Source organism: Kitasatospora sp. NPDC101235, from assembly GCF_044767505.1.
In the GTDB taxonomy this organism is placed as follows: domain Bacteria; phylum Actinomycetota; class Actinomycetes; order Streptomycetales; family Streptomycetaceae; genus Kitasatospora.
Map to the genome: position 1 here is coordinate 1 of NZ_JBIWNZ010000043.1, position 43,361 is coordinate 43,361.

38 protein-coding genes are annotated in these 43,361 nt (G+C 73.9%); 14 read left to right on the top strand and 24 right to left on the bottom strand.

Going from position 1 to position 43,361, the window contains the following annotated elements:
• Positions 1–368: 368 nt before the first annotated feature.
• A complete protein-coding gene (locus ACIRRH_RS39720; protein ID WP_403077634.1) occupies positions 369–1,373 on the bottom strand; it encodes a stage II sporulation protein M in 1,005 nt (334 codons plus the stop codon).
• A gap of 292 nt (positions 1,374–1,665) precedes the next feature.
• Here ACIRRH_RS39720 and ACIRRH_RS39725 point away from each other — a divergent pair, with 292 nt between their 5' ends.
• The gene (locus ACIRRH_RS39725) at positions 1,666–2,712 is read left to right on the top strand and encodes an RDD family protein (RefSeq protein ID WP_403077637.1); all 1,047 of its coding nucleotides are present in this window, start codon (positions 1,666–1,668) and stop codon (positions 2,710–2,712) included.
• A gap of 28 nt (positions 2,713–2,740) precedes the next feature.
• Here ACIRRH_RS39725 and ACIRRH_RS39730 read toward each other — a convergent pair whose 3' ends face one another.
• Positions 2,741–3,394, bottom strand: a complete 654-nt coding sequence (locus ACIRRH_RS39730; RefSeq protein WP_224285474.1) for a hypothetical protein — start codon at positions 3,392–3,394, stop codon at positions 2,741–2,743.
• 108 nt (positions 3,395–3,502) lie between these two features.
• Here ACIRRH_RS39730 and ACIRRH_RS39735 point away from each other — a divergent pair, with 108 nt between their 5' ends.
• Both ACIRRH_RS39735 and ACIRRH_RS39740 read left to right on the top strand, forming a co-directional pair.
• Entirely contained in the window at positions 3,503–4,015 is a 513-nt protein-coding gene (locus ACIRRH_RS39735) for a SigE family RNA polymerase sigma factor (protein WP_403077640.1), read from the top strand.
• The gene (locus tag ACIRRH_RS39740) at positions 4,012–5,061 is read left to right on the top strand and encodes a hypothetical protein (protein WP_403077643.1); all 1,050 of its coding nucleotides are present in this window, start codon (positions 4,012–4,014) and stop codon (positions 5,059–5,061) included. Before ACIRRH_RS39735 ends, ACIRRH_RS39740 begins: the two co-directional genes overlap by 4 nt.
• Before the next feature lie 81 nt (positions 5,062–5,142).
• Here the strand turns inward: ACIRRH_RS39740 and ahcY are convergent, their stop codons facing one another.
• The 6 genes from ahcY to ACIRRH_RS39770 form a co-directional block, all read right to left on the bottom strand.
• Complete coding sequence (gene ahcY / locus ACIRRH_RS39745; protein WP_224284670.1) at positions 5,143–6,591, bottom strand: adenosylhomocysteinase; 1,449 nt, start codon at positions 6,589–6,591, stop codon at positions 5,143–5,145.
• Positions 6,592–6,909: 318 nt separating this feature from the next.
• Complete coding sequence (locus ACIRRH_RS39750; RefSeq protein WP_403077646.1) at positions 6,910–7,887, bottom strand: cation diffusion facilitator family transporter; 978 nt, start codon at positions 7,885–7,887, stop codon at positions 6,910–6,912.
• Positions 7,888–8,041: 154 nt separating this feature from the next.
• Positions 8,042–9,292 (bottom strand): SIS domain-containing protein, encoded by a 1,251-nt coding sequence (locus ACIRRH_RS39755; protein WP_403077648.1) that lies wholly within the window; start codon positions 9,290–9,292, stop codon positions 8,042–8,044.
• Between the two features lie 79 nt (positions 9,293–9,371).
• Complete coding sequence (locus ACIRRH_RS39760; RefSeq protein WP_224284587.1) at positions 9,372–9,554, bottom strand: Trm112 family protein; 183 nt, start codon at positions 9,552–9,554, stop codon at positions 9,372–9,374.
• Positions 9,555–9,686: 132 nt separating this feature from the next.
• On the bottom strand, positions 9,687–11,072 hold the full coding sequence (locus ACIRRH_RS39765) for a phosphomannomutase/phosphoglucomutase (protein WP_403077651.1): 1,386 nt from the start codon (positions 11,070–11,072) through the stop codon (positions 9,687–9,689).
• Between the two features lie 128 nt (positions 11,073–11,200).
• Positions 11,201–11,566, bottom strand: a complete 366-nt coding sequence (locus ACIRRH_RS39770; RefSeq protein ID WP_224284589.1) for a DUF3499 domain-containing protein — start codon at positions 11,564–11,566, stop codon at positions 11,201–11,203.
• Between the two features lie 164 nt (positions 11,567–11,730).
• Here ACIRRH_RS39770 and ACIRRH_RS39775 point away from each other — a divergent pair, with 164 nt between their 5' ends.
• On the top strand, positions 11,731–12,183 hold the full coding sequence (locus tag ACIRRH_RS39775; protein ID WP_403077654.1) for a metallopeptidase family protein: 453 nt from the start codon (positions 11,731–11,733) through the stop codon (positions 12,181–12,183).
• A gap of 82 nt (positions 12,184–12,265) precedes the next feature.
• On the opposite strand, the gene ACIRRH_RS39780 is transcribed toward ACIRRH_RS39775, so the two are convergent.
• The 3 genes from ACIRRH_RS39780 to ACIRRH_RS39790 form a co-directional block, all read right to left on the bottom strand.
• Entirely contained in the window at positions 12,266–14,014 is a 1,749-nt protein-coding gene (locus ACIRRH_RS39780) for a DUF5719 family protein (RefSeq protein ID WP_403077657.1), read from the bottom strand.
• 6 nt (positions 14,015–14,020) lie between these two features.
• On the bottom strand, positions 14,021–17,899 hold the full coding sequence (locus tag ACIRRH_RS39785; protein WP_403077659.1) for a glycosyltransferase: 3,879 nt from the start codon (positions 17,897–17,899) through the stop codon (positions 14,021–14,023).
• A gap of 226 nt (positions 17,900–18,125) precedes the next feature.
• Complete coding sequence (locus ACIRRH_RS39790; protein ID WP_030062195.1) at positions 18,126–18,398, bottom strand: WhiB family transcriptional regulator; 273 nt, start codon at positions 18,396–18,398, stop codon at positions 18,126–18,128.
• A 622-nt stretch (positions 18,399–19,020) separates the two neighbouring features.
• On the opposite strand from ACIRRH_RS39790, the gene ACIRRH_RS39795 reads away from it, so the two are divergent.
• The 3 genes from ACIRRH_RS39795 to ACIRRH_RS39805 are packed head-to-tail and all read left to right on the top strand — an operon-like array spanning position 19,021 to position 21,979.
• Entirely contained in the window at positions 19,021–19,689 is a 669-nt protein-coding gene (locus tag ACIRRH_RS39795) for a cysteine dioxygenase (protein WP_403077662.1), read from the top strand.
• A 41-nt stretch (positions 19,690–19,730) separates the two neighbouring features.
• Positions 19,731–20,690 carry a 2-phospho-L-lactate transferase gene (gene cofD / locus ACIRRH_RS39800; protein ID WP_403077665.1) on the top strand — a complete coding sequence of 320 codons (960 nt, stop codon included), beginning with the start codon at positions 19,731–19,733 and terminating at the stop codon, positions 20,688–20,690.
• Positions 20,687–21,979, top strand: coding sequence for a coenzyme F420-0:L-glutamate ligase (locus ACIRRH_RS39805; protein WP_403077668.1), 1,293 nt, complete (start codon positions 20,687–20,689; stop codon positions 21,977–21,979). The genes cofD and ACIRRH_RS39805 overlap by 4 nt, the downstream gene beginning before the upstream one ends.
• A 58-nt stretch (positions 21,980–22,037) precedes the next feature.
• Here ACIRRH_RS39805 and ACIRRH_RS39810 read toward each other — a convergent pair whose 3' ends face one another.
• Together ACIRRH_RS39810 and ACIRRH_RS39815 are read right to left on the bottom strand one after the other, a co-directional pair.
• Positions 22,038–22,949 carry a DNA-3-methyladenine glycosylase family protein gene (locus ACIRRH_RS39810; protein ID WP_403077672.1) on the bottom strand — a complete coding sequence of 304 codons (912 nt, stop codon included), beginning with the start codon at positions 22,947–22,949 and terminating at the stop codon, positions 22,038–22,040.
• Positions 22,950–23,132: 183 nt separating this feature from the next.
• Positions 23,133–24,284 (bottom strand): N-acetylmuramoyl-L-alanine amidase, encoded by a 1,152-nt coding sequence (locus tag ACIRRH_RS39815; RefSeq protein ID WP_403077675.1) that lies wholly within the window; start codon positions 24,282–24,284, stop codon positions 23,133–23,135.
• A gap of 103 nt (positions 24,285–24,387) precedes the next feature.
• Between ACIRRH_RS39815 and ACIRRH_RS39820 the strand changes: the two genes are divergently transcribed.
• The 3 genes from ACIRRH_RS39820 to ACIRRH_RS39830 all read left to right on the top strand — a co-directional run bounded on the left by ACIRRH_RS39820 (position 24,388) and on the right by ACIRRH_RS39830 (position 28,332).
• Positions 24,388–25,179, top strand: a complete 792-nt coding sequence (locus tag ACIRRH_RS39820) for a TIGR03089 family protein (protein ID WP_380767669.1) — start codon at positions 24,388–24,390, stop codon at positions 25,177–25,179.
• A 36-nt stretch (positions 25,180–25,215) separates the two neighbouring features.
• Positions 25,216–26,514 (top strand): LCP family protein, encoded by a 1,299-nt coding sequence (locus ACIRRH_RS39825; protein WP_403077678.1) that lies wholly within the window; start codon positions 25,216–25,218, stop codon positions 26,512–26,514.
• Positions 26,515–26,739: 225 nt separating this feature from the next.
• Positions 26,740–28,332: an LCP family protein gene (locus ACIRRH_RS39830; RefSeq protein ID WP_403077681.1), complete on the top strand. Its 1,593-nt coding sequence runs from the start codon at positions 26,740–26,742 to the stop codon at positions 28,330–28,332.
• Between the two features lie 114 nt (positions 28,333–28,446).
• On the opposite strand, the gene ACIRRH_RS39835 is transcribed toward ACIRRH_RS39830, so the two are convergent.
• From ACIRRH_RS39835 to ssuE, 5 genes are all read right to left on the bottom strand, one after another.
• Positions 28,447–29,487 carry a glycosyltransferase family 2 protein gene (locus ACIRRH_RS39835; protein WP_403077683.1) on the bottom strand — a complete coding sequence of 347 codons (1,041 nt, stop codon included), beginning with the start codon at positions 29,485–29,487 and terminating at the stop codon, positions 28,447–28,449.
• A gap of 161 nt (positions 29,488–29,648) precedes the next feature.
• A complete protein-coding gene (locus ACIRRH_RS39840) occupies positions 29,649–31,640 on the bottom strand; it encodes a hypothetical protein (protein WP_403077686.1) in 1,992 nt (663 codons plus the stop codon).
• A 152-nt stretch (positions 31,641–31,792) separates the two neighbouring features.
• Entirely contained in the window at positions 31,793–34,357 is a 2,565-nt protein-coding gene (locus tag ACIRRH_RS39845; RefSeq protein WP_403077689.1) for an ABC transporter permease, read from the bottom strand.
• A 19-nt stretch (positions 34,358–34,376) separates the two neighbouring features.
• Positions 34,377–35,165 carry an ABC transporter ATP-binding protein gene (locus tag ACIRRH_RS39850; RefSeq protein ID WP_403077692.1) on the bottom strand — a complete coding sequence of 263 codons (789 nt, stop codon included), beginning with the start codon at positions 35,163–35,165 and terminating at the stop codon, positions 34,377–34,379.
• Between the two features lie 323 nt (positions 35,166–35,488).
• Positions 35,489–36,043: an NADPH-dependent FMN reductase gene (gene ssuE / locus ACIRRH_RS39855; RefSeq protein WP_403077695.1), complete on the bottom strand. Its 555-nt coding sequence runs from the start codon at positions 36,041–36,043 to the stop codon at positions 35,489–35,491.
• Positions 36,044–36,845: 802 nt separating this feature from the next.
• Between ssuE and ACIRRH_RS39860 the strand changes: the two genes are divergently transcribed.
• Entirely contained in the window at positions 36,846–37,814 is a 969-nt protein-coding gene (locus ACIRRH_RS39860) for an LCP family protein (RefSeq protein ID WP_403077698.1), read from the top strand.
• Positions 37,815–37,853: 39 nt separating this feature from the next.
• Complete coding sequence (locus tag ACIRRH_RS39865; protein ID WP_403077700.1) at positions 37,854–38,348, top strand: hypothetical protein; 495 nt, start codon at positions 37,854–37,856, stop codon at positions 38,346–38,348.
• Here ACIRRH_RS39865 and ACIRRH_RS39870 read toward each other — a convergent pair.
• Both ACIRRH_RS39870 and ACIRRH_RS39875 read right to left on the bottom strand, forming a co-directional pair.
• On the bottom strand, positions 38,345–38,923 hold the full coding sequence (locus ACIRRH_RS39870) for a hypothetical protein (RefSeq protein ID WP_403077703.1): 579 nt from the start codon (positions 38,921–38,923) through the stop codon (positions 38,345–38,347). The two genes, ACIRRH_RS39865 and ACIRRH_RS39870, sit on opposite strands and share 4 nt — an antisense overlap.
• A gap of 282 nt (positions 38,924–39,205) precedes the next feature.
• Positions 39,206–39,700 (bottom strand): peptidylprolyl isomerase, encoded by a 495-nt coding sequence (locus ACIRRH_RS39875; RefSeq protein ID WP_403077705.1) that lies wholly within the window; start codon positions 39,698–39,700, stop codon positions 39,206–39,208.
• Between the two features lie 220 nt (positions 39,701–39,920).
• On the opposite strand from ACIRRH_RS39875, the gene ACIRRH_RS39880 reads away from it, so the two are divergent.
• A complete protein-coding gene (locus ACIRRH_RS39880; protein WP_224283741.1) occupies positions 39,921–40,304 on the top strand; it encodes a MerR family transcriptional regulator in 384 nt (127 codons plus the stop codon).
• A 6-nt stretch (positions 40,305–40,310) separates the two neighbouring features.
• On the opposite strand, the gene ACIRRH_RS39885 is transcribed toward ACIRRH_RS39880, so the two are convergent.
• Positions 40,311–40,964 carry a class I SAM-dependent DNA methyltransferase gene (locus tag ACIRRH_RS39885; RefSeq protein WP_403077706.1) on the bottom strand — a complete coding sequence of 218 codons (654 nt, stop codon included), beginning with the start codon at positions 40,962–40,964 and terminating at the stop codon, positions 40,311–40,313.
• 71 nt (positions 40,965–41,035) lie between these two features.
• Between ACIRRH_RS39885 and ACIRRH_RS39890 the strand changes: the two genes are divergently transcribed.
• Positions 41,036–41,632 (top strand): NAD(P)H-dependent oxidoreductase, encoded by a 597-nt coding sequence (locus ACIRRH_RS39890; protein WP_403077708.1) that lies wholly within the window; start codon positions 41,036–41,038, stop codon positions 41,630–41,632.
• Here the strand turns inward: ACIRRH_RS39890 and ACIRRH_RS39895 are convergent.
• The 3 genes from ACIRRH_RS39895 to ACIRRH_RS39905 form a co-directional block, all read right to left on the bottom strand.
• Positions 41,625–42,113, bottom strand: a complete 489-nt coding sequence (locus ACIRRH_RS39895; RefSeq protein WP_403077711.1) for a GNAT family N-acetyltransferase — start codon at positions 42,111–42,113, stop codon at positions 41,625–41,627. The two genes, ACIRRH_RS39890 and ACIRRH_RS39895, sit on opposite strands and share 8 nt — an antisense overlap.
• A 105-nt stretch (positions 42,114–42,218) precedes the next feature.
• Entirely contained in the window at positions 42,219–43,085 is an 867-nt protein-coding gene (locus ACIRRH_RS39900) for an oxidoreductase (RefSeq protein ID WP_403077712.1), read from the bottom strand.
• A gap of 185 nt (positions 43,086–43,270) precedes the next feature.
• Positions 43,271–43,361: acyl-CoA dehydrogenase family protein (locus tag ACIRRH_RS39905; RefSeq protein ID WP_144385854.1), on the bottom strand; the 91-nt coding region annotated here is incomplete at its 5' end.

The window sequence follows — 43,361 nt, forward strand, 5'->3', positions numbered from 1 at the left end:
CGGACCGCCTTCCAGCGGACCCTCCGGGCTTCGTTCTTTCGTGTTTCCAGCTTATCAGATGTTTTCCGCTCCGTTTTCCGGAGTTTCATTCATCCGATTCCCGCTGGCGGGATTTCCTGCGAACTTCGTCCCGGAGCCTATCAAAGGCTTCGGAGTGTTCAGTCCGCGGGATTTGCTTCGTCGGAGGGCGCACATTCGTGAAATGCGCTCGCCTCGATTCGGCGGTGTCGTAGACACTAACGCCCGGGTCCGACCGTTGTCCAGTCAGTCCCAACCGTTCAAACCTACTAGCCCACCCTCACCACGTCAATGGTTTGGCCGGGACGAGTAGAAGAGTAGCAGGTCAGACGCCTGTTGATCACGCCGGCTCAGGCTGCGACAGGCTGGAGGTCCGCCCGGTCGGCCGCATCCAGGTCGCCGGACTCTCCGTCCTCGGCCGCCCGTCGGCCCAGCACCAGCGCGTAGAGGAGGAAGGCCACCTCGGCCAGCACGCCGATGGAGATACGGGCCCAGGTCGGCAGGCCGGACGGGGTCACGAAGGCTTCGAGGACACCGGAGACCGCCAGTACCGTCGCCAGGCCGATCGACATTCCGATGATCGCTCGGCCCTGTTCCGCCAGTGCCACCGAGCGGGTGCGCGGGCCGGGATCGATGACGGTCCAGCCGAGGCGCAGACCGAGACCGCCTGCCACGAAGACCGCGGTCAGCTCCAGCAGGCCATGCGGAATGAGCAGGCCGAGGAAGACGTCGAGGCGCCCGGCGGAGGCCATCAGTCCGACGCCGATGCCGAGGTTGACCACGTTGGTCCACATCACGAAGAGCACCGGAATGCCCAGCGCGATCCCGAACAGCAGGCACTGCACGGCGATCCAGGCGTTGTTCGTCCAGACCTGGGCCGCGAAGGAGCTGGCCGGCCGGTCCGAGTAGTAGGTCTCGTACTGGCCGCCGGGGCGGGTCAGCTCCTGGAGGTGCTCGGGCGCGACCAGGCTGTTGCGGACCTCCGGGTGGGTGGCCATCCACCACGCGAGCAGTACGGTGGCGGCCATCGAGACGATCGCCACCGGTACCCACCAGCGGCGCGCGCGGTAGAGCGCGGCCGGGAAGCTCACCGTGTAGTAGCGGGCGACGTCCTGCCAGCCGTTGGTCCGGGCGCCGGTCACTGCGCTGCGGGCACGGGAGACCAGGCCGGTCAGCCGGCTCACCAGGGCCGGGTCCGGCGCGGCGGCCTGGACCTTGGCGAGGTGGCCGGTGGTGCGCTGGTAGAGCGTGACCAGCTCGTCGGCCTCCTCTCCGCTGAGCCGGCGCCGGCGGGCGAGGGCGTCCAGCCGGGCCCACTCCCCCTGGTGGGTGGCGACGAAGACGTCCAGGTCCATTTCGGCGGCTCCATGATCGGCGGCGGGCGCGGACGTGCGTGCGCGGGCGGGCGGGCGGGTGGACACGTGCGGCGCCCAGCATGCCAGCAGCGGCCGCCACCACGGCCGTCGGGATCTCACTTCCCGTGCGCCCACCGGGCCCCGTATGTTTGCGGCTGCGGATCAGACTGCGGAGAGCGGGTCACGGGGAGCCGATCCGGGGTGATTCCCTCCCCCGGCACTGTCGCGCTCCCAGGAGCGAATCTTCATGGGCGAGCCGTACGGGCTCCAAGAACGTGAACGGACAGGTGTCTTGAGCGACCTGGTGACGGGTGAGGCGGTCGTTCTCGGCCTCCAGACGGCGAAGCTTCCGAGCAGGGCACTGGCGATCGTGATCGACCTGCTGGTGGAGTTCGCCGCCCTGCTGGTGTTCACGCTGCTGCTGAGCCTCGCCCTGATCAGCATCGACAACGCGGCGCTGGCCGCCACGATGATCGGCCTGATGGTGTTCTTCCTGGTGGCCGTGCCCGTGATGGTCGAGACCCTCACCCGCGGCCGCTCGCTCGGCAAGGCCGCGCTCGGCCTGCGGGTGGTGCGCACCGACGGCGGGCCGGTGCGGTTCCGGCACTCGCTGGTACGCGGGCTGGTCGGCTTCTTCGAGATGATCGTGCTGACCGGCGCCCCGGCCGTGATCACCTCGGCGGTGCACTCGGACGGCAAGCGGCTCGGCGACATCTTCGCCGGGACGGTGGTCGTCCGCGAGCGCACCCCGGGGGCGGGCGGCTCCGCCTCCCCCCTGCCGCCGGTGCACCCGCACCTGTTGCAGGCGATGGGCCACGAGCTGGTCGCGATGGACCTGTCCGCCGTGCCAGAGCCGCTCTGGCTGGCCATCCGCCAGCTTCTGGGCCGGATCGGCCAGTTGGATCCGGCGGTGATGCACCGGATGTCCTCCCGGCTGGCCGAGGACCTGTCCGCCCTGATCGGCCACCCGATCGCGCCGGGGCTGCACCCGTCGGCTTACCTGGGCGCGGTGCTCACCGAGCGCCAGCGGCGGGAGTGGATGCGGGCCCAGGAGCAGCTGCGGACGGCCGGGCCGGCCCCCGCCCAGGTGCCCGCTCCCCGTCCGGCCTCCGGTCCGCTCCCTGCGGCTCCGGCGGGCCCGGCCGGCGGACGGCCCGTCCGGGTCCTCGGTCTGCCGGCACAGCCCGCGCCCGCGGCGCCGGCCGCCGCACCCGCCGCACCGCCGGTGCCCGTGCAGCCCGCCGCACCCACTGCACCCGCCGCCCCGGCGGCTCCGTCCCTCGTCAAGTCCCCCGTCGACAAGCCCGCGGCCGACACCGGCTTCGCCCCGCCCGCCTGAGGCGGGCCGCCACGGCCGTACGAGCCCGCTACTCCTCCTCCGCTCCCACCCGCCAGGCGTTCGGCGGCGACTCCAGCTCCTCCAGCTCGATCCCCTCCGCCGCCAGCACCACGTCCCCGGCCAGGTGCACGACCTGCTGCTCCCCCGTCTCCAGGTCCGCCACCTGGTAGCGCTCGACCAGCAGCGGCCCGGAATCCGTCGGGTGCGTGTCGACGCCCTCCAGCAGCCACCCCTGGTCGAGGGTGCGCGGCGCCAGCACCGGCTCGGTGAAGGCCACCAGCCGCACCCGCGCGCTCGCCCCCTCCCGCAGCCGCAGCAGCCGGGCGGTGGCGACCAGGAAGCCGGGCGAGCGGCCGGTGAAGGCGTGCGCCCGGTCGTGGCCCTCGGCCGCGTGCTCGCCGCCCGGGTCGGCCGCGTCGGTACGGACCCAGGCGACCCCGTCCACCGCCCCGCCGCGCACCTGCCAGCCGCCGGCCCGCAACTCCATCCGCAGCGGCCGGGCGCGCGAGTCCAGCGTGAGGTCGGTGCTGCCGAGCACCCGGCCGTCCGGCGCGTAGGTCTTGGAGACGTACCGCCACCCGGCCGCCCCGGGGGCGCAGCTGAAGCGCTCCTCACCGAGCAGGACGTGGTCGTGGCCAAAGGGAGTCGTGGCTGTGTGGAGCGAGTACCGGCCGTTGGGCATGCCGGAAAGCCTACGTGCGCACTCCGCATGCAACCTTCCGACCGGTGCCCGCATTAGAGCGGCGGACGGCGCGGCAAGGCGTCGCCGCCACGACGAGAGGGGGTGCGGATGGCGAAGCAGACGCGCGACGTGGAGTTCACGGAGTACGTGGCCTCCCGGAGCGGCTGGCTGCGCAAGGTCGCCTATCTGCTGTGCGGGGACTGGCACCGGGCCGACGACCTGGTGCAGGAGTGCGCGACCAAGCTGTACGTGAACTGGTCACGGGCCGGCCGGGTCGAGAACCTGGACGGCTACGCCCGCAGGGTGCTGGTCAACACCTTCCTCGCCGAGCAGCGCTCGCCCTGGTGGGGGCGGACCTCGCGGACGGCGGCGCCGGTGGACGTCGCTGCGGTGGCAGCCGACCTCGACGCCCGGCTCGACCTGCGCGAGGCGCTGGCCGCGCTGCCGCCCAAACAGCGGGCCACCGTGGTGCTCCGGTACTACTGCGACCTCACGGTCGATCAGACCGCCGACGCGATGAGCTGCTCTTCGGGCAACGTGAAGAGCCAGACCTCACGGGCTCTCGCCACCCTCCGGACGACGCTCGCCACCCGCCCCACCACCGCCGAGAGGACGTCATGAGGTCGCACGAGCAGCGTGATCTGACCGCCCGGCTGAGCGCCCTCGCCGAGGCCCCTGCCCCGCCCGCCGCACTCGACACCTCGGCGGTGATCGCCCGCGGGCGGGGCCGGCTGCGCCGGCGCCGGCAGGCCCTGATCGGCGTGGTGGCCGGGTCGACCGCCGCCGTCCTGGCGGGCGTACTGCTGCTGCGCCCGTCCGGCGGACCGCCCGTGCCGGCCGGCCCCGCGCCCACCGCCCCGTCCTCGCTCGCGCCGTCCCCGACCGCCACGCCGGCACCGGCGGCGCACACCGGTCCGCTGAGCGCCGAAGCCCGCTTCGGCTGGCTGCCGGAGTGGCTGGCCCGACCGGCCGTCGGCTACGCGGTTTCCGACGACCGGTCCGTCGTCACCGCGACCACCAGGACCGCCGTCCAGAACGCGGTCCCCAGCCTGAAACTCGAACTGCTGCGCGACCCCGGCGAGTCCCTCGCCCCCGGGCAGCACACGGCCACCGCGCCCGCGGTCGCCGGCCGGGAGGCCCGCTGGCTGGTCACCGACGCGTCGGGAGCCCCGGTCGGCCTGCGCTGGATGACCGCCTCCGGCCGCTGGGCCCAGCTGAACGCCACGGTGTGGTCCGGGGCGAAGGTCCAGGACGACCTGCTCCGGGTCGCGGCCGGCGTCGAGTTCGGCAACCGGGACGTCCCGTTCCCGGTGCGGCCGACCGGCGTGCCCGCCGACCTCAAGCTGCGGAACGCCGAGATACACCGGCCGTCCAGGAACTCCGAGCCCCCGTGGAGCGCCATCCTGTCGTACACCGTCGACGGGAAGTGGCTGAGCGTCACAATCCAGCCGGACGGCTTCGGGGTGTTCGCGGACGGCAGGCCGGGCGGCGGCACACCGGTGTGCCGGGTCGAGAAGGGCGTCCAGCTCTGCGCCAACGGGACCGCGGCGGGAATCCCGTCGGTGCAGCGGATCGGCGGACTGGCGGGCCTGCTCGCACAGTTCGACGTGCTCGGTGCGGACGAGGCCTCCTGGGCGGCGTCGGGCCCCGCAGACAAGCCCCGCTGACGGGCGGCCCGACGGGCCCCGCAGACGCCGACGGCCGGCGCCCCCGGAGGGGAGGGCGCCGGCCGTCGGATCGTCAACCGGTCAGTAGCGGTACTGCTCGGCCTTGTACGGGCCCTCGACCGGGACGCCGATGTAGTCGGCCTGCTCCTGGGTCAGGGTGGTCAGCTTCACGCCCAGCGCGTCGAGGTGCAGGCGGGCGACCTTCTCGTCCAGGTGCTTCGGCAGCACGTAGACGCCGATCGGGTACTGCTCGGTCTTCGTGAACAGCTCGATCTGGGCGATCGTCTGGTTGGCGAAGGAGTTGGACATCACGAAGGACGGGTGGCCGGTCGCGTTGCCCAGGTTCAGCAGGCGGCCCTCGGACAGCATGATGATGGTGTGGCCGTCGGCGAAGCGCCACTCGTGGACCTGCGGCTTGACCTCGGTCTTCACGATGCCGGGCAGCTTCGCCAGGCCCGCGATGTCGATCTCGTTGTCGAAGTGGCCGATGTTGCCGACGATCGCCTGGTGCTTCATCTTCTCCATGTGCGAGGCAAGGATGATGTCCTTGTTGCCCGTGGTGGTGATGAAGATGTCGGCGATCGAGACGACCTCCTCCAGGGTGGTGACCTGGTAGCCGTCCATCGCGGCCTGGAGTGCGCAGATCGGGTCGATCTCGGTGATGATCACGCGGGCGCCCTGGCCGCGCAGCGACTCGGCGCAGCCCTTGCCCACGTCGCCGTAGCCGGCGACGACCGCGACCTTGCCGCCGATCAGGACGTCGGTGGCGCGGTTGATGCCGTCGATCAGCGAGTGGCGGCAGCCGTACTTGTTGTCGAACTTCGACTTGGTGACGGCGTCGTTGACGTTGATGGCCGGGAACAGCAGCTTGCCGTCACGGTGCATCTCGTACAGGCGGTGGACACCGGTGGTGGTCTCCTCGGTCACGCCCTTGATCGTGGAGGCGACCTCGGTCCACTTGTTCGGGGTGTCCTTGAGGGTGCGGTTGAGCAGCTCCAGGATGATCCGGAACTCGTCGTTGTCCGCGGTGGCCGGGTCCGGCGCGGCACCGGCCTTCTCGAACTCGACACCCTTGTGGATCAGCAGGGTGGCGTCGCCGCCGTCGTCCAGGATCATGTTCGGGGTCTTGCCGTCAGGCCAGGTCAGGGCCTGCTCGGTGCACCACCAGTACTCCTCCAGGGTCTCGCCCTTCCAGGCGAAGACCGGCACGCCCTGCGGGTTCTCCGGGGTGCCCTCCGGGCCGACGGCGATGGCGGCGGCCGCGTGGTCCTGGGTGGAGAAGATGTTGCAGGAGCACCAGCGGACCTCGGCACCGAGCGCCGTCAGGGTCTCGATCAGGACGGCGGTCTGCACGGTCATGTGCAGCGAGCCGGTGATGCGGGCGCCGGCCAGCGGCTGCGACTCGGCGTACTCGGCGCGGATCGCCATCAGACCGGGCATCTCGTGCTCGGCCAGCTGGATCTCCTTGCGGCCGAACGGCGCCAGGGAAAGGTCGGCGACCTTGAAGTCACCGGTGATGTCGGTCGACATGCGTCTGCTCCTCGCTGATGGGGGTGGGGCCAAGGTCAGGGCGTGCGTCGCGTGCGTCGGGCCGTACGGGTGCACGGCCACGCCGGGGCGGCCGGGTCCGTGATGGACCGGCTTCCCGTTGCGCAGCACAAACCGTCGGAGGACCTCTCTCCCTCGACCGGCGCACACCCTACGGACGCGGACCGCCGATCGACCGCCATCAGCAGCGACGTTCTGGCTCTGGTGACGAATCTACACTGATGGCCCCATCGGCCGTCCGCCGATGACCGATTTCGGCCCCCGGTCCGAGCCGCTCTCAAGCCGGGCCCCAGGCTGGGGTCAGTGCTCTGCGCCGGGGCCGGGGCCGCCGGGCGTGGCGGCCGGGTCGTCGCCCGCCGCGGCCTTCTCGGCGCTGTAGACATCGGGCTCCAGGTAGATCGCCCGGGCAATCGGGACGGCCGCGCGGACCCGCTCCTCGGCGGCGTCGATCGCCTCCGCCACCCGGGCGGCACTGTCCTCCGCGTTGACGGCGATCTTGGCCGCGACCAGCAGCTCCTCCGGCCCGAGGTGCAGGGTCCGCATGTGGATCACGCGGATGACGGCCTCGCCGTCCACCAGCGCCTCCCGGATCCGGCGCACCGACTCCTTGGAGGCCGACTCGCCGAGCAGCAGCGACTTGGTCTCCAGGGCGAGCACCACGGCGATCACCACCAGCAGGACGCCGATGCACAGGGTGCCGATGCCGTCCCAGACGCCGTCGCCGGTGATCACGGTGAGCCCGACGCCGAACAGCGCGAGTACCAGCCCGACCAGCGCGCCGGCGTCCTCCAGCAGCACCACCGGCAGCTCCGGCGCCTTGGCGGTGCGGACGAACTGAACCCAGCTCTGCTTGCCCTTGGCCTTGTCCGACTCCCGCATCGCGGTCAGGAAGGACCAGCCCTCCATGGCGATGGCGAAGAGCAGCACACCGACCGCCCAGCCCCAGGAGTCCAGCGTCTCCGGGTGGCTGATCTTGTGCCAGCCCTCGTAGATCGCGAACAGGCCACCGACGCTGAACAGCACGATGGCCACCAGGAAGCCGTACACGTAGCGCTCGCGGCCGTACCCGAAGGGGTGCTCCTCGTCGGCCGCCCGGCGTGCCCGCTTGCCGCCGATCAGCAGCAGCACCTGGTTGCCGGAGTCGGCCACCGAGTGCACGCCCTCGGCGAGCATCGAGGAGGAGCCGGTGAAGCCGAAGGCGGTGAACTTGCCCGCCGCGATCGCCAGGTTCGCGGACAGTGCCGCGATCAGTGCCTTGGTGCCGCCTTCGGCGCTCATGCGGCCACCTCGCCACGCTCGGCGGGCGCTTCGCGCAACACGCACCTTTCAGTGACGAGCTCGCTTCGCTCGCTCATGCCTCTTCCTCACAGGTCGGTCGGCGTCGTCGACCGCCTACCGTACCCGGCCGGGAGGTTCCACCCGGCCCGCCGTCTCAGGACTGCGCGGCTGCGAGCCCCAGGTAGACGGCGGCGAAGTCGGTCAGCGCGACCAGGTCGGCCAGTGCGTGCAGCGCGTCCGGCCGGGTGCTCGCGTACTCGGTCAGCCGGACGTCGTGCGCGGCGGCCAGCCGGTGCGCCCGGGTCACGCCGAAACTGCGCGGCCCGGCGTCCTCCTCCGGGACCTCGGCCGGGCCGTCCTGCTCGTCCTCCGCCGCCGCGCCGGCCGCGCCCGGGGCGTGCCGCAGCAGCAGGACCTGCAGGTGCAGCGGATCCGGCTCCTCGACCCGGTCGCGGAAGAAGTCGTCCGGGTCGACGCCCGCGCCCAGCTGCCCGGTGAACATGCCGCGATGGGCGGTGAGCACCTGCGGCAGCGGCCCGGCCAGCGCCGGCCGCCCGGCCCGGTCGGCCAGCTGGGCGGCGAACCGGGTGGCGGCCGCCCCGGCGATCGGGCCCTCGGCCCACAGCAGCGGGACCGTCCCGGCAAGCCGGGCGGCCAGGCCCTTCGCCGGGTTGGTGTACGCGGCGGCGTCCGGGCGGCAGCGCACGGCGGTGGCGTCCAGCAGGTCGGCGACGGCCAGCAGCGCGTCGTACGGGAGCTGGGTGAGGCCGATCTTCTGGGCGAGCGCCAGCAGCGGGGAGAGGTGGGACCAGAGCGCCGCCGGGTCCTCGGCCGGCAGGTCCGGCTCGGCGGCCCGGACGGGCGTGAGGTCCTCGGCCGGCACCGAGGCCACGAACGGCAGCGGCAGCGCGCGCACCTGCAGCGCGGCCTCGGCCAGCGCGCTGCCGGCCGGGGCGGTGACGACGATCGCGCAGCCGCGCGCGTACGCCTGCTCGGCGAGGCCGACCAGGCCCTGCTCGCCGCCGTCGGCGGAGCTGATCACCAGCAGGTCCAGCGGGCCTGCCCAGCCGGGCAGCTGCCAGCCGAGGCCAGCGGTGAAGGCGGCCGGGGCGCCGGCCCGGTCGGTGCGAGGCGCGGCCGCCTCGGTCGGCGGCAGCGACGTGATCAGGGAGGCCGTGCCGGCCAGCGCGGACAGCATCTCGGCGGCGGTCAGCGCGCTGCCGTGCCCGGCGACCAGGACGGCGCGCGGGCGGCCGTCCGGACGCAGCCGGTCGAGGCCGGCCGCCTCGGCCTGCCGCAGCGCGGTGCGGACCCGCGCGCCGGCACCGGCCAGGGCCAGCAGGGCGCGGTCGTGGTCGGCACGCTGGAGGGCGGCCGGGTCGTCGAGCAGGGTGTCGTCGAGCATGCGGCGAACCTCCGGCTGCGGTCCTGGGCGCGCGCTCCGTTGCGCGCCGGGCGGTCGGGGTGGGGCTTCCTCCCCAGGATTAGGCCGGGCGGCGGGCCTCGTCCACCAGGAGGACCGGAATGCCCTCGCGGACCGGGTACGCGAGGCCGCAGTCCGCACCGGTGCAGACCAGCTCGGGCTGCTCCTCGGTGCCGCCCTCGGCGAGCGCGGCCCGGCACTGCGGGCAGACCAGGATCTCCAGCAGGAAGGATTCGAGCTTCATGGGGCTCTCCAAAGTTCGGGGGTGGCACGCCGGTGCCCCGGCCGATAGGAAACCCTACCGGCCGGGGCACCGGCGCCCGTGGTCAGGCGCTCTGCTCGGCCCCCCGGCGGCGTTCGCCGGGCCGGGCGTCGCTCAGCCGCGGACGATGGCGAGCACGCCGTCGCGCAGCTCGGCCATCTTCGCCGGGTCCTTGGCCTCGACGTTCAGGCGCAGCAGCGGCTCGGTGTTGGAGGCGCGCAGGTTGAACCACCAGTCCGGGCCGGCCACGGTCAGGCCGTCCAGCTCGTCCACCGTGGTGCCCTCCCCGCCGGCGTAGGCGGCGCGGACGGCGGCGGTGCTGGCGGCCTGGTCGGCCACGGTGCTGTTGATCTCGCCGGAGGCGGCGTAGCGGTCGTACTCGGCGGTGAGTTCGGACAGCGTGCCCGGCTGCCCGCCGAGCGCGGCCAGCACGTGCAGCGCGGCCAGCATGCCGGTGTCGGCCCGCCAGAAGTCGCGGAAGTAGTAGTGCGCGGAGTGCTCGCCGCCGAAGACGGCGTCGGTCTCGGCCATCTCCTGCTTGATGAAGGAGTGGCCGACCCGGGTGCGCACCGGCTTGGCGCCGAGCTCGCGGACCACCTCGGGGACGGTCCAGGAGGTGATCAGGTTGTGGATGATCGTCGGCTCGGCCTCGCCGGCCGCCCGGGCGCGGGCGATCTCGCGGGCGGCCACCAGGGCGGTGATCGCCGACGGGGAGACCGGCTCGCCGCACTCGTCCACGACGAAGCAGCGGTCGGCGTCGCCGTCGAAGGCCAGGCCCAGGTCGGCGCCGACCTCGCGGACCTTGGCCTGGAGGTCGACCAGGTTCTTCGGGTCGAGCGGGTTGGCCTCGTGGTTCGGGAAGGTGCCGTCCAGCTCGAAGTACATCGGGACGAGCTCGATCGGCAGGCCGTCGAAGACGGTCGGCACGGTGTGGCCGCCCATGCCGTTGCCGGCGTCCACCGCGACCTTGAGCGGGCGGATCGCGGCGAGGTCGACCAGGCCCAGCAGGTGATCGGCGTAGCCGCGCAGGGTGTCCTGGGCGGACAGCTCGCCCGGCTTCACGTCCTTGGCCGGGACGGTGACGGTGTCGTCCTCCGCGGTCCAGGACTCGACCAGCTCGCGGATCTCGGCCAGGCCGGTGTCCTGGCCGACCGGGGCGGCGCCGGCCCGGCACAGCTTGATGCCGTTGTACTGGGCCGGGTTGTGGCTGGCGGTGAACATCGCGCCGGGCAGGTCGAGCTTGCCGCTGGCGTAGTACAGCTGGTCGGTGGAGCACAGCCCGATCTGCACCACGTCGGCGCCGTAGGCCGCGGCGCCCTCGGCGAAGGCCAGGCTCAGCGACGGGGAGGACGGCCGCATGTCGTGCCCGACCACGATCGCGGACGCACCGGTGACCTGCACGAACGCGGCGCCGAACGCCCGGGAGAGGCTCTCGTCCCACTGGTCCGGGACGACGCCTCGGACGTCGTACGCCTTCACGAGCTGCTTGAGGTCGCGCACTGCGGCTCCACCCTGGTCTTAGGACTGATCACGACATGTCGGGCCACCGCGCGTCCGGTCGACGGGCGCGGTGACGGTAGACGGGCAGCGTACCCGGGCCGGGCGAACGCCCCGTGCCGGGTGAGGACTCAGTTGTCGGGCGAGCGCAGGACCCGGAGGTGGCCGCGGCGGCCGCTCTCGGTGGACTCGCCCTCGGGACCGCGGCCCTGACGGGTGGTCGGCGGGCGGGCTGCCTCGCGCACGGCGTTGGCCAGCGCCTCCAGGTCGTCGCTGCTGCGGCGCAGCGGGCCGGCCTCGGCGGCGAGCCGGACGACCTCCCAGCCGCGCGGGGCGGTGAGGCGCTCGGCGTGCTCGGCGCACAGGTCGTAGCAGTGCGGCTCGGCGTAGGTGGCGAGCGGGCCGAGGACGGCGGTGGAGTCCGCGTAGACGTACGTCAGCGTCGCGACGGCCGGCCGGCCGCACGCGGTCCGCGAACAACGACGTACAGAGCTCACGAGGGTGGACGGTACCGCACTCCTCGCCGGGGAGCGAAGACCGCCTGCCCGGAGGGGGTGCCGTGTCGCCGTCCGGGCGCCGGGGCCGCGTATCCAACGCCCCGTGCGATTCCCGGTCGGAGTGGTCCACTTCCGACCCTCCAAGGACTACGCTCGGCAGTGATATGGACAGCTCCGCACCGCAGTCATCGACAGGCCCAGCGCGCCGCCCCCGGCACCGCGACCGGCACGGCAGGGGCCTGCGCGGCCCGCTGGCTCCACCCCAGGTGCCGATCTCGCTCACCCGCTCCGAACTGTTCGACGACTACGTGCGCGAGTCGGTGGAGCGCCTCGAACGGCGTTGGCCGCAGTTGATCGAGGTGGAGTTCGCCGTCCAGGAGGTTCCGCTCCACGAACCGGACGGCGCCGGCGCCGAGGACGGCGTGCCGCTGGGGCGGGTGTCGCCGGGCAAGCAGGGGCGCAAGAGCCAGATCGTGGTGTACCGGCGGCCGGTGGAGATCCGGGCGAAGACCCGGGAGGACCGCGCGGCGCTGGTGCACGAGATCCTGATCGAGCAGGTCGCCGAGCTGCTGGGGCTGTCGCCGGACGCCATCGACCCGCGCTACGACGAGGACTGAGCAGCCGGGGGCCGAGGGGCGCGCCCGGAGGCGGTGAGAGGTCACGGCCCGCGCCGGGGGCGGCCCCGGCGCGGGCTCCGGCTCAGCGCAGGACGACGCCCGGATCCTGGCCGGCCTGCGGGACCTTGACGGTGCTGCGGTCGTCGCGCAACGCCTGGACGGTGAACATCGGCACGTCCTTGGCCGGCAGGGACAGCATCCGGGCGGCCACCACCGGGCCGCCGGAGACGGTCTCCACGGTGAGCGCGAAGACGCCGTTCAGCCCGGCGGGCTCGGGCGCCGGGAGGGCGACCGTGCCGCCGGCCGGGAGCTGGACCTCCTTGGTGGCCGGGGTGCCGCCGCCGCTGCCGGCCGAGGCGGTGACCCGGACGGTGGCGGCCTCGCCGCTGGAGGTCAGGTAGAGGGTGGAGGCACCGGCCCGGTTGTCGGCGACGGTGGCGCGGGCGCCGACCGGGTTGCTGCCGGTCAGCCAGGCCGCGTCGGTCTTGCCGCTGGCCGCCGCCCGGTCGATCCGCAGCCCGGCCACGATCGGGGTGCGGTGCTTGTCGTCGCTGGGCGACAGCCGCAGCCCGGCGACCTCGTCCCGGGTGACCTTGCCGAGGTCGACGGCGGCCACCATGCCCGCCTTGACGTGGATCGACTCGTTGCCGGCCGGGCTGAACCAGCCGTTCTTGCCGGACAGCTGGATCTTCAGGTCGGCGTCGTCCTCCGGCGGCGCCCAGACCACCAGGCGGGCGGAGGCGGTGTCGGCGGGCAGGCCGGGCAGCACCTGGGTGGGGGCCGGGTCGGCCGAGGCCGGGACCCAGTCGGCGCCCTTGCCGCCGTCGGCGGCGTGCAGCGCGGCGCCGACCCGCCCGGAGCGCACCACCACGTGCACCGCGAGGTCGGTGACCGCGCCCTTGCTGAGGGTCGACAGCAGGATGGCCTGGGAGCTGCCGGGCGAGACGGTGATCCCGTTGGCGGCGTCGTTGTCGATCAGGCCCTTGTCGCCGTACAGCTTGATGTCCACCACCGCGGCGGCGGACTCGGTGTTGACCAGGCTGAGGTAGTCGACCCGGTCGCCGGCGGTGCTGGCCCCGGCAAACCAGAAGCTGGTCCCGGCCGGGGTGCAGGTGAGGCCGGACAGGCCGAGGCCGCGCTGCTCGGTGACCACCGTGGTCTGGGTGACGGTGAAGCCGGGGGCGAGGGCGCCGGTGGCGACGGCCCCGGTGCCGGGCGCGGCGTCGCCGTTGCCGGCCGGGCCGGTGGCCGGGGTGCCGGGCTTGGGCAGGGTCAGCCGGGCGTCGGCGGGCGCCGCGTTCTTGTCCTGGGCCGGGGCGCTCGGGGTGCCCGAACCGGTCGGGGCCGGGGCTCCCGAGCCGGTCGGGGCCGGGGCGGCGGGTGCCGCCGGGGCGGCGGTCGGCTGGGCGGCGGGCACGGCGGGTGCGGCCGCGTCGGAGAGCCAGCCGGCCCCGCCGGTGGCGGAGCCCGTCCCGGGCGGGGTGTAGGCGGTGAGCGTGGTCGAACCGGTCAGGCCCTGGATCGGCTGCGGGCAGACCGCCGACGTCCGCTCGACCTGCGCGGTGGTCGGGGCGGCTCCGGCGGCCGCCTTGGCCGGGGCGGCCGGCGGGCGCAGCTCGGCGATCCCGAACACCGCCGCGAGCACCACGGCCGCGGCGAGCAGGGACTGGGTGGTCTTGGCCGCGCCGCCGGCTCCGGCCCCCCCGGCGAACCGGCTGCGGCCGGGGCGGGCGGCCGCGGCCGGCCCGGACGGCTCCGCCGCGAAGGCGGGCCCGGCCGGCTCGGCGGCCTCGCCGGCGCCGGACTTCTTCCTGAATGCGGGCTTCTTCATCGCGGGTCAGCTCCCCGATCCGTGCTGGTGCGGACGGTAATCCCCAGGAGAGTGGCCGGTGCCGTTGGGGTCGTTCGGGTCGTAGTAGGGCTCGCTCTGCTGCTGACCGGGCAGCCAGGGCTGCTGGTCCGGCTGCTGCTGACGGCCGTCGTACCCGTGGGCGTCGTAGCCGTACGGCTGCTGCTCGGGCTGGTACGGCTGCTCGTAGCCCTGCCGGCTGTCGTACCCGTGGGCGTCGTAGCCCTGGCCGCCGTACCCCTGGCCGCCGTACGGCGCGGCGGCCGGCTGCTGGGCCGCGTACTGGTCGTAGCTGTACGGGTCGGCCTGCTGGTACGCCTGGTACGGGTCGGCGTACTGCTCGGTGTCCTGGACGGCGGCGGCCGCCTGGACGGCTCCGGTCACCGGCTCGCCGGTCGACTGCGCCGGGATCGCGCCCGGCTTGTCGTACACCCCGGACTCCTCGGCACCGCCCTCGGCGCCCTCGCCGCCCTCGCCGCGCTCGGCCATCCGGCGGGCCCGGCGGCTGCCGGGGGCCGGGGCCTGCGCCTGGGCGGCGGCGGCCAGCGCGGCGGCGGCCACCACCTCCTCGGGCAGGTCGTCGTCCTTGTGGCTGCGGCGGCCGGGCAGGGCCAGCACCAGGATGGTGAGGCCGAGCAGCACCTGGGCCCAGATCCAGCCGGTGTGGGCGGCGCCGCCCTCCCGGGTGACGGTCAGCTTGCCGCCTGCGGCGGGGAGCTTGAAGCCCTGGGCCCAGCCGTCGACCGTGGTGGACTCCAGGGCGGTGCCGTCCACGGTGGCCTTCCACTCCGGGGCGGCGGACTCGGCGAGCCGCAGCACCCGGCCGTCCGGGCCGGCCGGGACGGTGGCGGACAGGTCGCGGGCCCCGGACGGGACGACCACCGGGTTGGCGCCCGGGGCGGTGATCACCGCGCGGACCGCGGGGGTGCCGTTGACCTGCCAGAGCGCGGCGGCGCCGTCCTGGTTGGCCTTGACCAGACCGGGGGTGGTGTCCAGGACGTCCTTGAAGACGTCGACCACCGGCTGCTGGACCAGCACGTAGGCGATGCCGTAGCCGGCCAGGGCACTCGCCTGGTCGGCGCCGGAGCCGGCCAGCAGGCTGCCGACCACCTTGTTCAGGCCGTCCTGGGTGCCGGTCGCCGGGTCGACGGTGGACTCGGCCTGGCCGAGGGTCAGACCCGCGCCGCGCAGCACGGTGTAGCGGACCGCGCCACCGTTCTTCTCACCGGTGACGACCAGGGTGCGGGCCCGGTCGGTGGTGCCGGCCTCCTCCGCGATGAACGCGGGGACCTGGTCGGCCTGGCCGCGGTGCAGCGGACCGCCGGCGCCGGTCAGCGCCCACCACAGTCCGGTGCCCAGCGGAGCCAGCACGGCCGCCGCCACCACCAGGGCGGCCACCGGCTGGCGCCAGCCGAAGGCGATCCCGGCCACCCGGGCGTTGGCGCCGTCGGCGCCGATCGCGGCGGCGGCCAGCAGAGCGATTCCCGCGATCAGGGTGGCCGGTCCGGCCCAGGCGGGCACCGCCGGGCCGCCGGAGGCCGGGGTGACGGAGGTGCCCGCCACCGCGACCGCGAAGACCAGGCCGGCGCCGGCCGCGCCCCAGGCGGCGAGCACCGCGCGCCGGCGGTCGGCGCGCAGCAGCGCGGCCAGCGCGGCCAGCACGACACCCGCCGAGAGCCAGATCGGCGGCACCCCGGCGCCGCCCGGGTTGACCAGCAGCAGGCCGGCCGCGCTCGCACCGGTGCCGTGCAGGCCGGGCAGCCCGGCCTCCAGCAGCAGCCACTGCGGGTGCGACAGCACCTTGAGCGACCACGGGGCCAGCACCGCGACCGGCACGGCCAGGATCACCAGGACGCGCAGGCCGAGCAGCCGCAGCGCCGTACCGCCGGAGCCGAAGGCGCCGCCGCGCAGCACCGCGACGGCCAGCATCGCCAGGCAGAGCGGCACCGCGAGCGCCCACGTTATCGGGACGAAGGCGGTGGCCAGGGTGAGCAGCAGGACGGTCATCCAGACCGGGCGCCAGCCCGGGCGGGCGCCCTTGGCGGCGCTCTCGTCGCGGATGCCGAGGCCGGCCGCGATGGCGGCTGCGCGGGCCAGCGGCGGCAGCAGCACGGCGAGCACGGCGGTGCCGATCCGGCCCTGGGCGAGCGCGCCGGTCGCGGCGGGCAGCAGCGCGTAGGTGGCGCTGGCCCAGGCGCGGACCAGCTTGGAGTCCAGCAGCGGCCGGGACACCAGGTAGGCGCTGACCGCGGACAGCGGGACGGCGAGCACCACGATCAGGGTGAGCGCGAGGTCGGCGTGGTCGAACAGCAGCCAGGAGAGCACCGCGAGCACACCGAGGTACGGCGGTGCGGCGGCGGTGGAGCCGGTGCCGACCGGGTGCCAGGCGTCCGCGTACATCGACCAGAGGCCGCCGGCGCCGTCGGCAGCGGGCAGCAGGGCGCCGCCGAACAGCTCCCCGCTGCCGAGCAGGCTGCGACAGGCGACCAGGGCGAACACCAGCAGGGCCGCGAACAGCACCGGCGCCGGGCGCCGGGCGAGCTTCTTGAGCAGCGCGAACTGCTCGACGACCAGGTCCTCGGCGTCCTCGTCGCCGCCGGCCTCGGCCGAGCCGTGCCGGCCGCCGGTGTCGTCGCCGCCCCCTATCCCGAGCGAGCCGATGACGCCCTCGACCGCCAGCCGGGTGGTGGCGCCGGGGGCCGGGAAGAGCGTGCGGTCGTCCAGGGCGTCCGCCGCCCTGGACCGGGCGCGGCGTTTGCGCGAGGCCATCAGCCTCGGGAAGCGGACGAGTTCGTGGCCGAGGCCGGCGAGTTCGTCGAACGCCTGGCGCGGGTCCTTGCCGAGCAGGTTGGTCACGGCCCGCACCAGGGTGCCGAGCACCAGCCGCAGCAGGACGTAGGGGAAGAGCACGCCCTTGCAGTTGGCGAGCAGGGTGTAGACCGCGCCGGCCTTGTCCACCCGGTGCGGGTGGGAGGGGCCGCAGTCGATCGCGCGGCGCTCGCGGCTGGCCGCCTCGGCGTGCCGCAGCACGGCGTCGGGGGCGACCACCACCCGGTGGCCGGCGGCGTTGACCCGCCAGCAGAAGTCGGTGTCGTCCCGCATCAGCGGGAGGGCCTTGTCGAAGCCGCCGAGCTCCTCGAAGACGTCCCGGCGCACCAGCATGCCGGCGCTGGAGACGGCGAGCACCGGGCGGACCTGGTCGTGCTGGCCCTGGTCCTGCTCACGGCGGTCGAGGCCGGTCCAGCGGCGGCCGGAGCGGGCGATGGTGACGCCGACCTCCAGCAGCTGGCGGCGGTCGTACCAGCTGCGCAGCTTGGGGCCGACCACGGCGGCGCTGGGGGTGGAGTCGGCGACCTGGAGCAGTCGGCGCAGCGCGTCGGTCTGCGGCTCGCAGTCGTCGTGCAGCAGCCAGAGCCACTCGACCGGCCGGGTCTCGCGCGGGCCGCCGCGGCCGAGATCGTCCTCCTGGGCGAGCGGGTCGCCGAAGTCGTCCCAGCCGCCGGTGACCGGGTCGTAGCCGGAGGGGTCGAGCCGGTACGGCAGGTCCTCGGGGCGCAGCGGCGGGCTGTTGAACACGGCCTCGGCGACGGCGGTGCCGAAGCCGGCCCGGCGGCCGAGGACCAGCGGGCCGCTGCCCGGCAGCCAGTCGGCGAGGGTGTCCGTGAGCAGTTGCGGAGAGTTGTCGGTGGATCCGGTGTCGACCGCGAGGATCCGCTGGACCTGGCGGTCCTGACCGAGCAGGCCGGCCAGGGCCTGCGGGAGCCAGCGGGCACCGTCGTGCGAGACGATCACGGCGGTGACCAGGTGGCGCGGGTAGGCGGGCGGCCGGGAAGCGGTGAAGCCGCTCTGGTGGCTGTAGACGGTCATCGAGTGCGCGGGCCCCAGTTCTCGGTGGACACAGCCGGTGAACGGCAACCGGATGGCGCACCACACTAACGGCTCCGGGTGGCCGCCTCGTCCGGGGTGTGCGTGCGGAGGCGGTGAAGGGGGCTCCGGGAACACGAAAGCGCCCCACCATCGCGGTGAGGCGCCCGTACGGCTGTGCGGTTGTCCGTCGCTGTCGAAAGGTCAGCGGGGCCGGGGGCCGCCCCGGTCAGACCGCGCTCTTCTTGAGCCGGCGGCGCTCGCGCTCGGAGAGGCCGCCCCAGATGCCGAAGCGCTCGTCATTGGCGAGGGCGTACTCCAGGCACTCCGAGCGGACCTCGCAGGCGAGGCAGACCTTCTTGGCCTCGCGGGTCGAGCCGCCCTTCTCGGGGAAGAAGGACTCGGGGTCGGTCTGGGCGCACAACGCGCGCTCCTGCCAACCGAGTTCCTCCTCGTCCTCCGCGATGCCGTCCCCGATCAACAGCTCAAAGAGCTCGCTCATGTGGCGCGCCTCCTCTGCCCCTACTTGGCGTCCCCGTGGTTGCCGTTGCCTCCTGCGGCTGACGACACGAGTGAAATTACAGTTGCGTCACTCTGGCCCAGTCAAGCCGAGCTCTGGTATTGGGGCCGGGATTCACTCCCTGGCACCAAGCCGTTACGAATAGTGTACATATCCGGACACACCGGACCTTCTGTCTCAAGGTCCCGAACAGTGCCGAATCATCCGCAACCATTCACCAAGTGACGGCCGGTCACCGCCACAGGCCGGTCATCGGCCTGCCTTCCCGACGATCTTCCCATCGAAACATAGAGAGTGATGAATCACCCCATCCGGGCAAGATCCGGACCTAACCCACTCGAATGCCGCATCCTTCGGCTTGACACCGGCCCCGCGAATGCGGTGTCCTTGCCCCTATGTCAGAGTTCGCCAGCCCCCGGAGCGGTTCCACCCTCCGCCGTGCCGTGAACTCTTGTTGTCGCCTCTGCTCCTGCTGTATCTAGGCGCCCGCGTCCCACCGCGCGCCGCCCCAGGAAGCACAGAGGCCGCCCGCGATTCCCGCCCCAGGACATCCCGGATCCGGCTGATCCCGACGAACCAGCCGACACTTCCGAGGACGACTCCCGTGCGCATGATCCGCATCCGCAAGCGGAACCGCGACCGCAACAAGCTCGCCCGCCGTGGCCCCGCCACCGTCCGTACCGGCGGCCCCACCGACGCCCGGACCCTCCAGTGGGCCGACGGCCTCAGCGACGTCTCCATCGCGGGCGACCCGCTCGCCTTCCCGCACCTGGCCCGCACCGACCTGCCGGCCCACCCCACCACCGTCGCCGAGTACGCGCGGCTGGTGCGCGAGATCGCCGCCGACCGCGCCCGCTGGGAGCCGCTGGTCCGCTACGACGCGCTGACCCGCTGGTACGCCCGGCTGGAGACCGGCCCCGGCTACGAGGTCTGGCTGCTCAGCTGGCTGCCCGGCCAGTCCAGCGGCTTCCACGACCACGGCGAGTCCTCCGGCGTGATGAGCGTCGTCGAGGGCGAGCTGATCGAGCGCTCCCTCACCCTCCCCGAGCCTTCGGCCGGGGGTACCCCCGGAGGCGCAGTCGCCCGCACCCTGCGGCCCGGCACGCGGCGGGTGTTCTCCTCCGGCTACCTGCACGAGGTCGTCAACGGCGCGCTCGAACCCGCCGTCTCCATCCACCTCTACGCCCCGGGCCTGACCGAGATGAACCAGTACGGCGCCACCGCCGTCCCCGAGCAGCACCCGGAGCAGCAGGCGCAGGCCGAGTCGCACTGATCACGGGCTGACGGAAAGTCGGACCGTGGCAGGATGAACCCATGCGCATCGTGGCACTGGCAGGCGGAATCGGCGGAGCGCGCTTCCTGCGCGGACTCCGCGCGGCGGTCGGACCGCAGGACGAGATCACCGTCATCGGCAACACCGGCGACGACATCCACCTCTACGGCCTCAAGGTCTGCCCCGACCTCGACACCGTGATGTACACCCTCGGCGGCGGCATCAACGAGGAGCAGGGCTGGGGCCGGACCGACGAGACCTGGTCCATCAAGGCCGAGATGAAGGAGTACGGCGTCGGCCCCGAGTGGTTCGGGCTCGGCGACCGGGACTTCGCCACCCACCTCGTGCGCAGCCAGATGCTCACCGCCGGGTACAGCCTCAGCCAGGTCACCGAAGCGCTGTGCGTGCGCTGGAAGCCGGGCGTGCGGCTGCTGCCGATGAGCGACGACCGCGTCGAGACCCACGTGCGGATCACCGACGAGCAGGGCACCCGGGCGGTCCACTTCCAGGAGTACTGGGTCAAGCTGCACGCCGCGGTGGACGCCGAGGCGGTCGTCCCGGTCGGCGCGGACACCGCCAAGCCCGCGCCCGGCGTGCTGGAGGCGATCGCCGGAGCGGACGTCATCCTCCTCCCGCCGTCCAACCCGGTGGTCTCGATCGGCACCATCCTCGCCGTCCCCGGCATCCGGGAGGCCATCGCCGCCGCGCCCGCGCCGGTGGTCGGGCTCTCCCCGATCATCGGCGGGGCGCCGGTGCGCGGCATGGCCGACAAGGTGCTCGCCGCCGTCGGCGTCGAGGCCACGGCCGAGGCGGTCGCGCTGAACTACGGTGCGGAGCTGGTGGACGGGTGGCTGGTGGACACCGTGGACGAGTCCTCGGTGGCCGCCGTCGAGGCCGCCGGGATCGCCTGCCGGGCCGTCCCGCTGCTGATGACCGATGTCGAGGCCACCGCCGAGATGGCGCGCACGGCGCTGGCTCTGGCGGAGCAGGTGCGGAAGTGACGCTGGAAATCCTCGGCGTCGGGGGACTGCCCGAGATCGAGGCCGGGGCGGACCTCGGCGAACTCATCGCCAAGGCGGGGACGTACCGGGACGGCGACATCCTGCTGGTCACCTCGAAGATCGTCAGCAAGGCCGAGGGCCGGCTGCTGCACGCCGTCGACCGCGAGGCCGCGATCGACGCCGAGTCCGTCCGGGTGGTCGCCCGGCGCGGGCCGGCCCGGATCGTGGAGAACCGCAACGGCTTCGTCATGGCCGCCGCCGGCGTCGACGCCTCCAACACCGCCCCCGGCACCGTGCTGCTGCTGCCCGAGGACCCGGACGCCTCCGCCCGGGTGCTGCGGGCCCGGCTCCAGCGGCTCACCGGCCGCCGGCTCGCCGTCGTCGTCACCGACACCTTCGGACGGCCCTGGCGCAACGGGCTGACCGACGTCGCGATCGGCGCCGCGGGGCTCTCCGTGCTGGAGGACCACCGGGGCCGCACCGACAGCCACGGCAACGAGCTGGAGATGACCGTCACGGCGACGGCCGACGAACTCGCCGCCGCCGCCGACCTGGTGAAGGGCAAGGCCACCGGCGTTCCGGTGGCGGTCGTGCGCGGACTCGGGCACCTGGTCACCGCCGAGGACGGCGACGGCACCCGGCCGCTGGTCCGGCCCGCCGTGGACGACATGTTCCGGCTCGGCACCTCCGAGGCACTGCGGCAGGCCGTCACCCTGCGGCGCACCGTCCGCTCCTTCACCGCCGAGCCGGTCGACCCGGCCGCCGTCCGACGGGCCGTCGCCGCCGCCGTCACCGCGCCCGCCCCGCACCACACCACGCCGTGGCGGTTCGTGCTGCTGGAGTCGCCCGACACCCGGGTACGGCTGCTCGACGCGATGCTCGACGCCTGGCAGCGCGACCTGCGCGAACTCGACGGCTGGGACGAGGCGAAGATCGCCCGGCGCACCGCCCGCGGCAACGTCCTGCGCGACGCGCCGTACCTGGTGGTGCCCTGCCTGGTGACGGACGGCTCGCACGACTACCCCGACCCGCGCCGGGCCACCGCCGAACGGGAGATGTTCGCCGTCGCCGCCGGCGCCGCCGTGCAGAACCTGCTGGTCGCCCTCACCGGCGAGGGCTACGGCTCCGCATGGGTCTCGTCCACCATGTTCTGCCGCGACACCGTACGGGCCGCGCTGGACCTCCCGGACAGCTGGGACCCGATGGGCGCCGTCGCCGTCGGCCGCCCCGCGGAGCCGCCGAAGGCCCGCCCCGAACGCGGGGCCGACGCCTTCATCGAGGTGCGGTAGGAATCAGGGGCTTCGGCAGGTCTCGCGGCGGTTGCCCACCTTCACGACGAGGATCACCTCAGCGGTGGCGGTGGTCGTTGGGGGTCAGGCGGGGGCCGTAGCGGGGGGCGCGGGCGCCGGTGGACAGCAGGAGGCGGCAGACCCGGTGGCGCTGGGGACGGTAGGGCTCCAGCAGGGCGAGCATCTGGGCGTCGTCGCTGCGGGGTCGGCCGGCCAGCGCCCAGCCGACCAGGTTGGGCAGGTGGAAGTCCCCGACCGAGACCGCGTCCGGATCGCCGTTGCTGCGCTGCAGGGTCTCGGCGGCCGTCCAGACCCCTATGCCCGCAACCGTGGTGAGGCGGGCGAAGGCCTCCTCGTGGCCCATCGCCGAGGCCGCCTCCAGTCGCGGCGCCAGCCGGACCGCGCGCATGATCGTCGCGGAGCGCTTGGGGTCCACGCCCGCCCGGTGCCACTCCCAGCTCGGCACCATGGCCCACTCGCGGGCCGACGGCGCCACCCGCATGCCCTCGGCCGGTCCCGGCGCCGGGGTGCCGAAGTCCCGCAGCAGGATGCGCCACGCGCGGTAGGCCTCGTCGGTGGTGACCTTCTGCTCCAGGATCGCCGGGACCAGCGACTCCAGCACCAGGCCGGTCCTGGTCAGCCGGACTCCGGCGGTACGGCGCTGGGCGTCCCGCAGCGGGCCGGGCGGCAGGACCAGGGCCTCCGGGGCGTCCTCGGCGCCGAGCAGGGCGGGGAGCCGGTCGAGGAGCCAGTCCGCGCCCGGGCCCCAGGCGCTCGCCTCCACCTCGCCGGCGGCCGGACGCGGCAGCACGCGCAGGGTGCCGATGCCGGCCGGGGTGCGGGAGGCACGCCAGACGGCGCCGTCGCCGGTGCTGCGGTACGCCGGGTCCGCGGGGCCGCGGCGCAGCGGGAGCAGGGTGCGGGCGACGTCCAGCGGGAAGGCCGGGCGCCAGCGCCGTACTGCTTCCACTGCTGTCGCCTCCTGTGTTGCCTCCGGATATGAACGATACGCGGGGGGTCGGACGGACCAGGAGGGGCGGCGACCGGGCACCGGGGTCGAGCGGCCCGAGTCGCCTTCCGCAACGCGCAGTTCCCCGCGCCCCTGTCGGGACACGGGGAAGGAGGGAGACGGGGAGGAAGGAGGCGGCGGGGGTCAGGAGGCCTGGAGGCCGGCCGCCGTGGCGCGCAGGTCGGGGAGTCGGGCGTAGAGGGCAGTGCCCGGGCATTCGGTGGCGACGGCGTCGCGGTGGCCGGAGATGGCGTCGAAGTCGACGACGGTGCCCTTGGGGTAGCGGCTGGCCGAGGAACCGGAGGTGAGCTTGGTGCGGCCGCCGGCGGGCTGGGCGGTGATGCCGAGCTTCCAGGCGGCGATGGTGGCGAGGCCGTCGAGGAGGGGCTGGGCCGGCTGGTCGTCGACGTAGTTGCCGATCGCGGCGATGCCGGCGGAGTCGGTGTTGAAGCCGAGGGTGTGGGCCCCGTGGACGGGCCGCTCGACGCCGCCGGCCCGGCCCTCGTAGACGGTGCCGCAGCGGTCGATCAGGAAGTTGTAGCCGACGTCCCGCCAGCCGTTGGTCTTCACGTGGTACTGGTAGATCGCCCGGATCACCCGGGGTGCGTCGCCGCAGGCGTAGTCGGCGGCGGTGTCGGTGTGGTGGACGAAGACCTCGCGGACCGGGCCGGTGTACACGAAGTCCGGGTCGCGCAGTGACTCGTCGGCGCCCCAGCCGGCCCGGGTGACGATCGCCGGGCGCGGAGCCTGGCCCTTGGGCTGCTCGGCGGACGACCCCGCCGGCGGCTCCGCGGACGACCCCGTCGGCGGCTCCGCGGGCAGGATCTTTGCGGCGGTCGAGGCGGCGCCGTTCCCCGGGTCGACCAGGTCGAGCCGCAGCCCGGGCGGCACTCCGGCGGGCCCGGGCCGGACCTCGACCGCGACGCCGTTGCTGCGGCCGGTCCACAGCGGGGCGGTGGCGCCGCGCGCCGCGTGGTCGGGGCCGTCCGTGGAATCGGCCTCCAGCCGGTGCCAGTCCGTCCAGCGGCCGGTGGCCGCGTCCCGGGTGCGGACCCGGACCACCGCGCCGGCGAGTGCGTCCGCCGGGCCGTCCCAGCCGAGGCCGAGGAGTTCGAACTGATCGGTGCCGCGCGGGGCGAGGCCGGACCCGGCGGGCAGCGGGAAGGAGGTGGTCGAGCCGCCGCCGGCGAAGTCACGGCGCTGCGGTATCGGTTCGGGGGTCGCGGTGGCGGCGGGCTGGATGAGGAGGGCAGTGGTGCAGCCGGCGAGCAGGGCGGCTGGGAGTGAGAGGCGCATGAAACGGATCGTCGCCGCAAACCGGACCGCCCGCACGCCGCTCCGCGCCCGTTCGGCCGCCCCTCCCGGCCTCCCACCCGAAGGCCGTAGGCTGGGGCGCACCATGACTGCGCCTTTCGCTGCCGATGCCCGCACCCCCGTCGAGCTGCTGCACGCATTCCTGCGCGGCGGCACCCCTTCGGTCGATCCCGCGGCCCCGCTGGTCACCTTCTACGACGACGCCACCGGCGAACGGGTGGAGCTGTCCGCCCGCACCTTCGACAACTGGGTGGCCAAGACCGCCAACCTCCTCCAGGACGAGCTGAACGCCGGCCCCGGCGACCGGGCGGCACTGCTGCTGCCCGCCCACTGGCAGAGCGCCGTCTGGCTGCTGGCCTGCTGGTCGGTCGGGGTGACGGCGGTGCCGAGCGGCGACCCGGCCGCCGCCGACCTGGTGGTCAGCGGCCCGGACGGACTGGAGGCCGCCCAGGCCTGCGAGGGCGAGCGGGTCGCGCTCGCGCTGCGCCCGCTCGGCGGCCGCTTCCCGCAGCGCCCGGACGGCTTCCTCGACTACGCCGCCGAGGTGCCCGGCCAGGGCGACCGCTTCGCGCCGTACTCCCCCGTCGCCCCGGACGGGCAGGCACTGGAGACCGCGGTGGACGGGCTGCCGCTGAAGCTGACGGGCGAGCAGACCGTGGCACTGGCCCGGGAGGGCGCGGTGCGGCTCGGCCTGAAGCCCGGCGACCGGGTTCTGTCCACCCTCCCGTACGACGACTGGGCGGGCCTGGAGGCCGGTCTGCTGGCGCCGCTGGCGGCCGGCGCCTCGGTGGTGCTGTGCCGCAACTCGCAGGCGCTGGACGCCGGGCAGTGGGAGAAGCGAACGGAATCCGAACGGGTGACGCTGCGCCTCGGCTAACCCCCGGCCCGGCCCTGGCGGGTAGGGATCGCTGCCATGGCCGAGGATGACACCGAGCACCCCCCGACCGCCCCTCCCCCGAAGAACGGCCCCGCGCAGGACGGCCCTCCGACGGACACCCCTGCGGGCGGGACCGGACGCCCGCGCCCGCGCCGGCGGTGGCTGACGGCCACCGCCGGCGCCGGCGCGTTCCTGCTCGTCGCCACCGGGGCGCTGATCTGGATCGCCTACCGCAAGCTGGACGGCAACATCCGCACCGACTCGGCCACCGACCGGCTGCTCGCCCAGCTGGAGGCCGAGCGGCCGGGCCGCACCGCCGGAGCGCACGGCGCCGAGAACCTCCTGCTGATCGGCAGCGACGAGCGCTCCGGCGCGAACGGCGCGTACGGCGGCGAGGCGGGCGGCCAGCGCTCGGACACCACGATCCTGCTGCACCTGGCCGCCGACCGGAAGCGCGTGACCGCGGTCTCCGTCCCGCGCGACGTCATGGTCGCCGTCCCCGCCTGCGAGCAGTCGGACGGCGCCCGCAGCAAGCCCGCGCTGATGCAGTTCAACCAGGCCTTCCAGACGGGCGGTCCGGCCTGCTCGATCCGGACCGTCGAGCAGCTGAGCGGCATCAGGATCGACCACTACATGATCCTCGACTTCAGCGGTTTCAAGACGATGGTGGACGCGATCGGCGGGGTCGAGGTGTGCGTGCCGCAGCCGATCCACGACAAGGACGCCAAGCTCGACCTGCCGGCCGGCCGACGGAGCCTGCACGGCGAGCAGGCGCTCGGCTACGTCCGGGCCCGGGAGAGCCTGGGCGACGGCAGCGACACCCAACGCATGGGCCGCCAGCAGCAGTTCCTGGCCTCGCTGGTCCGCAAGGTGCAGTCGCAGGGCGTGCTGCTGAACCCGGCGAAACTGTGGCCGGTGCTGGACGCCGCGACCTCCTCGGTCCGGGCGGACGGCGGGCTGTCCTCGCTCGCCGCGCTGTACGACCTCACCCGGGACCTGCGCGGCATCCCCTCGGCGGACGTGGCCCTCCTGACCGCACCGCGCCGCCCGTACCGCTACGACTCGGACCGGGACGAGTTCGTGCAGCCGCAGACCGGCCAGCTGTTCGCGGCGCTGCGGGACGACCAGCCGGTCGCCGTCCGGCCGCCCGGGCCCACGGCCTCGCCCGGCCCGGTCCAGGGGGCGGAACCCTCGCCGGGGACGGCGGCGGACCCGGGGGCGGACACCGGGACGGACCCGACGGCCGAGGTGGCGGCGGACGCATCACCCACGACGGACGCCTCGCCCACCTTCGAGGGGCGCACCGCCGACGTGGACGCCTGCGTCGCGCAGTGAGCCGACCGCCCCCGGACGCCCCCGGGGCGCTCCGGCCGGCGCCGCCGACCACTGCGGCTGCTTCCGCAATTGCTCGGCCGCGAGCGGTATTTGCCTCCGCACTGCCGGAACATGGCACAGATCACATCGGGAACGACTCCCCCGTTCGGCTCGTCTACTGTGTCCGGACCGGCCCGTCCGTACGGGTGGTCCGCAGCCGTGACCGGTCGAAGGTAGGGAACCCCCGTGCACGAGGAGCAACCGGAAGCCGGCCGGTACCGGATGGACCCGGCCCCCGGCGTCCCCCGCCAGCGCCGCCGGGCCGCCGAAGCGCCCGAGGCGCCGGCCGCGGAGGGCCGCCGGGACGGCCGGCGGCGGGCGGCCGCGCTCGCCAAGCGCAACCGGCGCCGACGGGCGGTCAAGTGGACGGCCGGGGCGGGCGCCCTGGTGATGGTGGCGGGCTGCGGCGGGGCGTACTACCTGTACCGGCACTTCAACGACAACCTGACCTCGGTCAAGGTCCAGCTGGGCGACGAGTCCGAGCGCCCCCCGGCCGCCGGGGACGCACTGAACATCCTGGTGATCGGGACGGACAGCCGGGAGGGCCTCGGGCGGGAGTACGGTGACGAGGGCAGCACCGGGCACGCCGACACCACCCTGCTGTTCCACATCGCCAAGGACCGTTCCAACGCGACGGTGGTCAGCCTCCCGCGCGACCTGATGGTGCCGATCCCGGAGTGCCTGAACGCCCAGGGGAAGAAGATCCAGGGCTCGACCCGGGACATGTTCAACAACAGCCTCGGCCAGGAGGGGCGCGACGCGGGCTGCACCTGGAAGACCATCGAGAAGACCACCGGCATCCGGGTCGACCACTTCGTGCAGGTCAACTTCGAGGCGGTGAAGACCCTGTCCACCGCGGTCGGCGGGGTCGAGGTCTGCGCGGCCAAGGACATCGACGACTCGGGCTCCCACCTCAAGATGACCAAGGGGCGGCACGTGATCGAGGGCGAGGAGGCGCTGGCCTTCGTCCGCACCCGGCACGCGGTCGGCCAGGGCGGCGACCTCACCCGGATCCCGCTCCAGCAGCAGTTCATCAGCTCGATGATCCGCAAGATCAAGAGCGACGACACCCTGACCAGCCCGACCAAGCTCTACAAGCTCGCGGACGCCGCCACCAAGGCGCTCACCGTGGACTCCGGCATCGGCAGCGTGGACAAGCTCAAGGACCTCGCGCTGGACATCAGCAAGGTGGACACCAAGAACATCACCTTCGCCACCGTCCCCGTCCTGGACGACCCCAAGGACGAGAACCGGCTGGTGCTCAAGCAGCCGGACGCCCAGCAGCTGTTCGCGATGATCGCGGGCGACCGCTCGCTGACCGAGACCGCCGCCCCGCCCGCCCCCGAGGCCCCGGCCACCGGCGCCGCGCCCGCGTCGCCGACCCCGACCGCCACCACCCCGCCCCCCGCCACCAAGGGCATCCAGCTGACGGTGCGCAACGGCAGCGGCAAGCGCGGACAGTCCGGGCCGACCGTGGAGAAGCTCCGCGCGAAGGGCTTCGACAAGGCCGCCGTGGGCAGCGACGCGCCGCTCGCCGAGACCACCACGGTGTCCTACCCGACCGGCCAGGAGGCCCAGGCCAACGCCCTGGCCGCCGCCCTCGGCCTGCCCGGTGACGCCGTCCGGCCGGCCACGAAGCCGGACCCGAAGGGCGGGCTGCTGCTGGTGCTCGGCAAGGACGTGCTGGCCGCCCCCGCCGGCCCGGCGGAGGTGCCCACCGTGGCCCCCGAGGACCTCCAGCGGGTGCAGGCGGACGACACCGACGTCTGCGCCAAGTAGCGAAGGCAGGCCCGCGGCCGGTTCGTCGGCGTCCGCGCCCGGCTCGGTCCGGGCCGCACCCGACCCGTCCTCAGCTGTCGCCGTGCACGCCGACGACAGCGGTGCCGAAACGAATCAGCCGGTCTTCGAGAGCACGTCCTTGGAGGACGGGCCGACGCTGGCGATCACTCTTCGGGCCAGCGAGCGCGGTGAGGTCAGGAAGCCGAACCCCCAGCTGAGGTGCATGGTCGCGAAGGCCACCGGCAGCAGCGTCCTGGCCTTGAACGACAGTCCGCGGCCCTCGACCGCCGCGCCGCCGAGGATGCCCAGCAGGTACGCGCCGGGCACCGCGAGGAAGGCCGGGTGGACGGCGACGCCGAGCACCAGACCGAGGACGACCGCCGCCAGCGCGACCGGCGGGGCGAGGTAGCGCAGGTTGACCGAGCCGCGGTGGTAGCGGGTGACCACCCGGCGCCAGCGGCCGTAGTCCTTGTACTGCTTGGCCAGCGCCCGCACCGAGGGGCGGGGCCGGTACGTCACCTTGAGCTGCGGGGTGAACCAGACCAGGCCGCCGTCCTGGCGGATCCGGTAGTTCAGCTCCCAGTCCTGGGCCCGGATGAACTCCTCGTTGTAGCCGCCGAGCTTCTCCAGCACCTCGCGCCGGAACACCCCGAGGTAGACGGTGTCCGCCGGGCCGGCCAGGCCGCCGGTGTGGAAGGCCGCGTTCCCGACGCCGATCTTGGAGGTCATCGCGGCGGCGACCGCGTTCTCCCACTCGGTCTCGCCCTCGGCGTGCATGATGCCGCCGACGTTGGCCGCGTCCATCTCGCCGAGCAGCCGGACCGCCGTGGTGATGTAGCCGGGGGTGAGCAGGCCGTGGCCGTCCACGCGCACGACTATCGGGTGCCGGGAGCCCCGGATCGCGGCGTTCAGCCCGGCCGGTGTCCGGCCGGTGGGGTTCTCCACCGTCCGCACCCGCCCGTCCTCGGCCGCCAGCTCGGCCGCGATCTCCGCGGTGCGGTCGGTGGATGGGCCGAGTGCGATCACCACCTCGATCGGCCCGGGGTACTCCTGGTCCAGGATGCGCCGGACCGCCGTGCGCAGGTGACGTTCCTCGTTGAGCACCGGCATGATCACGGAAACAGCCGGCAGCTCCTCAGCAGCCTTGGTGTTCATCGGGGCCAACCGTACCGGTGCGGACGCGTCCTCGTCTTGTCCCGGTCCCGACGGCCGGGGACGCCTCGCGGCGCGCCACCGGTGCTGTGATCAAGAACACCGTACTCCCCTTTACGCGCAGCCCGGAAACGGTGTGGATCCGGTGCCCCTCCGGGGCGGGTTCAGAGGGCGTAGTGGGCGACGGTGAACACCGCGTAACCGGTCAGTGCGAGCCGGTTCACCAGGTGCTGGGGGCCGCCCAGCCGGTCCGGCAGGGCCTGCGCCGGGCGCAGGTCGGGACGGTGGGCGGCGGTGGCGACGGTCCGGGCCAGCGCCACCGGGTCGTACCGGCCGCCGAAGAGGGCGGCCAGCCAGACCGCCGGGCGGCTGAAGAAGGAGAACTCCCGGCCGCCGCGCAGCCGGATGGTGAGCAGGTTCCGGTGCACCGCCGCCGCGGAGATCTCCGTCCACCGGTAGCTGCGGGTGCGCAGCGCGGTGGCCACCCGCAGGCCGTTGCGGTCGGCCACCAGCTGCCAGGACAGCGTCTGGGCGCAGGCGAGGATCGCCAGCGACCCGATCCACAGCGGGCGCAGCAGCCCCTCCCACCAGCCGTCGTCGTCGAGCAGCACGACGGCGGTGGCGACCAGCAGCGCCGCCAGCGGTCCGGCCCCCGCCCGCAGCGGCAGCGGCATCTCCCAGCGGCGGGCGGCCAGCGCCTCGGCGTCCGGCCCGGCCTCGGGGGCGGCGGCGACCGTGTCGGCGGTCAGCGCGGCGACGGCCAGGTCGCGCTCGCGGTAGCGCCCGGAGCGCCGGCCGAAGCGCGGGGCCCGGGCGGCGGGGGCGATCACGGCCGCCACCCAGTGCGGGTCGCCGTCCAGCAGGCCGGGGCGGACGAGCAGCTGGGGGTCGGGCCCGTCCGGACCGCCGTAGAGCACGGCGGGCACGCTGCGGCCGGCCCGGGCCAGCCACTCGGCGGCCTCGGCGGGGGTCGCCCGGTGGATCAGCTCCTCGTACTCCTCCTCTTCCTCGTCGTGGTCGAGCACCGGGTCGGGGTAGTCGGCGTCCTCGTCCTCGGTCGCCAGGTGTTCGGGCACCCAGGCCGGGCCCTCGCCGTCCGGGGCTGCCTTGCTCGCCCAGCGGTAGCGGTCGCGCTCGACCAGCCGCCAGAGCCCGGGTCCGTCCGGCGGACCGTCCAGCGGCAGCACCAACAGGTCGCCGCGCTCGTCGGCGCGCACCTGTACGGCGAGCGCGGGGGCGGCGCCCACGAAGGCGGGCCTGGTCCGGCGGGCGCTCGCCGCGGCCGCCGAGCCGAGCAGCACCAGGCCCGGCAGGGCGATCAGGCCGCCGGCGCTCAGCTGGCCGGAGACGTCGTAGTCGTCGCCCAGGGCGCGCACCGAGTCGCCGTCCACCAGCAGCGGGACGGGCTCGCCGGGCTGCGGCCGCCGCTGCCACCAGAGGTCCAGGGCGGCGGTGCGCTCGGGGCCGCCGGCGGGCGGCTGGAAGTGGACGGTCAGCACGCCGTCCCGGTCGCTCCCGCCCGCGGTGCCGGTCACCCGGGTGGCCCGCTCGGCGGCGGCGTCCGCCCGGGCCTGCGCCCAGAGGCCGTACACCGGGAAGGCCGCGGCGACCACCAGCAGCAGGACGCCGAGGGCGCGGCGCAGCACGGGCGGGCCGTCCCGGTGGACGGGCGAGGGCGCGCCGGCGGTGGTCCAGGGGTAGGGCACGGGCGGGACCATCAGCTCGTCCAGCTGCTGGCGGGCGCGGCGGCGGCCGGCCTCGGCGCCGAGCAGGACGGCGGTGAGCAGCAGGTGGAGCAGCACCGCCGACCAGCGGGCGAGCGGGGTGACCAGGCCCTCCGGGAGGTACCAGAGCAGTGCCAGGACGACCGGCGGGACGAGCACCCGGACCCGGGCCCTGGTGGCCAGCAGGAGCACCTCGGCCAGCACCGACCAGCCGGCCAGCGCCGAGCCCCAGCTGTCCCGGCAGATGTTCTGGACGTTGCACCGGCCCACGTCCGGTTCCACCGCACTGGCCAGGACCACGAACCCGATCGGCACCAGCGCGAGCCAACGGCCGTCCAACCGCCAGGCGGTCCGGGCTGCGCGCCAGCGGACGACGGCCGCGACGGTGAGGGGCGCGGCGCTGGGCAGGGGCGGGGCGTCCGAGGGGAACATCGAACGATCATCCCAGCACGGGGGAAACGGAACGCACGTCGGCCGCAGCCTCCCGACGGGAGTGGGAACGGCGCCGGGGCCGGGTGCTGTGCGCACCCGGCCCCGGTCCCCCGTTCCCCCGTGCTCCGGGGCCCGGCGCCCCCGGGGCCGGGTCAGTCCGTCGCGATGGCCGCGAGGACGTTCATGCGTCCGGCCCGGAAGGCCGGGACGAGCGCGGCGAACAGGCCGATCAGCACCGAGGAGACCAGCGTGATCGCCACCATGGTGGTCGGGACGGAGAGCGTCCCGAGGCCCTGGTCCCGCAGCACCCCCTGGACGGTGACGCCCCAGGCGAGGCCCAGCCCGGTGCCGAGGACGGCGCCGAACAGCGCGATCACCACGGACTCCAGCCGGATCATCCGGCGCAGCTGGCGGCGGGAGAACCCGATCGCCCGCAGCAGGCCGATCTCGCGGGTCCGCTCGACCACCGACAGCGCCAGGGTGTTGACCACGCCGAGCACCGCGACCGTGATCGAGAGGGCGACCAGCCCGTAGATCAGGTAGAGCAGGGTGTTGACCTGGGACTGCACCAGCTCCTTGTAGCCGGCCTGGTCCTTGACGGTCAGCTGCGGGTACTCCTTGAGCCCGTCCTGCAGGGCGGCCAGCGTCCTGGCGACGTCTGCGCCCGGGGAGGCCTTGGCGAAGACGGTCTCCACCGGCGGCTGCTCGGCGGCGGGGACCGCCTTGGCCATGGTGTCCAGGTCCACGAAGGAGCCGTTGCCGAACAGCTCGCCCTTGGCGAAGACCACCCCGACCGGCAGCACCTGGGTGCGGCCCCTGCCGTAGTCGACGGTCACCCGGTCCCCGACCTTCAGGCCGAAGTCCTTCGCGAAGGCCTCGCCGATCCCCAGCGAGCCGCGCCCGATCGAGTCCACCGCGCCGGACCGGACGGTCGGGTGGAAGTCGGTGCCGAAGAAGGCGGGCGGCACGGCGTCCAGGCCGGTCTTCGCCTGCCGTCCGTCCGGCAGCTGGACCTTCGCGTGGAAGCCCTTCTGGACGGTGACGTGGTCGATGCCCGGGGTCCGGCGCACGATGTCCGTCATCTCGGTGGTGACCTCGGCACGGCCGCCGATGATGTAGTCCACGCCCACCGACTTGTCGATCTGCGCGCTGGCCGAGGTGACCGCCGAGGAGCTGAAGACCGAGGAGGCGATCACCAGCGCCAGGCCGATCATCAGCGCGGCGGCGGTGGCGCCGGTCCGGCGCGGGTTGCGCATCGCGTTGCGCTGGGCGAGCTTGCCGGACGGCCCGAACAGCGCCGGCAGCAGCGCGCCGAGCACCCGGACGACGGCCGAGGCCAGCAGCGGGCCGAGCACCACGAACCCGATCAGGGTGAGCACCACGCCCAGGCCCAGGTACTGGCCGCCGGTGGCCGCCTTCTCCGCCCGCGCGCCGAGCACCAGCAGGGCGCCGCCGCCGGCCGTCAGCAGCAGGCCGAGGACCGTACGGACCAGGTTGGCGCGGCCCTCCGCCGGGGTGCCGTGGTCGCGCAGGGCGGCCATCGGCGAGATCCGGCTCGCCCGGCGGGCCGGGAACCAGGCCGCGACCAGGGTGACCACGATGCCGAGCGCGTAGCCGGCGGCGAAGACGTCCGGCCCGACCTGGAGGTCGGCCGCCTTGAGGTCCATGCCGAGCGCGTTCATCAGCTTGATCAGGCCGACCGCGACGCCCAGGCCGGCCGCCACCCCGAGGGTCGAGCCGAGCACGCCCAGGATCAGCGCCTCGACCAGCACCGAGCGGTTGACCTGCCGCCGGCTGCCGCCGATGGCGCGCAGCAGGCCGATCTCCCGGGTGCGCTGGGCGACCAGCATCGAGAAGGTGTTGACGATCAGGAACGCGCCGACGATCGCCGAGACGAAGGCGAAGCCGAGCATCGCGTACTTCATGAAGTTGAGGCTGCTGCCGACCTGCTTGGTGTTCTCGTCCTTCTGCTCGGCCGCGGTCTTGACCTGGTAGCCGCCGCCGATCCTGGCCGCCGTGTCGGCCTTGAGCCGGTCGTTGCCGAGGCTGCCGTCGCCGAAGGCCTCGATCGAGGTGTAGGCGGGCTCGCCGAGCAGCATCTGCTGGGCGGTCGGGGTGTCCAGGAAGCCGAGCGCCGCACCCGGGTTGGTGGCGGTGAAGGTGGCGATGCCGACGATGGTGAGGTCGTGGCGGCCGCCGGAGTTCTCGATCCTGATCCGGTCGCCGAGGCCGAGCTTGGCCTTCTTCGCGGTGTCCGCGTCCAGCACCAGCTCGCCGGAGGCGCGCGGCGCGTGGCCGGAGGTGATGGTGACCGGGTTGCGCGGGGTGTCGGTCCAGTTGCCGAGCAGGGTGGGCGCGCCGCTGGTCGGGCCGACCAGCTTGTTGGTGGCCGGGTCGATCAGGACCGCGTTCCCGACCATGACCTGGCCGACGGCCTTCTTCACGCCCGGCACCGCGGCGACCTGGTCGGCGAGCGCGACCGGGACGGTCGGCGGCTTGACGGCGGCCTGCTGCTCCTCGTCCTCGGCCGGCTTGGGCGGCTGGACCGAGACGTCGGAGGCGGTCGCGGCGAAGAGCTTGTCGAAGGTGCCGGTGGCGGTGTTGGAGAACACCAGGGTGCCGGAGACGAAGGCCACCGACAGCACGACGGCGATGAGTGAGAGCGCCATCCGGCCCTTGTGGGCGAAGAAGCTCCGCAGTGAGGTCTTGAGCAGCATGGTGGTGTCGTCCCGCCGCTCAGCTGGTGCGCTTGCCGTCGAAGCGGCGCATGCGTTCGAGGACGGAGTCGGCGGTGGGCGCGTGCATCTCGTCCACGATCACGCCGTCGGCGAGGAAGAGCACGCGGTCCGCGTAGCCGGCCGCGACCGGGTCGTGGGTGACCATCACGATGGTCTGGCCCAGCTCGTCGACCGAGCGGCGCAGGAAGGTCAGCACCTCGGCGCCGGACCGGGAGTCGAGGTTCCCGGTGGGCTCGTCACCGAAGATGATCTCGGGGCGGGCGGCCAGCGCCCGGGCCACCGCGACGCGCTGCTGCTGGCCGCCGGAGAGCTGGGTGGGGCGGTGCTTGAGCCGGCCGGACAGGCCGACCGTCTCCACCACCTGGTCCAGCCAGGCCTGGTCGGGCTTGCGCCCGGCGATGTCCATCGGGAGCGTGATGTTCTCCAGCGCGTTCAGGGTCGGGAGCAGGTTGAACGCCTGGAAGATGAAGCCGATCTTGTCGCGCCGGAGCCTGGTGAGCTGCTTGTCCTTGAGGCCGGTGATCTCGGTGTCGCCGATCCAGATCCGCCCGGAGGTGACCGTGTCGAGGCCCGCCAGGCAGTGCATCAGCGTGGACTTGCCGGAACCCGAGGGGCCCATGATCGCGGTGAACCGTCCGCGCTGGATGTCGACGTCGACCGCGTCGAGCGCGGTCACCCTGGTCTCGCCCGAGCCGTACGCCTTGGTGACCTGACGGGCCGACGCGGCGACGGCGGACGTTCCGCCGGGAAGCTGGGGGTCGTACACGGCTGCTGCTGCCGTCGTCACTGGACTCTCCTATGGAAGATGCGCTCACCCGTTGGCCCCCAGCCTCACGGGCCCGCCCGCCTCACGACATGGCGCAGGCGGTAGTCCTCGACCGGGAGTTGTCTCCACCCTCCCGGTGGACCTGGCCACCGGACCCGACGTGATCGGGCCGCTTCCTGGCGGGTGGGGATGTGTGAACCACGTTAGGAGTCGTCGGCGGAGGGCTCGTCATCCGCCGGAATGAAGCCGCTCAACCAAGGTTCTACGGGGCACGGCGCGGGTCCCCCTAGGGGTTGCCGCGGCCCGTCTCGGGGACGCCCCGTACGGGCCGCGGCGACGGTCCGTCAGCTCGTCAGCGCGGGGGCGGACAGGCGTTCCAGGGCCGTGGCGAAGCCCTCCACGACCGGGGCCAGCAGCGTTTCGGTCTCGCGCTCCACCAGGGTCGTCCCGTCCTCCCGGGCGGTGATGTGGCGGTCGAGCACGAACCAGCCCTGGGTGATGTGGCCGGCGCCCATCGAGCTGAGCACCGGGCGCAGCGCGTAGTCCACCGCGAGGACGTGCGCGGGCGAGCCGCCGGTGGCGAGCGGCAGGACGGCCTTGCCGGTGAGCGCGTACTGCGGGAGCACGTCCAGCAGGGCCTTCAGCAGGCCCGAGTAGGCGGCCTTGTAGACGGGGGTGCCGATGACCACGCCGTCGGCGCGGGCGAACAGCTCGGTGACGGCGACGATCTCGGGGTGGTCGAAGTCGCCCGACAGCAGCGCGTGCGCGGGTAGGCTGCGGGCCTCGAAGGGGACGACGTGGTGGCCGCGCTCCGTCAGCCGCGCGTCGACGTGGCGCAGCAGGCGGGTGGTGCGGGAGGTGGCGGACGGGGAGCCGGAAACGGACAGGACGACGGCCATGGGTTCACCTCTGGCTGGAAGCGGGGCGGCGCGGCACAGCGGGGGGAAGGCGCTGCGGTGGGGGCCGGTACCGGGCGTGGTGCCGGGGGCCGGCACGGGAGCGGTGCCGGGAGGCGGCACCGGGGGCGCTACGTCGGCGGACGTGCGGGGACTCGACGGGCGCGCGTCAGCCGCGACAGAGCGAACAGGCCACACCGCGCCGCAGGTCGACGTGCCGCCGACGCGTGAGTGCCCAACGCTGATCCATGCCTGGCATGCAAACACGCTGTGTTCGCGCTGGTCAAGAAACGTTTCAGCAGCCGGAACGCCGGGTGTCCGGACGTTGCGGCGGAACGATCCGGTACGTGCATCAAAACTGCTACAAGAGGCCTGGCGGACCCCCCGGGGGGAGTCAGCCCCACCGGGGTCGGGCATCCTCGTCGGCATGAACACGTGGCAGCAGGGCCGCCCGGGGGGCGGCGGGAACCCGTACGGCGGAAACGGCGGAGGCGGCGGGAACCCGTATGGCGGAAGCGGCGGCGCGGCCGAGCCGCCGCTGCCGTCCTCGCTGAACCCGCGCGGGCCGGGGGCACCCGCGCCCCGGCAGCCGGGGCAGCCGGGGCCGTCCCGGCTCGGCGGCGTCCCGCCACAGGGGGCCGGCGCACCCGGTGCCCGTCCCTCCGGCCCGGGGCGTCCCGGCGGCCCGGGCGGTCCCGGCGGTCCCGGCGGTCCCGGCGGTCATGGCCGTCCGGGTGGCCCGGGTGGGCCCGGCGGCCCCCGCCCGGCCGGTGCCCAGGCCCGGCGCTGGCCGCGGCGGCGGATCGTGAAGTGGTCGGTCTTCGGCGTGCTGATCGCCGTCATGGTGACCGCCGTCTCCACCTGGTTCTGGGCGGACTCCAAGCTCAACCACGAGAACGTGCTCGCCGACTACCCCGGCCGCCCGGCCGCGGGCAAGGGCACCAACTGGCTGATCGTCGGCTCCGACAGCCGCCAGGGTCTCACCGACGCCGAGCAGGACGACCTGCACACCGGGCACGACACCGAGGGCAAGCGCAGCGACTCGATGATGATCCTGCACGTCGGGGACAACGGGAACACCCTGATGAGCATCCCGCGCGACTCCTGGGTGCCGATCCCCGAGCACCCGGGCAGCAACGGCAAGCCGGTCAAGGGCACCACCGCGAAGATCAACTCGGCCTTCGGCAACGGCGGCGGCCGGCTGCTGATCCAGACCGTCGAGCAGAACACCGGCCTCCGGATCGACCACTACGCCGAGATCGGCTTCGGCGGCTTCGTCGGCATCGTCGACTCGATCGGCGGCGTCGAGATGAAGATCGACCAGGAAGTTCACGACAAGGACTCCGGGCTCGACCTCAAGGCCGGCGACCAGACCCTCAGCGGCAAGCAGGCCCTGGCCTTCGTCCGCCAGCGCCACCAGATGGCCGACCAGGACCTCGGCCGGATGCGCAACCAGCAGAAGTTCCTCGGAGCCCTGGCCCACCAGGCCGCCTCCCCGGGCAACCTGCTGAACCCGTTCACCTTCTACCCGCTGGTCGACTCGGCGCTCGGCACCCTGATCGTCGACGAGGACTGCGGGCTGACCGACCTCGGCTCGCTCTTCCTCGCCATGAAGGACGTCAACGGCGGCAGCGGCAAGTCGCTGACCGTGCCGATCGGCAACCCGGACTACCGGACCAAGACCGGCGAGTCCGCCGTGCTGTGGGACACCAACAAGTCCAAGCAGGTCTTCGACGCCTTCAAGAACGACACCGCGGTGCCGGAGTTCAAGTAGCCCTGTGACTTCACGTGACCACGCCGCCACAATGGGTGGATGTCACTCGTCACCGCGCTGATCCGCCACCGCCGCCACCGCCTCCTGGGCCGCCTGGTCCAGGAGGCGCTCGCGCTCTACGGGATGGAGGTGCCCGCCGCCTGCGAGATCGGGCCCGGACTGGTCGTCTTCCACCGCGGCTTCGGCACCGTGCTGCACCCGTACACCACCCTCGGCGCCGGCGTGACGCTCTACAACGGCGTGACCATCGGCCGGGCGGATCCGTGGGTGCCGCAGGAGGAGAGCGCGATGCGGCGGGTGGTGGTCGAGGACGGCGCGGTGCTGTGCGCGGGTGCCAAGGTGGTGTGCAAGGAGGGGGTGCTGACCGTCGGCGCGGGCACCGTCGTCGGGGCCAACGCGGTGCTCACCCGCTCGACCGGGCCCGGGGAGATCTGGGCCGGCGCACCGGCGCGCAAGGTGGGGATGCGAGCGGGTGGTCGGGGGCCCTCGCCGGTGCCCGCCCGGCCCGCTCCGAGCCCCTCCGGAACGTCCTAGACGTACGGCAGCAGGCCGGTGCCGCACTCCGGGAAGCGGACCAGCCACTCCCCCTCGCCGCCGGCCGACTCGGTGGCGCCCGAGAAGCCGTAGTGGATCGGCTGCCCGTCGCCGCTCAGCCACCTCGCGTGGGTCAGCTGCACCGACAGCGAGGCCGGGCGGTGCGGGGCGGCAGCCGGGGCGGCGGCCGGGGCGGGCTGCTCCAGCACCAGTTCGTGCCCGGTCTCGCCGGGCCGGAAGGTCACCACGGTCTCGGTGCCGGGGCGGCGCGGGAAGGCGCCCGCCGGGTCCGTCCAGTAGGCGGCGACCATCACCGCGAGGGTGCCGTCCAGGCTGCCGGTGTCCGGCCGCACGTACTCCTCGTCCGCGACCCAGCGGGCGTGGTGGCGGACCTCCTCCGCACCCCACCGCTCGTCCCAGTGCACCCAGTAGCCCGCCACCCGCTTCACGGTCATGCCCTCGCGGGCGACCCGGACGGCGAACCGCGCCGGGCCGACCGGCTCACAGCCGGCCAGGGAGACCACCGTCACCTGTTCGTAGGTCACCTCGCCGTCGTCGGCGCCCTGCTCCATCATCGGTCAACCACCTTGCCGCGGAGTCGAGTTCGGCCGCAGCTGGGGCCGCGTCCGAATCGAGCGTAGGACCCCGGCGACGGAGGGCGGCAGGATTGCCCGGTTCCGGCCCGGACGGCCGCACTCCGGGCTACCCTGCCCGCCGCACCGCGGCCGACCGCGGAGACAGGCATGGAAACAGGCGCGGAAACGGGTGTGGAAACGGGTACGAAACCGCCCCGGAGCGGGAGGCCGGAAGATCCGACGTCCCGCTCCGGGGCGGCGTGTGCCAGGTGGCGGCGGTGATTACTCGACCACGCCGGACTTGGCGATGGTGATCTTGGCCGAGGTGCGGCCGCTCTGCGAGCCGAGGCCCTCGATCTTCTTGACCAGGTCCATGCCCTCGACGACCTCGCCGAAGACGACGTGCTTGCCGTCCAGCCAGTCGGTGACGATGGTGGTGACGAAGAACTGCGAGCCGTTGGTGTTGCGGCCGGCGTTGGCCATCGACAGCAGGCCCGGGCGGTCGTGCTTGAGCTGGAAGTTCTCGTCCGCGAACTTCTCGCCGTAGATGCTCTTGCCGCCGGTGCCGTTGTGGTTGGTGAAGTCACCACCCTGGAGCATGAAGGCCGGGATCACGCGGTGGAAGCCGGAGCCCTCGTAGCCGAAGCCGTTCTGGCCGGTGGCCAGCTCGCGGAAGTTCCGGGCGGTCTTGGGGACGACCTCGTCGAACAGCTTGAAGACGATCCGGCCGGCCGGCTCGTCGTTGATCGTGATGTCGAAGAAAACGTTGGAAGCCATGCAGGGATCATGGCACGATCGCCTGTTCGTCGCGCGCCACCCCCGGACGGGTGAGGTCGCACGCGACTGTGTTATCCCGTGCCGTCCGGTCGCGGTCATCCCGTGCCGTCCGGTCGCGCGCTCCGGTTCGCGCCTCCCCGGCCGGAGCCGGGGTGGCTACCATCGAGGTCGGCTTCAGACCTTGGTGCGGGACGACGACCGGGACGACGGGGTGGACGGCATGCGGATCGGCGAACTGGCCCGGCGGACGGGCGTGAGCGAGCGCTCGCTGCGCTACTACGAGCAGCAGGGCCTGCTGGCCGCCCGCCGCACCGAGGGCGGCCACCGGGAGTACCCGGAGGCCGCCGTCGACCGGGTCGTGCACATCCAGGAACTGTTCGCGGCGGGACTGCACAGCCGCACCATCTACAAGATCCTCCCCTGCATGCGGGACTCCGACGGCAGCCCGAGCGAGATCGCCACCCCGCTGCTGGTCGACGAGCTCACCGCGGAACGCGAGCGGATCGACCGGACGATCAACGACCTGCTGCGCTCCCGTGAGGTGCTGGACGAGGTGATCGCGGCCGCCTCCGGGCAGCCGCCGTCCTCGTCGGAGGCCGCGTAGGAGCCCTCAGGCCTTCGGCTTGCGGGCCAGCAGGTAGGCCTGCGGGGTCTTCTCGTCCGCCTCCGGCTCGCGGACCGTACGGGAGGTGACCGGCAGGCCGGCCTCCCGGGCCAGCTCCTCGACGCGCTCCGGCCGCAGCCGGCGGAAGTCCAGCGACACCGGGTACCCGAAGGGCCGCTCCTGGCGCGAGGGCTGGTCGCCGACCTGGAAGGCGAGCATCAGGTGCCCGCCGGGGGCGAGCACCCGGGCGAACTCGGCGAACACCTCGGGCAGCCGCTCCGCCGGGGTGTGGATGATCGAGTACCAGGCCACCACGCCGGTCAACTCCCCGTCCTGGAAGGGGAGGTCGAACATCGAGCCGACGCTGAACGGCACCTCCGGGTGGGCCTGCCGGGCCAGCTCGACCATCCGCGGCGAGAGGTCGATCCCGTGCACGTCCAGGCCGAGCCGGTGCAGCGGTCCGGTCATCCGGCCCGGGCCGCAGCCGAGTTCGGCCGTCCTGGCGTCCGGCCGCTCTTCGCGGACCAGGTCCGCGAAGAGCGCCAGCATCGCCCGGTCCATCGGCGTGCGGCTCAAGTGGTCCCGGAAGAGGTCGGTGTACTCGGTGGCGATGGCGTCGTAGAACGCCCTGGTCTCGGTGAGGAAGTCCGGCTCGGTCATGGTCCGCGACCCTACCCGGCAGCCGTCGGCCGTAGCATCAATCCCGCCAACCAGCCCGAGGGGGACGGAAGATGAGCACGATCGGGGTCTACCTGGCGCATCCGCGACCGGGCAGCTTCAACCACGCGCTGTACGGGGCCGTGGTGGACGAACTGCGCGGGCGCGGCTGCGAGGTGCGCGCCCACGACCTCTGCGCGGAGGGCTTCGCACCCCTGCTCACCGCCGAGGAGACCGGCACGGTGGCCGCGGCGGAGCGGTCCGAGGATCCGCACCTGGCCCTGCACCGGGCCGAGGTGGCCACCCTGGACGCGCTGGTGCTGATCCACCCCAACTGGTGGGGCATGCCGCCCGCGGTGCTCACCGGCTGGGTGCAGCGGGTGCTGGCCCCCGGCGTCGCGTACAAGCTCGGGACGGCCGACGGCGAGCCGGCCGGGCTGCTGCGGGCCGGGCGGGCGCTGGTGCTGAACACCTCGGACACCCCGGAGGCCCGGGAGCGCGAGGAGTTCGGCGACCCGCTGGAGCGGATCTGGGCAGCCTGCGTGCTGCCGTACGTCGGGGTCACCGACGTACGGCGGACGGTGTTCCGCACGGTCACCGACTCCCCCGCCGCCGAACGTGCCGGATGGCTGCGGCAGGCACGGGAGCAGGCGGCGGCACTGCTCAGCTGAGCGGCGGGAGGTCCAGTTCGGCGACGGTCTGGTCGCCGCTGGTCTCGCCGGTCGGACGGAAGCCGAGGCGGGCGTAGAACTCCGCCGGGCCGTCCGGGCCCGGGACGTAGGTGACCGTCGCTCGGGTGCCGCCACGGCGGCGGATCTCGGCGCAGACCTGCTCGACGGCGAAGCGGCCGTAGCCGCCGCGCTGCTGCTCGGCGTCGATCAGCAGCCGCCACAGGCCCGAGCGGGGGCGGTCGTCGGGGCGGTCGGGGTGGAAGGCGATGTCGAAGAAGGCCATCACGAAGCCGACCGGCCGCTCACCGTCCAGGACCAGCCGGGGCCAGGCGGTCTCCCCGTGCACATAGGCCTCGGCCAGCGACTTCACCACCGGCGCCACCAGGCCCTCCTGGCCGGGGCGGACCCGCAGGGCGAGGGCGGCGTCGAGGTTCTCGGGGGTGAGGGGGGCCAGGCGGAGCGTGGGAGGCGCGGTCGACATGGCGGGCAGCCTACGGAGCGCGACTGCCCGCCGTCGCGCGGTTTTCCGTCGCACGGCCGTCCCCGCGCGGTCTTCCCCCGCGCGGCTTTCCGGCCGCCCGGCGGGTTACTCGCCGGCCGGGAAGTCGGTGCCGCGCCCGACCGCCGCCCAGGCCTCGGCCTCCTGCCGCGCCTCGTCGAGGGTGCCGAGGACGGCGTCCACCGCGTCACTGCCGAGCGCGAGCCGCAGCGGGGTCCGCTCGGCGGCCAGCGCGGCCAGGATCGCCTCGGCGGCCTTCACCGGGTCGCCGGGCTGCTTGCCGTCGGTGTCCGGCAGCCCGGTGCGGACCGGGGCGACGATCGGCTCGTACGCCTCGATCGGGGTGGAGTGGGCGAGCGCGCCGCCACCCGCGAAGCCGGTCCGGAACGCGCCGGGCTCCACGATCAGCACCTTGATCCCGAAGCCGGCCACCTCCTTGGCCAGCGCCTCGGACAGCCCCTCCAGGGCGAACTTGGTGGCCGAGTAGGCGCCCACCCCGGGGAAGCTGAAGCGGCCACCCATGCTGCTCATCTGCACCACCGCGCCCGAGCCCTGGGCCCGCAGGTGCGGCAGCACGGCCCGGGTGAGCGCGGCCGGGCCGAAGAAGTGCAGCTCCATCAGGTCCCGCAGCTCGCGGTCGGTGGACTCCTCGACGGCCCCGACCAGTCCGCGCCCGGCGTTGTTCACCAGGACATCGATCCGGCCGTGCCGCTGGACGGTCTCCGCGACGACCGCCGGAATCCGCTCCTGATCGGTGACGTCCAGGGCGACCGGGAAGAGCCGGTCCGGGTGCGCGGCGGCCAGTTCCGCCAGCGTCTCGGGGCGCCGGGCGGCGGCCACGACGGTGTCACCGGCCGCCAGCGCGGCCTCGGCGATCGCCCGGCCGAAGCCGGAGTTGGCGCCGGTGACCAGCCAGACCTTGCCGCCGGGGTGCTGCTCGGGGGTGCTGCTCATGATCGTCGATCTCCCGCAATCGTCGTGCCCCTGCAAAGAATTGACGATCATTTATGACACCGGGAGGGGCGCCACGTCCAGGAAGGTTCGACGCCGGACGAAACACGGCCCCCGACCGCGGACCGGCGGTCGGGGGCCGTGAGTGCCGAGCCCGGGGTTGAGGGGCCTCGGGCTGCGGCTTCGGGTTACGGGAGGTTGCGGGCCATCACGATCCGCTGGACCTGGTTGGTCCCCTCGTAGATCTGCGTGATCTTCGCGTCCCGCATCATCCGCTCC

Coding starts and splice junctions, on each gene's coding strand:
- ACIRRH_RS39720 (WP_403077634.1), bottom strand. CDS start 1,373: ATGGACCTGGACGTCTTCGTCGCCACCCACCAGGGGGAGTGGGCCCGG.
- ACIRRH_RS39730 (WP_224285474.1), bottom strand. CDS start 3,394: ATGCCCAACGGCCGGTACTCGCTCCACACAGCCACGACTCCCTTTGGC.
- ACIRRH_RS39735 (WP_403077640.1), top strand. CDS start 3,503: ATGGCGAAGCAGACGCGCGACGTGGAGTTCACGGAGTACGTGGCCTCC.
- ACIRRH_RS39740 (WP_403077643.1), top strand. CDS start 4,012: ATGAGGTCGCACGAGCAGCGTGATCTGACCGCCCGGCTGAGCGCCCTC.
- ahcY (WP_224284670.1), bottom strand. CDS start 6,591: ATGTCGACCGACATCACCGGTGACTTCAAGGTCGCCGACCTTTCCCTG.
- ACIRRH_RS39750 (WP_403077646.1), bottom strand. CDS start 7,887: ATGAGCGCCGAAGGCGGCACCAAGGCACTGATCGCGGCACTGTCCGCG.
- ACIRRH_RS39755 (WP_403077648.1), bottom strand. CDS start 9,292: ATGCTCGACGACACCCTGCTCGACGACCCGGCCGCCCTCCAGCGTGCC.
- ACIRRH_RS39760 (WP_224284587.1), bottom strand. CDS start 9,554: ATGAAGCTCGAATCCTTCCTGCTGGAGATCCTGGTCTGCCCGCAGTGC.
- ACIRRH_RS39775 (WP_403077654.1), top strand. CDS start 11,731: ATGGACAGCTCCGCACCGCAGTCATCGACAGGCCCAGCGCGCCGCCCC.
- ACIRRH_RS39780 (WP_403077657.1), bottom strand. CDS start 14,014: ATGAAGAAGCCCGCATTCAGGAAGAAGTCCGGCGCCGGCGAGGCCGCC.
- ACIRRH_RS39785 (WP_403077659.1), bottom strand. CDS start 17,899: ATGACCGTCTACAGCCACCAGAGCGGCTTCACCGCTTCCCGGCCGCCC.
- ACIRRH_RS39790 (WP_030062195.1), bottom strand. CDS start 18,398: ATGAGCGAGCTCTTTGAGCTGTTGATCGGGGACGGCATCGCGGAGGAC.
- cofD (WP_403077665.1), top strand. CDS start 19,731: ATGCGCATCGTGGCACTGGCAGGCGGAATCGGCGGAGCGCGCTTCCTG.
- ACIRRH_RS39815 (WP_403077675.1), bottom strand. CDS start 24,284: ATGCGCCTCTCACTCCCAGCCGCCCTGCTCGCCGGCTGCACCACTGCC.
- ACIRRH_RS39820 (WP_380767669.1), top strand. CDS start 24,388: ATGACTGCGCCTTTCGCTGCCGATGCCCGCACCCCCGTCGAGCTGCTG.
- ACIRRH_RS39825 (WP_403077678.1), top strand. CDS start 25,216: ATGGCCGAGGATGACACCGAGCACCCCCCGACCGCCCCTCCCCCGAAG.
- ACIRRH_RS39835 (WP_403077683.1), bottom strand. CDS start 29,487: ATGAACACCAAGGCTGCTGAGGAGCTGCCGGCTGTTTCCGTGATCATG.
- ACIRRH_RS39840 (WP_403077686.1), bottom strand. CDS start 31,640: ATGTTCCCCTCGGACGCCCCGCCCCTGCCCAGCGCCGCGCCCCTCACC.
- ACIRRH_RS39845 (WP_403077689.1), bottom strand. CDS start 34,357: ATGCTGCTCAAGACCTCACTGCGGAGCTTCTTCGCCCACAAGGGCCGG.
- ssuE (WP_403077695.1), bottom strand. CDS start 36,043: ATGGCCGTCGTCCTGTCCGTTTCCGGCTCCCCGTCCGCCACCTCCCGC.
- ACIRRH_RS39865 (WP_403077700.1), top strand. CDS start 37,854: ATGTCACTCGTCACCGCGCTGATCCGCCACCGCCGCCACCGCCTCCTG.
- ACIRRH_RS39870 (WP_403077703.1), bottom strand. CDS start 38,923: ATGATGGAGCAGGGCGCCGACGACGGCGAGGTGACCTACGAACAGGTG.
- ACIRRH_RS39875 (WP_403077705.1), bottom strand. CDS start 39,700: ATGGCTTCCAACGTTTTCTTCGACATCACGATCAACGACGAGCCGGCC.
- ACIRRH_RS39880 (WP_224283741.1), top strand. CDS start 39,921: ATGCGGATCGGCGAACTGGCCCGGCGGACGGGCGTGAGCGAGCGCTCG.
- ACIRRH_RS39885 (WP_403077706.1), bottom strand. CDS start 40,964: ATGACCGAGCCGGACTTCCTCACCGAGACCAGGGCGTTCTACGACGCC.
- ACIRRH_RS39890 (WP_403077708.1), top strand. CDS start 41,036: ATGAGCACGATCGGGGTCTACCTGGCGCATCCGCGACCGGGCAGCTTC.
- ACIRRH_RS39895 (WP_403077711.1), bottom strand. CDS start 42,113: ATGTCGACCGCGCCTCCCACGCTCCGCCTGGCCCCCCTCACCCCCGAG.
- ACIRRH_RS39900 (WP_403077712.1), bottom strand. CDS start 43,085: ATGAGCAGCACCCCCGAGCAGCACCCCGGCGGCAAGGTCTGGCTGGTC.